This is a genomic window from Pseudomonas sp. IPO3774 (genome assembly GCF_013386835.1).
Classification (GTDB): domain Bacteria; phylum Pseudomonadota; class Gammaproteobacteria; order Pseudomonadales; family Pseudomonadaceae; genus Aquipseudomonas.
Map to the genome: position 1 here is coordinate 115,343 of NZ_JACAQY010000040.1, position 48,881 is coordinate 164,223.

Genomic DNA, 48,881 nt, shown 5'->3' on the forward strand with positions numbered 1-48,881 from the left:
AGGAGAAGCATGTGCAGGCTCGCGATGCCCTGGAGCACTACCGCAATGCGATCAAAGAGCAGCGTGAGCAAGACCAGCATCGGCATGAAACTCAGCTCCAGAAATTGCAGCATGACCTGTTGCAGGCACAGAGAACACTGATGGTTCGCCAGGACGAACTGACGCGGCTCAACCGCGACAACGAACGCTTGCTGGGAGAGGCGCGCCAGCACAGCAAGCTTGCTCATCAGAACCAGGATGCGCTTAAGCGCTTGGAAGGAGATCTGGGCGCTGCCAATATGGCAGCAGCGCGGGCGGAGGGCGCGAAAGATATGCTCCAAGAGCAGTTGGCTCTCGCCAGAAATGCGACCGAGATCGTGAATGCGGAAGTCACCCAGCTAAAAGCGACGTCGATAGAGCTAAGCCAGCAGCTCGCGGACACCATGAGGGCATTGGAGCTCTGTGAAAGCAAAAAACCTGATGGTGGCGTTGCCGGCGTTGAGCAAGGGTGAGAAATCTAGGCCTGTATGGTCTAGTCGCGCACGCCCTGTTTCAACGGGAGGTGTTGGCTTACTGCGGCGCTTCCTCTAAAGCCTGCAGTGCATCCGACAAGCGCTGGTTTTCAGGAATGTTTTAGCTGATAGAGCAGCGTTTGCTCATTGGCCCTAAGCTCCACATCATCGAGCCTCTCCACCGCGACTGCGGCATGATGCTCGGCATCATCAGAGCTCTGAGAAAGGAGGGTCAGTAGTGCAAATTGACTCTGGTAGTAAAAACCCAGGGCCGCAGCCGTTGCCTCATGAACGATGTTCGAGTCTGTGTTATGCATCACCCGTGCAAGCGCCTCCTGTTGCTGTATGCGATCCATATGTGCCGAGCGAAAATGATAACATAGTGCCACTATCCGATAGCACATCACACTTGGCTTAGCGCTGAAGGCGACCACCGCGCTTGAGGGGGGACGGCCCATACGGGGCGCCTGAGTGAGGCGCCACGCGATTGGCGACCCTGAATGTGAAGTTTTGGAACTGACCCGCCAGCGCGCAGAACATTTTTGCAAAGATTGACGGCCCTCAGTAGGGCAATGCCGAAGCCGCTACTGCTGTAGGGCGTCAACCATGGGGATCTAGAGCTTCGAATTTCCTGTCATTGCGTTGACGTAAATCAAGCCACGTGTTTGAGCTGCCTTGATCTTGCAATCCAGCATCTGGGTGAACGTCAGCAACCCCTCCAATACGAGTATGAGATCGGCTCCGTCGATGAACACCGTTTTGATTGCTTTTCCAGCGATCAACGAGCTAACGACCTGCTCGCTAAAACCGTGGATCGAGATGAACAGGCCACGGCCATACATTTTGCCTTCAACCTTGCCCGCAAACTGGTACACCGACTCGTTGGCAGCTGCCTTTTCTTGCCACTTCGCCTCGATGAGGTAATGCTCACCGTCGTATTTGACGGCGCCGTCAATCTGCTCACCCCTTTCTCGGAATGCTTCCGTCACCTCCAATGAAGATACGCGCGCAAGGTCATGAAGAATTCGCTCCAATGCGTACCCGCGCTTGCTTCCAGTCTGCTCGCCCTGAAGTAGCGAAATGAACTGCTTCTTGAGGTCTGGCAGGGTGGACTTGGCTGTGCGACTTTCTGCCTCCCGCCGCTCCCGCTCTCTCCTGACCTCATGGGTTTTGTGGTCACGAATCTCCTGCAACTGCTTGAGGTGGGCAATCGCATTCTGGGCTTGCGTCCGATTCAGCTTCTGCAGGCGGTCAAAGTAGTATTCGTCAAAATGCGTCCAGTTGACGAGCGTTTGCAGCATGGCCCTGAATTGACCCAGGCCATCATCTGGCTTGCGGCTCAAGTGAGCAAACATCGCGTCAATGATCGCTGCGCGCGCCAGTGCCTTGTAGTCACCGAGCGCGCTGATATCTGCCTTGGTGCAGCTGTGGTTGCCAAAAAAACTGACAATGTCGTCCTTTGGCCAGAACAGGCTGAGAATGCACTGCCGCATGGCCAGCTTGATGTCGGATGGAAAACTCATAGAACAGTCCACGCGCGTCAAAGGGAAGCCCAGTGTAAGGGCAGGAGGCTGCTCGCCACTACCATCGTTTCAATCGACGGCTCACGCACCGCCCCTTCTCACGCTGGAGAGCCAGAGTTCGGACTCGCGCGCAAGGGACAATACAGTCCAGGCGAGAGTCACTTGATACCTGTTCATCCGACATTCCGGTTGTCACCCGCCTGCTAAACGCAGGCTTTAACACCCCACCCCACACAACTATAACAATCAAAGACCGATTACGATCCATAGCAATGCGTGCAACTGCCTTATTCATAAAACTGGTCAGCGCTGCTGAGCCATCACCACCTACGAAATCTAGCTTGAAAGGCAGACCACCTATTCAGTACAGTTCCAGCCTCTGAGAGAGCTGAAACTAGGGTTTTTCCAGCGACACCTGTTTGTCGCAACACTCCAATTGGAGTGAGCCAGCCTCTCAGGCACACTCAACCGAATTAATCAAGCATATAACAGCATTAACGATCAAACACCCAAGGCAGCCCGCCTAACAACAACCACACAAAAGCCAAGAAACTCGACAACAATGACCAAAACAATTCCTTTCCCAAAAGATTGCCCGGAATTCAAAGACAACCCGCTGATATTGAGACTAATCTCAACCGTCGAAGACCTAATAGAATTAAAGTATCAAACCATCATCCTGAAAACTGCATTATCCCCAATAATTACACTATACTACCCGCCCGCCTCAGAAAGCCCGAAGATGCCTATCCCGCCGGAGCTGGAGGAAGCCATGAAAGAGATATTGGCATCAACCCCACCGACCTCCGAAACGCAGATAGACAGAGATCGCGACGCAATCTGGAACATAAAATATCGCTCTGGATCTCTCTATGCTCTTTCCTTTCTTGAACCAAAGCTAGTAACTAGCCTGGAGACTCTGTTCTCCGGGGTAGTGGTTGGATACATGCAAATGTTCAATGACACAGAAATTCGCCTAAGACTTAATGCAGACAAGGTATTCAAGGGGAACGAGAGTTTAAAAAATTTCTTTAATGACATGATCAAGCCATTGCGCAACGACCAATACGCCCACAAGACTTCAAGTGACGGACAACATCACCTTAGCTTTCACATAGACCACCTTGGCAATGTCGTTATAAATAAAAACCCGACCCATCACAGCTATGAATTCCACCTCGAAAGCTGCAACAAGCTATATACATGCTTAGCGCACACCGAAAAATATCTGACAGAAGAAATCACAAAAAAAAGCGATTCCTTGATTGAGAAACTCTCCCAAGAGCAAATATCAGCACTTCGCAATGAGTGGCGCGCCCCACAGTACAGCGGTACACCTACGCAGACTCTCCCCCCACTCACGCCAAGATCCCCAAAACCCGAAATACCTAAGCGACCACGTAACCCAGAATCTAGTTAGAGTCTTTCTCCCCCAAGCCTCCCGCTTAACTACCTAGACAAGCAGGCTAGACTTACGACCACCGGTCTCAAATCTATTTCTGATTGAGACCGCCATAAAGCTAACGATCCAAAAACGGGGTTGGTATCGATGCAGAAGAAACGGCAGCCTCAGAAAGTCCAAGAGTTTCAGAACGGTATCTCCTGGTCGAACCCAAGCTGGTCGCTCTCAGGTTTGGGAGCAATCGGCGCGGCAGTTGGTACCACTATGGCCTTGCTGGCTGGTAATGGATCAGGCCCAATAACGCCTAGGGGCAGATCAGCAACTCGTACATCATCAGCGACAACGACATCATCACTCGCTGTCTTAGCCTCCGCCTGCAACTCTGCAGGCTCATCTGGATCCAGATCCACATAAGCATCGCCCATCATCATTTTGTAGTGCGCGTCATGCTTGGCAGCTTTGAATATTTTGAAGAAAATCTTTAGGTAGCTCGTAGCCATCGTGTCGCTGATAGCCACATACAGCTCATCCGGAGCGTAATGCGACCCGTCATTCACCCAGCTCATTAGAGATTGGCACTGCGTTTTTTCGATACCTTCAAACTCGTCAACCAAATGGTACGTATCGACACCACCCAAGATTTTGAAGTAATTCTCCAAAATCCGGCGCATGGTGTTCTGCAGCGTAAGCACTGGCAAAGGCGTTCTCTTCAGCTCCGCCCAGAGCAACTGGTAAGAGGTTCTGATGGGATTACTCGGGTGAAATTCAATCACTGAGTGCTCGTTGGGCTTGCGCACGATCCAGAACGTCTCGTCACCGAGGGACTGATCGGGCTTACGACGCTGATCGTAAGTAACCTCTTTATGGAAATGTATATTATGGGTAAGCACCAAAACCTGCTTAATATGGCTACCAGGTTTTCTGACTTCAATGAATAGCTCTTTTATCAGGCTACTCACGATAAACAGCACATCACTATCAAGGCTAGAAACGGGGTCATCAATGACCACGATTCGATCACTGGTGATACCCGAGGTCGTAACGCTCCCTCTCAGCAGATGGTAGAAGTAGAGGAATGTCACGAAGGTCTTCTCACCCTCGCTCAGGGTTTGCTTTGCATCTTTCCCATCTGCTCGAATCAGCCTATACGAATTACCTACACAGGCAGGATCGAGTGAAAAGCCTCGGAAGCCAAAATTCCTAAGAATCTTGTTGATGGCAGTCACTGTTGGCTTCACGCTTGTGAGATCGGTCTCAATCTTATCGATTTCGACATCTACAGCATCAATGCTAGCCGAAGCCCTATCCCGACTCGATGCAATCCCGGCGATAGCCTTCTGCAATGTGTCTTTCCCAGAAAAATAATCAGACAACGTATTCTTGAGCTCAACGCCTAAAATATACTTCCATACTTCGTCAGTGAGCTTGCTCTGCTCAGCAGTGAAACTAGCAACGAGGCGATTGTGCTCCGAGATCTTCGCGTTCGCAACATTAATAACCCCGGATATACCAGCTTGAATATCCGCCAGCCTCTCAAGAACAATCTTAGCGCTTGGACTAGCCAGCTTACTGTCCATTCGCCCCATATTAACAAGAACGACAGCCTCCAATGCTTGAATTTCAGGAACAAGCTTATCCTTATCTAATTCAGCACAATCTAAAGCCAGCAGTGCACGCGCTTGGATCAACAGGTCATCTGCAGCCTGGTAATAATTGTTGCGTAGAGCGGATACTGCCTTTGAATCGGCTTCAAAGGTCTCATCAAAGTATTCGGCAAGTTCCTTTTCGAAGTCATGAGGCAGATCCTGCTGACAGAACGGACACTGTTCGTCCGTATGCTCCAGAAATTTTACACCCTGCCTCACCCAGTCGCTATTACCCAACCGCTGAATTATGCCTGATATGCTTACATCATCTTTACCTATCACCTTCTTAGAGAGAACTGGGCTTGTCTCGAATGCGGTGAGTCTCGATAAATCTAAAATCGGAACAGGCGCTATTCTCGAAGGCTGATCGCCGTACAGAACTGCCGCTCTAGCCTGGAGATCCGCCAAGTCCACCAGGGCGGATTTGTTACTTGTATGCTCCTGCAGAACCCTCGCCTTGAACGCTTCCTTGTTATTCCTCAGGCCAGTGAATGCCCCTTTAAAATGCTCATCATGCTTCACCTTCTGCTCCCAGCATCGGCCTAGCAGCTTTGTTTCCAAAGAGGCCAGTTCAGCATTTTTTCCGGACTTTCCATTTTCACCATCAAGAGAAATGATTGACTTGGCCTTCAACTGCTCGTGACGCTTTCTTTCATCCTTGAGGTCTTTTAGTCGATCAAGCTGATCCTTCTCGGCCTTGCCTAGTGTAAATACTCCCTGGAATTCTTTGGAATCTGTGAAGTTGGCGGCAATGAAGTCATTGTTGTAGATCATTGCTGGCACTGGCGTATTTCTGAGCCATGTGATGCTGGAATCTGCTGAGATGCCAGGCTTATCAATGAGCCGACTGATTGTGGTCTTGCCAGCCCCGTTCGCCCCATAAATGAAGTTGACCGGCTTAAGGTTGATTACTTCGGGCTTCACGGCACTATAGGTGGCGATGTTGGACAGACTAATCGACTCGATCATGAAGGGGCATCCCAGCACGCAGGGGCGCTGAGGGGCCCCTGCTCAGTGAAAATCTAGAAGGTATAGGCGATGCAATACCTGCCTAACCGCTGGCTGATCGCGTGACGGCGATTGGCCGCATAAGCGTAGACGGCATGGCAATTTATGCAAAAGCAGCCATCCCAGGACGTCGCTTGAGGGATGGAGGTGCGTTGGGCGGGGCAGGGAAGAATGTAAACCATGGACTCTGAATTCAGGCCACGGTTTACAAAATTTCTTGATGTGCGGTTTCGCAGCGAATGGAGCGGCTCTGCAGCTCAGTATTACCAGGCCTGGAGGGCATTGAGGGTTGCGTTTACACCCCTCCACCAAAAGTGGAGAAACACCACCCAGTGAAGTCTCAAACCAGGCGGACAGCGGTGACCGGCTCCGAGTAGGGTTCTAAGCGGAAAATGGCTGGAGCTGCAGTCCAGCAGTTCTCGCGCCATCCCCCATGATGTGGCATAAAGCTATCTCATAAAAGAGGACAGGGTTGAGGGCGTCGCCTTCAGATGCTGGCCCAGAATCAGCAATCGGCTATGGCGTCGCCATACGCCCAGGCTGTGGGAGTGAGTGCGTGGGAAGGACATTCGCATTTGTAGACGAGTCGGGTAATCACGATCTCGATACCTCGAAGTCGGGTAGCTCCGACTTCTTTGTGATCTGCTCCGTCATCGTCACTGAAACGGATTTGCCGAAAGCTTACGAGCTTGCTGGCCTAGCCAGGGCGAGGCATTTCCAGTCAGGGGAGATCAAGTCCAGCAAACTCAGAGCCAAAGACGCGGATCGGCGCCGGCGGATTCTCGTTGATCTCGCAGAGCTACCGCTCAAACTCTTTTTCACAGTGGTAGACAAGCGTCGGGTTTACCAGGACGGGGGGCTGCAGTTCAAGCAGTCTTTCATCAAGCACGTGAACAACCTTCTGTATTCGCGGCTCTTTGATCACTGTCCCGACCTGCACATGACCGTGGATGAGCATGGCGGCCCCGAGTTTCAGGCCAGCCTGAGGGACTACGTATCGGAACGCTATTCGGGAGATCTCTTCCGTGACACCGCGTTTCAGACCAAGAGCAGTAAAGACGACGTTCTCATCCAGGTAGCGGACTTCTTCGCGGGCAGTGTCGCGCACATCTACGAGGGTAAGGCTAGCGGTGAGGTTGTCGAGGCTTACAGGAACATCCTGCGTAGCCGAACGCTGGGCATTTTGGAATGGCCACCACGCTACCAGTCGTTGATTCCGCCTCCTATGGACGAATCAGCGCTGGCCGATCACCGCGTCCATCAACAGGCCCTTAAGCAAGCCGACAAATTCCTATCTAAGGTCGGACAGCACCTGGATGAGGATGAGCGTCTTCAGGTATGCATCCTGGACTACCTACGCTTCAGAAGCGATTTCGTCGCCGATGAGTATGTCTCCACGGGTGACATAGCCAAGCACCTCGCGGACAGGGGATTCCATGGTCTTTCTGATCAGAAGATCAGATCCAGTGGAATTGCGAAGTTGCGCGACGCTGAGGTCATCATCGCCAGCGCTGCCAAGGGCTATAAGATCCCCCGCACGCGGGCTGACATAAACGATTTCCTAGAACTGGCCTCAAGCCAAATTTTGCCGCTGCTTGACCGAATCAAGAAAGCCCGGGATGTCTACCGCCTCAGCAGCATCGGAGACTATGACATTTTGGGCGCGGATCAGTATTCGGAAATCAGAAAGCTGCTCCAGTCGTTGGAGCCGCTGTGAACGACGACCTGACCTGGACGACGCGTGCGCGTCATTCCACCTCCATCATTTTGGGCGGTACCGGCAGTATTGCAGTCTGCCGAGGTCGCTTCAGGGAAGGTGGCTTGATACTCTAATGAAATAAACGCTCAGGTATGAGGTTGACCAGGCCAGAGATCACGGAGCTCCTTCTGAGCGCAACCCCACCGTGATTGACGTCTAGCCAGCCTCACACGGCGATGGCGAATTCGTTGGTGCGGAGGGGTTGTGCAAAATTTCGATCTTGTGTGGCAAAAAGCTGAAACGGTGTTCGGCGACAAAGCCAGAGCAGCTGTGTGGCTGTCGACGCCCAGGAACCTCTTCGATGGCATGATACCGCTGGAGTTTGTGAAAGATCAGGAAAGCTTAGATCGGGTTATTGAAGTGCTGACGCAGATCGATCATGGGTATGCCAGCTGATAAATAACGGGCTAGAGCTCGGGCCAAGAAATCCTCGGCCGAGTGGGCGAGGGTGACGCCGAATCCTTCTGCGGCATAACTGTGCCCTGTGACGCGATTCAATTTCGCTTCTCAGAATAGGTAAAGGGTGTGATGTCTCTGTCATCAATCACCTCAAGCTTGAAGTAACATCCGTTGGCCTTCAACGCATGGATGATGCGACATTCGGCATAAGCGGTGCTGTAAAAGGTGTTCGGGCCTTGGATGTTGAATACAGATTCTCCCGCGCAGCCCCGCTCATAGCTCAGGTTCTGCAAGGCTCCCGCCGCTTCACCATTTGCTTCGGCTATCGCGATCACCAATTGCCTTAGAGTCGATTGATCCGTTTCTGTCATCTCAGCAGAAAACTTCACCTGGTGTTGGCTACTGAAACCTCCGCCACCACTCGCTGAGCCGATGCGGTTAAATGTAATGTGAGCGAGCCGGACGACTTCCATGATATGAGCCTTCTACATGGGTCGTACGTTTTGGTGGCGGGTAAGCGAGAACAGTGCACCGTGGCCTGGCGAATACGTCATTCAACGATTGCGTTGGAGCGGTGCGATCAACAGGCTCCAAAGAGTTTCGGCACCACCTTCTTGAGAAAGCTTCTGGTCTTGCCGAGTATGAAACGACATACCGAATGTCTTCAGGTACAGAGATTGATCGTCCGTATCAACCGTTAGCGCCTCGTTGTACGAGCCCCCGCCAAACGAATCCCCATGGCTGTAGTAGATCCCCGCGCCTAGCTGGCCACCGGTGAACACAGTTGCCTTCGCAACGTCGTGACCGTCTTTGTAGATACTCGCAGCAAAGCGATTGGCATCTACACGACGAAAGACCCCTTCATACCCTGCGTTCCGTGCCTGGAGCTCCGTCAGTGAATTCTCAAAATAACGGGAGATGTACTCGAAGCTGTCGAGCAGAAAGCGGTCTTTGTCCAGCTGGGTATAGCTTTTAGCCATCCGCAGGTTGCTTGATCTAGGGCCAGGCGGTGTCGAAGGGAAGGGCGCTGCACCCATTGAAAAATCGTCGCGGTCAGATCGCACGGATGTCGCCGTTGGGCTGAGGCTGCATCGCTCGGCGGCCTTACGCACCTCCTTTGCCACTTGCAGGAATGCTTCGTCCTGATTCGGCCACAGCGTCACTGGCTTGCCGTCTTGAGGCGTGCCAAGCAGCTTGCCGAACGGGGCATGGTGCCAATCGCATGGGCGAAGAATTACAGGAATGACGATCGCCTCCTTAGCAGCATGGCGCTCCATCGCGCGGGCCATCTCGATGTTGTAGCAGTAGTCTGAGGCGATGAAATCGGGACTAACCAGCAACAAAATGATTTCATCACTGTTGATGTGATCATCAATGGCTGCATCGATCTCTTGACCGGCGCCGATTCTGCGGTCGTGCCAAGTCTCGATGACCCGCTGGCGCTTGAGCATCGACAGCTGCTTTTCCAGTTGGTCGCGTAGCGCCTCGTCGGCATGGCAGTAAGAGAAAAAGACGTTCGGCAAAATGGTTACTCCCATCCGTTAGCTGCTCTTCCGATCATATGGTGAGCTCACCGGAGAGTACAGGCCCAGGCTTTGCTGGGACGTTTGGTCAAGGCGAAAGCCCGCGAAACCAACAATCACCAGAAGGAAGTGTGGGTTGTTCGGATCAGTTTGGAGGCCACCTTGTTTCTGTCAGAAGGGATGAGGTAGCGCTGATGTTGCCCTGCCATTCCGACAGGGGGTCTTGATCAACGCCGGGTGAGGCAGGGTAGAAGCCCGATGTCGCTTAAACAGTAGGCCGCCTGGGCGTTCTCTTGCCGTGCCTCAATCACCACCTCAGGACGACATTTTCAATCGGGCGTCGAACGCGAAGGGTACGGAAAAGGCTCGAAACTTCGCGCTGCGCAGCAGTGGAGTGCAAATGTACTCCAGAACCAGCTCAGGTGTTCAGGGTCGCTGGTGCCAAACAGCTGACGCGGACGAGGCCAGCTAGGAGGGGGAAGGTATGGGAAGCTCCCGTTACGACATCGATGGCCGATTCATAGATCCCGAACCATTGGGCAATGCCAAGCTCAACTCATCCCGCTACAACTGCATCATTCTTGCGGCAGAAAGGATTTTAGGGGAGGGCGACCTGACAGAAGATCGCACCCACGAAGTTTTGGCCGCTTTGCAGTGTGCCCGCTCGCTCGGGGCAGATGAAAACCCTGCATGGAAGCCCACAGCGCTCAATGTCCAGGGGCTTTCCCACGAGCAACTGGGCCAGTACCCCGAAGCAGTCCAGGTCTATGAGGAGGCGCTGGCCTTGAATCCAAAAATTGGGGTTAAGCGCAGGTTGGCTTCGGTGAGTAAGAGGGTCAAGGCTGAGTAATCGGTAGAGTCATTACTTTGTGGTAGGCAATGGAAGCAGAGGCAATCAGCGCATAAAATGACAGCCGGTGTAGGATTGTAGGGGCAGGGTGTTTGTAATTATTGAGCAGACTTGGCAAATAGCTTCAGAGGTATTCGATGGCCAACGATATAAAATGGGGGCGACGAGGGAAGCCCAAAATCGACTCATCGACAAATAACTACCCTGTGAGATTCGCCACTCAGCCGGGCTATCGGAAAGGCGAGCGATTTGTAGACCTGCGAATGCAGACGTTCAAAAATATAGATGGCTATCTAAAAAGCCAGCCAGTTGAAGAATGGCACACATTGGCAAGAATTTATAAGGATCGGATCGATACTTGGCCTGTTAATTCTGATGCCACCTCTGAGTTTTACCTCACACCTACCCACAAGACAATCAATTGCATCAGATACCGCCCCCCTAAACCGTTTCCCAGCGTGCCGCCTCGCGAGCCAGAAGACGCCATTTCATTCATAGAATGGGTGTTCGACCCTAGGTTCTTTCATCTTTGCAACCACGGGCTCGGCCTAAAAAATAAATTCATTGCTCCATTATCGATGTTGAATTTGCCCAAAAGCATCAAAACTTTAGAGCTTGTCTTCGAAGGTTCTACATTCCAGAACAAACGAATATTTAGGCTTTCCGAGAGCGTCTTGGCGAAACTGGCAGATGACTACAGCAATTCTTTTGATCACCGGTTGCGAAACATAAATAAACCAAAGCGGAATTTGACCCTAGCCAGCCAGCTTCAGGTTGTCTCGAAAACCAGAGCCACAGACTACCCAGCGAGCTCCGACCTCAGAGAGGAGCTCGTCTTAAACAGTCTAAGACCTTCATACCTGGATGAGGTGCTGCTCCCAGTATTAACATCGTCTCCCGAGCAGGCTTGGCGCCTATGGTCACACGTCAAAAGGGCAATACTAAATAATATGATTTCCGAATATGAAGTCATGTTGGCCAGCCAAGAAGATGCAAGCTCATGGAAGACGTTTATTAGTAGGCACACAGAATTAATTCATGAAGTTCTGAAAGACCCGTTTTGCGGAATCTGCAAGAGCTCCCGGAAACGAGACACCAACAGTAGTGACGAAGGCATTATTATAGCTTCTGAATCAGCGCTAGTTCTGATAATCAAAAGCCCTGATACGCCTTTAGTCACAAAAATAAGCAGGGGAGCGGCGACGACATCATGGGTCGCTTCAGCACAGATCCAATCCGCTGTGAATGAAACGCTGGAGTTTTCACGTACGTTTAACGGAGGCAAGACCAGATATGTGGTGATCGCGGGAACTCTGCCAAAAAACAAAGCTCCGCTGACGGCCCTTGAGGGATACAAGAGAACTGTGAGTCAAATTCAGATAGTAGATTTCACTGCGCTATTAGAGGGCCTGAGGCGCCTTACCTCAAAAACGGGGAAGCCAGCCTGACGCTACGAAACGATCAATTGAAGTAATCATTAGTACTAAGAGTTCGTAGGTGAAGTAAAGGTTAGGTTTGGTATGAGACCGGGAAATAAAGATTGTTCAGCGCGTAGATTGATGCGACCCCAAGCTGGTGAGGCTATAATTTTAGCTGCCGAGATCTGCATCGGGCCGTTTGAAGATGATCATGAGCTTTATCAAAAGCAATGAAGGGGTCTAATGAGCGTTTTGGAACTTAAGATGAGTCTTAGCCTTCTGAAAATGCGGGAGCAGCGGACAGCTGAAGTGATCGCTAGGCATCGCGTATTTAGGGCGTAAACGCTAGGGAGAGACCTTTTTGTACAAAGATTCACTTCAGCGTACTGCGGGTTTGTCGAATCAGTGCCTTATGAGCCTCATGAACATTTCTGGCATGGCACATCTTTTAACATAATATACATTATGCGTAATCATGTGATCCGTTATCAGGGTCAGTGCCAGCCAGATTTCAACCAGTGCACCACGCTCCTCATCGACCAAACCCAGCCTGTCTCGATTTGGTCGATGAGCCTGGATCACACCTGAGCGAAACCGCCATCCACGAACATCTCGCTGCCCGTCATGAAGCTGCTCTCATCCGATGCCAGAAACAATGCCGCATTCGCCACTTCATCTGGCTGCCCCATACGACCCAGCGGTACACGCGTAACCATCGAATCGACAATCGCATCCTTCTGGCCGGTACCTGATAGCGCTCTGTCCAAACCTGGTGTCGTTGTCGGCCCAGGTGAAAGCACGTTCACGCGAATACCTGTGCCTTGCAGATCCAGCGCCCAGCTTCTTGCGAAGTTTCGCAGTGCGCCTTTCGACGCGCTGTAGACGCTGAACGCTGCGGTGCCCATCGAGGCCGTCGTCGAACCTGTCAGCACAATCGAGCCACCGGCGCTCATCAATGGCAACGCGTTCTGTACGGTGAACAACGTGCCTTTCACGTTCACGCCAAAGGTGCGATCAAACGATTCCTCCGTGATCGCACCAATGGGCTCCAGATCCCCAAGGCCCGCATTGGCGAACAACACATCTACACGACCTTTGTCAGCCTTGATCTGCGCGAATACCCGCTCAAGATCACGCAGGTTTGAAATGTCGCCCTGGATCGCGATCGCGTCATGCCCGATCAGGACCAAGGCTTTGTCCAGTTCATCCTGGCGGCGTCCCACGATAACGACCTGTGCACCTTCGGCCGCAAAGCGTATGGCGCTGGCCAAGCCGATCCCGCTGTTGCCACCGGTGACGACGGCGATTTTCCCGTTGAGCCTGTTCATGAGTGTTTCCCTCAAATGTTGAGGCCCAAGCGTAGATCTGCGCTATTGTTTTGAATAGTATGCACCTTTTGGTAAGTACCCAGCCTGAGGGCAAAAACATGTCAAACAGCACCTTTAACTGCGGGCTCGACGCCGCCCTGGCGGTGATTGGCGGGAAATGGAAACCGTTGGTCCTGTATCACCTGGCCCATGAAGTTCACCGTTATGGCGAACTGCGGCGCGCCGTTGGCGGCGTGACGGACAAGGTGCTGATCCAGCAATTGAAGGAGCTGGAACGCGATGAAATCATCGCGCGCATCGACTACAAGGAGATACCGCCAAAGGTCGAATACTCCCTGACTCCCTTCGGACGCTCGCTGGCCCAGGCATTGGGGCCGCTTTGCCAATGGGGCACCGACCATATGCTGGCGGTTGAACGCATCAGTGAGCGCCGAGCGACCGCCCTCGCCCAGCCTTAAATTCGCGAAATATCCAACTCGACTAAATGGATATTTAGTTGAGTTAAATCAATACTTTACGTCTATCTCCCGTATCAATTGCCTATTCACGACACCCTGCCGCTGGTGACTATGTAGCGAGTCTGTAAACACCGGCTTGTATGCGCCGAGGGCGATCACTAAGCTGGCCCCTCTTTTTTACCGCCGCCCGGAACCACCATGTCTCGAAGTATCGCCCACCTCGCCCTGCTGCTGGGGTTGATCACCGCCGTCGGCCCGTTTGCCATCGACAGCTACCTGCCGGCGTTGCCGACACTCGGCGCCAGCCTGCATGCCTCGCCTGCCGCGGTGCAGATGAGCCTGACGGTGTTCTTCATGATCATCGGTGTGTGCCAGCTGTTCTACGGCCCGATCAGCGATGTGTTCGGGCGTAAGCCGCCGATCTATGCCGGCCTGGCGATTTTCATCGTGGCCAGCATTGGTTGCGCCCTCGCCCCCTCCATCGAGGTGCTGATCGGCTTCCGGGCGTTGCAGGCCTTTGGCGCCTGCGCCGGGATGGTGATTCCGCGGGCGATTGTGCGTGACTTGTACACCGGCCATGAAGCCGCGCGCCTGATGGCGTTGCTGATGCTGGTGGTGAGCATTTCACCGATTCTCGCGCCGCTGGCCGGCAGCGTGATCATTGCCGTGTGGAGCTGGCGCGAAGTGTTTTGGGTGCTGGGTGTGGCCGCAGTGCTGTGCCTGATCATGACCGCCGTGCAATTGCCGGAAACCCACCCCGCCGAACGCCGCCTGGGCAAGACCCTGGGCAATGCGTTCGGCAGCTACGGCGCGTTGCTGCGTGATCCGGTGTTTACCGGGTTGTCGGTAGTGGGCGGTTTTGGCCTTGCGACGTTCTTCGTGTTCATCGGCAGCGCGCCATTCGTTTACATCGAGTACTACGGGCTCACGCCAACGCAATTCAGCCTGTGCTTTGCCCTCAACGCGGCGTCGTTTTTTGCCCTGAGCCAGTTGACCGCGCGCTTGAGTGCACGCTTCGGCCTCGCACCGTTGATTCGCTGGTCGGTGGCGGGCGTGGCAACGGTCATGGCCTTGCTGGCACTTACCACACTGTGGGGCAACAGCCTGCCGTTAATGATGGCACTGCTGTTTATTGGCTTTGGCTTTCTCGGCTTGCTGTTGCCGGCGGCCGGCGTGTTGTCCCTGGAAGATCACGGTGCCGTGGCCGGTTCGGCCTCGGCGCTGTTGGGCGCGATCCAGATGATCACCGCCGCCGTAGCCATGTCCCTGGCCGGCCTGTTCGCAGACCACACACCGGCGCCGATGTTGATCGGCATCGCCCTCAGCGCCGTGGCAGCGATGCTGACGGTGTGGTGGACGCTGCGCCGCCTGCCGGCACACCTGCAACCTCAGTCGCGCACCTGACCAGCGGAGATTGGCGCCCCGGTCTGGAGCCCCATTGCCGCCAAATAAGCCCACGGGTAAATCCCCCGCTGGTGCCCATCGCTGAAAATCAACTGCACGCCATACCCCTGGGGATGGACCTCCAGCACCCGGACACGGTCCGACACCAGCGGCGGCATGCCTCTCAATCGGAAGGCCCGGCACTGCGAGCACGGGCATTCACGGCGCAGGCGAGCGTGGTCGATCCATTGCACGCCGTCGCGCCATTCCAGCCTCAAGCGCCCATCATCATCGCGGCCAATGCCGTTCGGTGCACTGTTCATTGCAGTTGTGCCAGGGCAATGCGCACCGCCTTGCGTACTTCCGGGTCGCCATCGTCGGCCGCGTCACGCAGCGGGCCAAGGGCCTGTCGGTCGCCCAACTCGCCCAGCGCCAGGGCGGCTTCCTTGCGCAGGTTGCTGATGCTGTGGCCCAACGTCAGGAGCAGCGCCGGCAACGCCGGTGCATACCGCAGGCGCCCAAGGCTGCGGGTGGCGCGCAGGCGGACTTGCCAGTAGTCATCGGCCAGCGCCGTGATCAAGGCGTCGCCCGCGCGGGTGCTACCGACTTTGCCCAAGGTGGTCGCGGCCTCTTCCCGTACTTGCCAGGTGGCGTCCTGCAACGCTTCATACAGCGCCGGCAGTACCCGCTCATCACTGGCCAAACCGAGGGCGCCGGTGGCGGCACGCCGGACTTCGGTGTCCGGATCGCTGCTGGCCAACCTCGCCAGGGCGTCCAATGCCGGCAGGTGCTTGAGCCAGCCGAGTACACCGACCGCTTCGCGGCGCACCCCCGCATCGGTATCGTTCAGCGCCAGCATTGCCGACGGCGCCGCCGCTTCAAGGCGCAACTCGCGCAGGGCACGGAAGATTGCCGTGCGCACGCTCGCGTCGGCGTGGGTGGCCCAAGGCAATAACAGCCGGCCCGCCTGCGTCGTCTTGAGTACGCTCAAGCTCTGGGCGGCGGCATCACGTACCGACGCTTCAGTGTCGGTCAGCGCCTGGCACAGCGCCTTGACCACTGCGTCTTCTTCCCACGCCTCCAGCAGGCTGGCAGCCTGGGCGCGCACGTCGGTGGCCGGGTCGTGGCGCAGGCTGTCCACCAGCCACACCAGGCCGTCGGGGTCTTCCAGGTCAGCCAGGTCAATCAGGGCGATCCGGCGCATGCCGGCATCCGGCGCTTGCAGCCGCGGGCGCAGGGCTTGGATGTCGGGGTTTTCGGTTTCATAGGTCATATGGCAAATCGCGGTCTTGGGTGATCGTTGGGTAGCCCGAGCGGGTTCAGCCGTGGTAACTGGCGACCATCTTCGTGGTGCAGCAGCTCCAGGCAATGGCGCTTGAGGTGGGTAAATTCCGGCGAGGTCATCAGTTCGGTGCTGCGCGGCCTTGGGAAAGTCAGCTGGAAATCCTCGATGATGCGCCCGGGGCGCGGGCTCATGACCAGGATGCGGTCGGCCAGGAACAGCGCTTCGTCGATGTCATGGGTGACAAACACAACAGTTGTGCGGATGCGCGTCCAGATGTCCAGCAGCAAGGCCTGCATCTTCATGCGGGTCAGGGCATCCAGCGCGCCGAACGGCTCATCCATCAACAGCAGGCCGGGACGATTGATCAACACCCGGGCAATTTCCACCCGCTGCTGCATGCCACCCGACAGCTGGTTGGGCCAGCGCTCGGCAAAACCTTCCAGGCCCACCAGGTGAAGGATCTCATCGGCGGCGGCCAGGCGCTCGGCCTTGCCTACGCCGCGCATCTTCAGGCCGAAGGCAACGTTTTCGCGCACCGAACGCCAGGGGAACAGCGTGTGTTGCTGAAACACCATGCCCCGTTGCTGGGACGGCCCGGCAACCGGCTGGCCATCCATTTCCAGCGTGCCCTGGCTTGGCGTGAGATGCCCGGCCAGCGCGCCGAGCAAGGTCGATTTGCCACACCCGGACGGGCCGAGGATGCACACGAACTGCCCCGGCTCGATCCTGCAATCCAGGGCTTTCACCGCCTCGAATGCCTGCTGCTGTTCGCCCAATACAATGGACAAGCCGCGTATGTCGACACGGCCTTCAAGATGACTCATCAGGCTTTACCTCGTGGTCGATGCCAGGGAGTGAACAGTGCGCCGAGACGCTTGACCAAAAGGCTGCTGCCCATGCCCAGCACGCCGATCAACAGCATGCCAACGACAATGTCGGCATAGTTCTGGATGGTGTAGGACTCCCAGGTGTAATAGCCGATGCCGTACTGGCCGGAGATCATTTCCGCTGTCACCAGGCAGAACCACGAAGTGCCCATGCCAATCGCCAGGCCGGTGATGATGCTCGGCGCGGCGCCCGGCAAAATCACCTCCAGCAGGATCGCCCGGCGCCCTGCCCCCAGGCTGCGCGCCGAGGCGATCAGCCGAGGATCGACGCCTTCCACGCCATGCACCGTATTGAGCAGCACCGGAAACAGCGCGCCGGTGAAGGTGATGAAGATCATCGACAGCTCCGACGACGGGAACATCAGGATCGCCAGCGGGATCCAGGCCACCGCCGGGATCGGCCGGATCACCTCCAGCGGCGGCAACAGCAGGTCTTCCGCCCACTTCCAGCGGCCAATCGCGATGCCCAGGCCGATCCCCACCAGCGCGGCCGCCAGGTAGCCCTCGAACACCCGGGTCAGGCTTGCGCTCAAGTGCCGCACAAGCTTGCCCGAGTCCGCCAGCCCCAGGGCAGCCTGCACCACGGAGCCCGGCGTGGGCACATTGGCAAATGTCACCAGCCACAGGTTCCAGTGCTGGCTGGCCGCCAACTGCCAGAACAGCAGGCACAACAGCAAGGAAGCGGCCTTGGGCAGCCAGCGCCATGGGGTGCTTGTCATGAACACGCTCCCTCAGCGACCGGCAACGGCCTGCGCGCCGGCGTCGGTGAAGTTGAACACCTTGCCGCCCTGGGCCTGGGCAAATTGCTGCGCCTGGCCCTTGAGCAGGAATGCACTGAGTTGGCCGTGCTGGTTGGTGGCAAACCAGGCCTGGCTCGCCAGCAGCTTGATGCCGCTGTCTTCGGCCTGGGCATACACGGCGCGCACCGCCTTGCCCTGTTTGTTCAGGCTGTCCAGCGCGGTGAACGCCGCCTCGGCCGACGCGTAATCACGCACCTTGGGCTCACCCTTGACCCAGATTTGCGCGACGTGCTTCCAGTCGGTGATCGGCGCGCCGCTCAGGGCGTCGTTGGCCTTCAACGGGGCCTGGGCGTAGTTGCCCAATTGCGCCGCATAGTCCAGGCCCGAGGCCTTGAACGCGGCACGGATGTACTGGTCATCGATAAAGGTATTGAGGTCCAGGCCACGGTCGGCCTTTTTCAGCAGCTTGAGGGTGTCGATCGCGGTGCCCACGGCCTGGCGGTATTCGGGTTTCCAGCTCAAGTCACGGGTCTGCACGCCCAGCGGGCCATGGAACAGGTAGTTGACCTCGGCTTCGACGCCGGTGACTTTTTCGATCAGCTCGCTGTACTTCTCCGGCTCTGCGGCCAGCAACTGATTGGCCTCGATACTCGCGCGCAGGTAGGCGACGACCACTTCCGGGTACTGTTTGGCATAACTTTCGTCCACCAGCGCGCCGTGGAACGTCGGGGTGTTGGATTGCGAGCCGTCGTAGATCTTGCGGGCGAAACCACGGTTGGGGAACAGTTCGCCGAACGGCACAAAATCGGCATGGGCGTCGATCTTGTTGGCCTGCAACGCCGAGCCTGCCACTTCGGGCGCCTGGGCAATGATGTTGACGTCCTTGAGCGGGTCCCAGCCCTGGGCCGCAACAGCGCGCAGCAACATGCCATGGGCCGTGGAGGCGAACGGCACGGAAATCGTCTTGCCTTTGAGGTCCGCCAGGGACTGGGCGCTGGAAGCGACCGGCACCACAATGCCGTTGCCGCTGCCCTTGATGTTGCCCGACAACACGCTGATGAACAGGCTGTGCTTGCCCGCCGCCTCGAACGCTACGCCGTTGAAGGCACCGGGGAAGTCGGCCATTGCGCCAAAGTCCAGTTTGCCGGCGACCATTTCATTGGTCAGCGGCGCGCCACTGGTGAAGTTTTTCCACTGCACGTCGTAGGTCGCGTCCTTGTACTTGCCGTCGTGCGGCAGGTATTTGTCCAGCAGCCCCAGCTCGCGGATCAGCAAGCCGCCCGCGGCACAGTTGATGGTGGTGTCCTGGGTGCCGATGGCCACCCGGATCGTTTGTGCCTGGGCCGACAGGCTCAAGCAAGCCAGCACCAGGCCGGCCAGGGTTGCGCGCAATAACATTGGGTAGTTCCCCTCGAATCATGGTTGAAGGAATCGTCTCCGCCACGGTCTGGCGCGGTGGGAAACGAGGGGGTGTGGCTAGGGCTGCGTCCGGGGTTGGCGGATGGCGTTTGCGGCAGGTCTCAGCGCAACAGGTACGGAATCTCGACCTTGACGGCGCCGGTGGGGCAATCTTTTTCACAGGGCATGCAGTACCAGCATTCATCGAACGCCATATACGCCTTCTGCGTTGCCGGGTTGATCGCCAACAGGTCCATCGGGCACACGTCGACGCAGACCGTGCAGCCTTTTTCGGCGATGCACTTGTCCTCGTCCACCGTTACCGGGGCGTTGGAGCGGAAGAATATTTCCTGGGGCTGATAGGCCATTTCACGGTGTCCTGTGGTGAGCGAGCTTGGGGGGGCACATTCAGGCGGCGTCAGCCCCTACGCGCAGGCGGTCGTAAGCCTGCATCTCTTCGGCATCCAGCGGGATCACATAGGGCTCGACGGGTTTCTTGAAGCTGACCATCTGCCCGTCCTCGCCCTTTTTCAGGTGGCAATGGCAGAACCAGTCGGCGTCGTTGCGTTGCGGGTGATCGACCCGGTAGTGGTACAGGCCCCAGCGGCTTTCGGCGCGGTACAGCGAGGCGCGGGCAGCCATTTCGGCGCAGTCGCGGATCACGCTGGTTTCCATGGCGCGCATCAATTCATGGGGGTTGTGCGCCTTCATCTGGTCCAGGTCGCGCTCGATATCGGCGAAGCGTTGCAAGCCGATTTCCATCTTGCGGGTGACCTTGGGCGGCTGCAGGTAATCGTTGACGAAGCGCCGCAGCTTGTACTCGACCTGGGCCGGCGGCAGACCGGTTTCGCGGTCCAGTGGCGCATAGACCCGAGCCTGCTCGGCGGCCACTTGCCGGGCATCCACCGCGCTGAATTCGCGCCCGGCCACAAAGCTTGCCGCGTTGGTGCCGGCAAACCAGCCATAGGTGAACGCGCCGAGCATGTAGTTATGTGGCACCGCCGCCATGTCGCCCGCTGAATACAGGCCCTTGACCGAGGTTTCCGCGCGCTCGTTGACCCACACGCCCGACGCCGAATGCCCGCTGCAAAAGCCGATCTCGGAGATATGCATCTCGACCATCTGGCTGCGGTAGTCGGTGCCTCGGTTGGCGTGGAACTGGCCACGGCTAGGGCGCTCGTTGCTGTGCAGGATCTGCTCGATGTTCTGGATGGTTTCCTCCGCCAGGTGATCGAGCTTGAGGAACACCGGGCCGTTGCCGCTTTCCAGTTCCTGGTGGAACTCCCACATCATCTGCCCGCTCCAGTAGTCGCACTCGATGAAGCGTTCACCCTTGTTGTTGGCGGTGTAGCCGCCCAAGGGGCCGGTGACATAGGCGCACGCCGGGCCGTTGTAATCCTTGATCAGCGGGTTGATCTGGAAGCACTCCAGGTTCGCCAGTTCGGCTCCGGCGTGGTAGGCCATGGCGTAGCCGTCGCCGGCATTGGTCGGGTTTTCATAGGTGCCCATCAGGTAACCCGAGGACGGCAAGCCCAGGCGGCCGGCCGCGCCGCAGCAGAGGATCACCGCCTTGGCCTTGATCACCTGGAAGTCCGCAGTGCGGCAGTCAAAACCCATCACGCCATTCACCGCGCCTTCGCTGTCGGTCAGCAAGCGGGTGCACACCAGGCGGTTGGTGATGCTGACCCGGGCGCGCTTGAGCTGGCGATACAGCACCTTCTTGATGTCGTGCCCTTCAGGCATCGGCAACACGTAGGCGCCCATGTGATGGACTTTTTTCACCGCGTAATCGCCGGTTTCGTCCTTCTCGAACTTCACGCCCCAGCGGTCCAACTGCTCGATGGTTTCAAAACTGTGGGTCGCGTAGGCGTACACCGCCGCCTGATTGACGATGCCGTCGTTGGCAATCGTGATTTCCTTGGTGTACTGCTCCGGCGTGGAGTGGCCGGGAATGATCGCGTTGTTGAGGCCGTCCATGCCCATGCTGATGGCGCCGCTGCGCTTGACGTTGGCCTTGTCGATCAGCAATACGCGCAGATCGCGGTTGGCCTCCTTGGCCTTGATCGCCGCCATGGGGCCGGCTGTACCGCCGCCGATCACCACGATGTCGTATTCCAGTTCCAGGGTTTGGCGGCTCACGGGCGACTACCTCGCTGACGGTCGATGCGCAGGCGATACTGAAACGCGTCGCCACGGTAATACAGGTGTTCGAAGTCCACGGGCTGACCGTCTGCGGTGTGGGTCAGGCGTTCGATGCGCATGATCGGCGAGCCGGCCTCGACGTTCAGCGCCTGGGTCAGCTCGCTGTCGGCGAGTACCGCGTCAATCGCCACGTCGGCGTGACCCAGTTGCAAGCCGCAGTCGTTCTCCAGGATCAGGAAGATGTCGCGGGTCACCAGGTCGGCGTTTTCCAGGCGTTCGCCCAGGGCCTGGCTGAGGTAGGTGATTTCCAGCGACACCGGCTCGCGGTTGATCAGCCGTACCCGCTTGATCTGCGCGACAGTGCTGCCCTCCTCCACGCCCAGGCGCTCGGCCACCAGCTTGTCGGCGGGCACGAAGCGGTAGCTGCGCAGGCGGTTGATCACTTCATAGCCGCGCTCGGTCATGGACTCGCCCAACCCCTGCAGGGTGCTGACGTTCTGATAAGCCTTGGGTTTGGAAACAAAGGTGCCTTTGCCGTGGATCTTGTAGATCAGGCCTTCCTTTTGCAGATCACCCAGGGCCTGGCGTACGGTGATGCGGCTGACTTTGAAGCGCGTGCCCAGTTCGCTCTCGGAAGGCATCTGGGTGTTCGGCGCGTACTCACCATCAAGGATGCGGCTGCGCAGCAGGTCCCGCAGTTGGGCATGCAGCGGAACGCTGGACAGAGGGGATAAGGCGACGGTTGATTCGTTCATCAGGACCACTTGTCATAACGAGTTATGACGTGATCATAAGGAGTCTTATGAAAAGCCTGGAAATACCGTTTTGGAATAAGGTTATGGACAGGCGAAACCCGCTGCACCTGCGAGGCAGGCGCAGCGGATCCGTCGGTTTTATAGCGCAGTGTCTGAAGCGGATGAACAATCAGAAGTTATAGCTGACTCGGGTATAGAGGATGCGGCCAAACGGGTCGGCGTATTTCGGGTCGTACCCGCTCTGGAACGCATAGGTCTGGTTGCTGAACGGCGGCGCGCGGTCAAACAGGTTTTTCGCGCCCAGCGTGACGGCCAGGGACTTGCTCCAGTTGTAGGTACCCGCCAGGTCCCAGACGTTGTAAGAGCCTACAGAGTCGTGAGTGTCGGGGTCCGAGTCGTGATAGCCACTGGTGTAGCGGTTGGTCAGGCTGACGCCCAGCGGTCCCCGCGCCCAGGTACCGGTCAGGCTGTGGCGCCAACGCGCAACGGCGCCCGCGGTGGAGAACTCGCCGCCACGGAAATCACCGAGTTTGTCGATGTAGTCGCCCTTGAGCTCCTGCTGGTATTTGTATTCGTTGACGTAGGTGCCTTGCAGGCCGATGCCGAAGTCACCGATGGCGGTGCTCGGGAAGCGGTAGTCGAAACTCACATCCACGCCGTTGGTCTTGGTCTTACCCAGGTTGGCAAGGCCGGTAACGATGTGATCGATGGAGCCATCCGCCTTGCGAATCAGGCGGTCGCCGTAGGCATCCGGGTCGTCGAATACCGACGATTCAGGAAATTCGGCAATCTGGTTGGCGATGGTGATCCACCAGAAATCCAGGCCGGCACTGAGGCGCTCGATCGGTTGGAACACGAAACCAAAGGTCACGTTACGTGCGGTTTCCGGGCTCAAGCTGCCGTTGCCCCCGCTTTGCCGGCGGAACTGCTGGGCGCAGTCGCGGTTGCCGATCCCGCCATTGGCCGGGGTGCCGCCCGGGCACAGGCGCGGGTCGTTGTAGTTGGCCACGGTGTAGCTGGTGTAGGTCGGGTTGTACAACTCGTACAGCGACGGCGCACGGAAGCCTTCACTGTAGGCACCGCGCACCACCAGTTCCTTGAACGGCTGGAAGCGGAACGAGTATTTCGGGTTGGTGGTGCTGCCAAAGTCGCTGTATTTGTCATGACGCACGGCGGCAGAAAGTTCCAGGCTTTCGAGCACCGGCACGTTGACCTCGGCGTACTCGGCCGACACGCTGCGATTGCCGCGCACTGCGCCATTGGGGTCTACGCCCAGGCTCTGCACGGTCTCGGCAAACTGGGCGAAATCCTGGTGGAAATCCTCCTTGCGATATTCACCACCCAGCGCCAGGCCCGTCGGCCCCGCACCGAACCAGTCGCCGATTTCACGGCTTACGCGCCCGTCGATACTCTTCACTCGGCCCACGGCGGTGGCGTAATCGCCATCCACGCGGCTGGAGGCGAGCAACGCCCTGCCCGCTTCACTCTGCGGCCCGAACGGGTTGATCACACCGTTGGCAATCCCCTGGCTGATGGTCTGGTCGTTTACATAGCCATCAAGAATGGTTTGCACCACGTTGTTCTGGTTGTAGGACGCGCCGACGTTGTAGTCCCAGTTCGCCACATTACCTTCGAAACTCAGCAGCAGCCGCTGGCTGGTGTTGTCATCTTCGTGCTTGCGCGCGCCGGCATCGGTTTCACGCCAGTTCACGTCTACCGGCTGTGTCGGGTCCAGGGCGAAACCCGTGGGCCCCGGGGTGATGCCGTTGCCCGGATAGAAAGGCGTACCCGGATTGACCTGGGCCCCCATCAGGGTGCCTGGGCCAATCTGCGTGCGGTTTTCGTTGCGCGCCCAGAAGTATTCGAGGCTGACGGTATGGTCATCGGCCAGCTTGCCGGTGGCTTTGGCAAAGGCCGAGGTTTTTTCGGTTTCCGGCACCAGGTCCAGGTAACTCCACAGGCTTTGGCGGCAGATGCCATTGCGTGACAGCAGCCCGGGGGAATTGCAACCGGAGCCGGCCAGCGGGTTGGTCGCGTTGCTGCCCTGGCTCCAGTTGGCCGGCGCGGCGGTGCCGGAGGTGAAATCCAGGCCGCGACCTGGCTGGTAGTTGTAGGTGAAGTCACGGTCCTTGGCCGCCAGGCGCGTCTGCTTGTCGTAGCTGACCACGCCGAACACGTTGAAGCGGTCCTCTTCAAGGTCGCCGAAACCGTAGCTGCCACTGAAGTTATGGCTGTCGCCGCCGCCGGAGCGTGTGGGCGAATCGTAGTTGGTGGAAAGTTGCCCACCGGTGAGGCTGGTCTTGGTAATGAAGTTGATCACCCCGCCAATCGCGTCGGTGCCATACAGCGCCGAGGCGCCATCGCGCAGGACTTCTACGCGGTCGATGGCGGCGAACGGTATGGTGTTCAAGTCCACCCCGGAACCGTTGGTGGTGTTGACGGCGTTGTTGCTCAGGCGCCGGCCATTGAGCAGCACCAGGGTTTTGTTCGCGCCAATCCCGCGCAAGTCGGCATACGCCGCACCGCCGCTGCTGGAACCCACCGAACGCCCGGAGCCAACGGCAGACTGGTTGGCCGAAATGCGGTTGATCAACTCCTCGGTGGTGCTCACACCCTGCTCGCGCAATTGCTCGACCCGCAGGATGGTTACCGGCACTGCCGTTTCCGCGTCCACCCGGCGAATCGCCGAGCCGGTCACCGTGACTTTTTCCAGGCGGTAATCAGTACTTTTGCCCTCGGCCGGTGCGACGCTGGTGGACGTCACGGGTGCTGGATGCACCGTCAGCCCCTGTTCGCTGTCGCTTACTTGCAGGCCACTGCCCTGCAATGCCTTGTCCACCGCTTGCAGGCTGCCCAAATCGCCGCGGATGGCGGCACTGCGCTTGCCCTGCACCCACTGTTGATTGAACGAAATCATCACCCCGGTCTGCCGGGAGATATCCAGCAGCACCGTATCAAGCGGGCCGCCAGCGATATCGAAGGTGAACACCTGGCCGGCCACTTCCTGGGCCATCACCGATGTCGTGCACACTCCCATCGCCAGCGCCGCCGCCAGCGTCAGCCTTGGTAGTTGTTGTTTGAATAAAAACATCGAGGAGCTCCCTGTTGTATGTGTCTACAGGGATGAGCAACGGCAGACGGATATTTATAGGGCTGCGTTTAGGCGAAGATGCTATGAGTTTATAACCGGTTATAAGAGGCTTGCTGCATCGATTTGGCTGATGTCTTCTATTGGCCCGCAAGCGTTCATCCCCGCGCCAGGTGCTTTGTAGAATGAACCCCACAGTCAAGCCACCACCTTCGTGGTGTCGGAGGTTCTCATGCGTTATCTGCTTATCGCCGTGCTGGGCCTGTTCAGCACACTTGCCTTCGCCCAGGGCGAAACCCCGGTACCCACTGTGAGTGCCAACACCCCCGCCAGCGAGGCGTACGACTATTCCCAGGACCTGGACATCGCCAAGGTGGTGCGCGTCAGTACCGAATCCTCCACCGAGTGCGGGCCGGTCAAGGGTCACATGGTCTACATCGACAGCCACGGGGTGCGTCATGAACTGGACTACATGCGCCTGGGCGATGCCTGCCAGCACGGTTGAGCGCAAACCATTCGTCGGGCTCGGCCGGCATCGATTACAACTATCCGGCAGCTGAAAATCACTAATCCATAGAACCCGTTGTGATCTATGGAGATTGAGATGACTCACTACCCACGCCCACCTTTCGCCAGCCAGGCCCAATCCGTTCCCGGTTCGCAGAAGAAGATGGACCCCTATCCCGACTGCGGCGAGAAGAGCTACACCGGCTCCGGCCGCTTGGCCAACAAGATCGCCCTGATCACCGGCGCCGACAGCGGTATCGGCCGCGCCGTGGCGATTGCCTTTGCCCGCGAAGGTGCCGATGTGGCCATCGCCTACCTGGACGAACACGAGGACGCGAAGGAAACCGCACGCTGGGTGGAAGAAGCCGGCCGCCAATGCCTGTTGCTGCCCGGCGACCTCGCGCAAAAAGCCAACTGCCAGGCGATTGTCGACCAGACGGTCGAGCAGTTCGGGCGGATCGACGTGCTGGTCAATAACGCCGCATTCCAGATGACCCACGAGACCCTCGAAGAGATACCCGACGAGGAATGGGTCAAGACCTTCGATATCAACATCACCGCGATGTTTCGCATCTGCAAGGCGGCGCTGCCGCATATGAAGGCCGGCGGGTCGATCATCAATACCAGCTCGGTGAATTCCGATATGCCCAAGCCAACGTTGCTGGCATACGCCGCCACCAAGGGCGCGATTGCCAACTTTACCGGTGGCCTGGCACAACTGCTGGGCAGCAAGGGCATCCGCGTGAACAGCGTGGCGCCGGGGCCGATCTGGACGCCGTTGATTGTCTCGACGATGCCGGACGAAGACGTGAACAGCTTTGGCAGCGAAACACCGCTGGGGCGCCCCGGCCAGCCGGTGGAAGTGGCACCGATCTATGTGTTGCTGGCGTCGGATGAGGCGAGTTACATCTCGGGCTCGCGGTATGCGGTGACGGGCGGCAAGCCGATTCTCTAGGGTCGAATGCAAATCCAGTGTGGGAGCGGGCTTGCTCGCGAAGGCGGAGTGTCAGGCAATGCATCTGTGACTGAACCACCGCCTTCGCGAGCAAGCCCGCTCCCACATTTGGGACTCGGTCAGCCCGGAGATCGTGTCGGGTCAGCCTTGCGCGGATAGGTTCTTTCCTCCTGAATCCGCCCATCCATGCTGTGAATCCTCAGCGACGCCGTCTTGTCGCTGAGAAACTCCTTCGCCAACTCAACGATTGCCTCCTTGGTCTCTGCCGTTTTCGACGGCCGTGCCGAGCCCTGCTTGGTCAACGCCCAACCGGTGCCGGTCTTGTTGATGTTGTAGGTATCCATGGTCTGCTCCTTCGACTGAATAAACACGGCACGCGGCAAACCCGCGCCCTACTATTGCGAGCGCGGCTGCCGGGCAGAGTTCAAGGCAGTTGGCGGGCCAGGTTACGGGCGGCCCTACAGGTCAAACCGATCCACGGCCCTGCGCCGCTCATTGTCGTCGCGCACATCGTAGGTGGCGGTGGTCTGGATATTGGTGTGGTGCGCCAGCTTCTGGGCGATCGACAGGTCGTACTCTTCAATGACCCGCGTGATAAACGAACGGCGGAAATCATGGGGCATGATTTTCACGCCGACCTGTTCCCCACGCTGGCGGGCGATGTAGTAAATCGCGTGTTTGGTGATGCGCTCGCGGGTGATATGGCTGCCCCGGCGAATCCGGTTGAACAGGAAACCGTCGTCCTGTTCCCCCGGTTTCAGCTGGCTGCGGCGAAACTCCAGCCATGCCTCCAGCTTGGCAAAGGCCCAGGCCGGTGCGTACTTGATCAATTGCTTGTTGCCCTTGCCGGTAACCTGCAGGCTGCGCTCGTCAAAGTTGACCTGGCCCAGCTCGATGTTCACCGATTCCGACTTGCGCATGCCCGAGCCATACAGGATCCCGATCACCGCCGCATCCCGCAGGCCCTGCGGGCGCGGATCGGCGGCGCAGACTTCCATCAACTCACGAATCAGCGTACGCCGCAGGTTGCGCCCCTGGCTCAGGCGGGTGCCGGCCATGGCCTTGACCGAGCGCATCTTCAGCAGGTGGTCCTGGCTGATCAGGCTCATGCGCCAGGCTTCGTTCATCACCCCGCGCACGGCGTTGACGTACAGCGATGAGGTGTTCGGCGCATACCCGTCTTCCCGCAGCACCGCCACCAGGGCCATGACGTGTTCGGGCTGCAGCAGGTGCCAGTCGATGTCTTCGAGGTTGATGTCTTCAAAGCCCAGGCGGTCGGCGGCGTCCTGCAGCACGTAGCGCATGGTCAGCTGGCTGGAGGGCGCCAGGCGGGTGAGATAGAGGGTCAGCGGGTTGCGGGTAGACTCAGTCAAGGTAGATCAGCCTTTGGATTAAATATGTCGACTAACCATCTGTTTAATCGACATATTTAGTGAATTGGCGAGCGCCGAGTCTAGCGCAGGTCAATCCCCGGGGCTATTCCTGATCGTCTTCCGCCGGGGCTGGCGTCTGCTGCTGGCTCCAGTCGGTGTCCTGCTTCTGCATCAAGGCAAACCAGTGCTGGCGCATGAACTCCAGGTACGGTTTGGGCGCCTTGGCAAAATCTTCTTCGTCGCCGTAACAGCCAGGAAGCGGCAGCTCGGTACCCTGCTCCTTGTACTGGCTGACCAGCGCCTGTTGGGCGGCGATGCTGCAATCCTTGGGCAACGGCATGCCTTGCAGGGCGCCGGCGTCTTCATCCCACCAGCTGGCGCCATAGCGGTCGATGCCGCGCAGGCGGTACTTCTGCGACTTGCCGATGTGCATGATCAGCTTGAAATCATTGGGACTGACGTCACTGGTGCAGGTGCGGCTATACCCCACGGTGACCTGGCTGATGCCATCGCCCAGCAGGTCGGTGACCCGGGTGGCGTCGCTGTTGAAGTGCGCGCCGGCATCGAACTCGCAATGCTGCACGTCGTCGTAGAGCATCCACAGGCGCTTGGGCCGGTCACCGTCGAGCAGGTACTGGGCGGCGTAGACAAAGGCAGACTGCGCACCGTCGTCGTCGCGTTCGCTGACTTGCTCTGCGAGTACCAACAGGTTCTTGCCCTGTTTGTCGCTCCAGACGAAGGCGCCGACCTGTTTACCCCGCACTTCTACGCCATCGGGCACCTGGTCGATGGACGTCAGTGCCACGCCGTCATCGGCCCGCACGCTCGTGGCCCAGGCCACCGTCATCAACAACACCATCAACATTGGCCGTAAACGCTGCACGCTATTCATCCGACTGCCCTGGCAAGAGATGGCTTACTTTACCGGCACTTGCGTGGCATTGCAGAGAAGATTCTTCAGGAACCTGCCCGCGTGAAGAAAAAGGCTACCGCCCCTTCTCCCCTCATCGGCACGGCGTTGTCCGTGCTTCTGCTGTTTACCTGAACCCTAGCTGTCTACCTGCCAAAAAAACGACTTTTTCATCTGCGTTTCATATTCGTTGAACATTTTTGCGCTTAATCTTGGCGGCACGACTTGAGAACGAACCGTACTTTGCAGGTTAACTCGTTGATTCCGCTTTACCTTTGAGCATTTTGGTCTTTACTCACGTAAGCCATGGAAGACCCACTGTGACCTGTCAGGACTGTCGAATGAATGCCACAAATCAACGCTATCTTTGATCGGATGCCCGGCATCCGAGGCTGACGATAACTGCTGTCTTTACGCTCCAAGTTGCTCTAACCCCCGAGGTAATGAATCTTTGAAACCCTATCCAATTCATTGCGTGTCGATCGTTATCCCGGTCTACAACGAACAAGAAAGCCTGCCTGAACTGCTGCGCCGCACCATGGCCGCCTGCAAACAACTGGCTTACGAATACGAAATCATCCTGGTGGACGACGGCAGCCGCGACAATTCCGCGCAATTGCTGGAAGACGCCGCCGCGCTCGAAGGCAGCAACGTGGTGGCGGTGATCCTCAACCGCAACTACGGCCAGCACGCCGCAATCATGGCCGGCTTCGAGCATTGCCGGGGCGACGTGGTGATCACCCTGGACGCCGACCTGCAAAACCCGCCGGAAGAAATCCCGCGTTTGGTCGAACAGGCCGCCCTGGGCTATGACGTGGTTGCCACCGTGCGCAACAACCGCCAGGACTCGGCCTTCCGCCGCTGGCCGTCGCGCCTGATCAACCTCGCCGTGCAACGCTCCACCGGCGTGGCCATGAGCGACTACGGCTGCATGCTGCGTGCTTATCGCCGCACCATCGTCGACGCCATGCTGGCCTGCCGCGAGCGCAGCACCTTTATCCCGATCCTGGCCAACAGCTTTGCGCGCCACACCACGGAAATCCTGGTGCATCACGCCGAGCGTGAACACGGCGAGTCCAAATACAGCCCGATGCGCCTGATCAGCCTGATGTTCGACCTGCTGACCTGCATGACCACCACGCCATTGCGCCTGTTGAGCATCGTCGGTTTCAGCCTGGCGGCCCTGGGCATGCTCTTCGCCTTTGCACTGATCGTGCTGCGTATCGCTTTCGGCTCCGGTTGGGCCGGCGACGGCATGTTCGTGCTGTTCGCCGTATTGTTCGTGTTCACCGGTGGCCAGTTCATCGGCATGGGCCTCCTGGGTGAATACCTGGGCCGCATGTACAGCGATGTGCGGGCCCGCCCACGGTTCTTTATCGAAAAAGTGCTGCGCAACCAACCGGCAGCACCGGCCGAGACCTTTACGGTCGACGGCCTGACGTCCTCCCACACCTCTACTTCTCCTTCCGATCAGGTTTCGTCATGAATTCAAAAGCTGTTGTCTTCGCTTACCACGATATTGGCTGTGCTGGCATTGAAGCCCTGCTCAATGCGGGTTACGAAATTGCTGCCGTGTTCACCCATGCCGATGATCCCAAGGAAAACAATTTCTACGGTTCCGTCGCCCAGCTGTGCGCCCGCAATGGCATCCCGGTACACGCCCCGGAAGACGCCAACCACCCGCTGTGGATCGAGCGCATCGCCAAGCTGAACCCGGACTACATCTTCTCGTTCTACTACCGCAACCTGCTGAGCGAAGCCCTGCTGGCCACCGCCAAGAAAGGCGCGTTCAACCTGCACGGCTCCCTGCTGCCTAAGTACCGTGGCCGCGCACCGGCCAACTGGGTGCTGGTGAACGGCGAAACCGAAACCGGCGTGACCCTGCACCGCATGGTCAAGCGTGCCGATGCCGGCGCGATCCTGGCCCAGCAGAAAGTCGTGATCGAGCGCACCGACACCGGCCTGACCCTGCACGCCAAACTGCGTGACGCCGCCACCAACCTGCTGCGCGACGCCCTGCCGCAACTGGCGCAAGGCAAGCTGACCGAAACTGCCCAGGACGAAAGCAAGGCCACCTACTTCGGTCGTCGCACCGCAGCGGACGGCAAGCTGGACTGGAAAAAACCGGCTGAAGAGCTGTTCAACCTGGTTCGCGCCGTTACCCAACCATACCCGGGTGCCTTCTGCGCCGTGGGCGAGCACAAGCTGATCGTCTGGAACGCCGAAGTCGTCAAGGGCAACGAAGGCCTGGCGCCAGGCCGCGTGATCAGCGTCAACCCGCTGCGCATCGCCTGCGGTGAAGACTCCCTGGTGGTCAAGTTCGGCCAGCGCAACGAGAACGGCCTGTACCTGGCCGGCCCGTCCCTGGCGGATGAACTGGGCCTGGTGGACGGTTCCGTACTGCGCGGCGCCGAGTCCGGCCGCAAGCCCCGTCGTACCCGCGTGCTGATCCTGGGTGTGAACGGTTTCATCGGTAACCACCTGTCCGAGCGCCTGCTGCGTGACGACCGTTACGAAATCTACGGCCTGGACATCGGCTCCGACGCCATCGAGCGCCTGCGCAGCCACCCGAATTTCCACTATGTGGAAGGCGACATCAGCATCCACTCCGAGTGGATCGAGTACCACATCAAGAAGTGCGACGTGGTCCTGCCGCTGGTGGCCATCGCCACCCCGATCGAATACACCCGCAACCCGCTGCGCGTATTTGAACTGGACTTCGAAGAGAACCTGAAACTGGTTCGCTACTGCGTGAAGTACAACAAGCGCGTGATCTTCCCGTCGACCTCCGAAGTGTATGGCATGTGCCAGGACCAGTACTTCGACGAAGACACCTCCAACCTGGTGGTGGGCCCGGTCAACAAGCAGCGCTGGATCTACTCGGTCTCCAAGCAACTGCTGGACCGCGTGATCTGGGCCTACGGCGACAAGGGCCTGAAGTTCACCCTGTTCCGTCCATTCAACTGGATGGGCCCGCGCCTCGACCGCCTGGACTCGGCCCGTATCGGCAGCTCCCGCGCCATCACCCAGCTGATCCTGAACCTGGTGGAAGGCACGCCGATACGTCTGTTCGACGGTGGCGAGCAGAAGCGTTGCTTCACTGACATCGCCGACGGCATCGAAGCCCTGGCGCGCATCATTGATAACGACAACGACAACTGCAACGGCCAGATCATCAACATCGGCAACCCGGAAAACGAAGCCAGCATCCGTCAGCTGGGCGAAGAACTGCTGCGTCAGTTCGAAGCTCACCCGCTGCGCAGCAACTTCCCTCCGTTCGCCGGTTTCCGCGACGTGGAAAGCAAGGCGTTCTACGGCACCGGTTACCAGGACGTGGCGCACCGCAAGCCAAGCATCGACAACGCCAAGCGCCTGCTGAACTGGGAGCCTACCGTGGAGATGAGCGAAACCATCGGCAACACCCTGGATTTCTTCCTGCGTGAAGCCATGCTCGAAATCGCGGACAAGCGTTGATGCAAGCGGGTCTACGCATCGACGTCGACACTTACCGAGGCACCCGTGAAGGGGTGCCAAGGTTGTTGGAGTCGCTTGATGAAGCCGGGGTCAAGGCGACCTTCTTCTTCAGCGTCGGGCCGGACAACATGGGGCGCCACTTGTGGCGCCTGATCCGCCCGCAGTTCCTGTGGAAGATGCTGCGCTCCAACGCTGCCGGTTTGTACGGCTGGGACATTTTGCTGGCCGGCACCGCCTGGCCGGGCAAACCCATTGGCCGCGACCTGGGGCACCTGATGCGCCAGGCCAAGGCCGCCGGGCATGAAGTCGGGCTGCACGCCTGGGATCATCACGGCTGGCAAGCCAACACCGGGCGCTGGAGCGATGCACAGCTGATCGAGCAGATTCGCCGTGGCGTCGACACCTTGAGCGACATCCTCGGTGAACCCATCGACTGCTCAGCCGCCGCCGGCTGGCGTGCCGATGAGCGCGTGGTGCAAGCCAAGCAACAGTTCAATTTCCGTTACAACAGCGATTGCCGCGGTACCAGCCTGTTCCGGCCGACCCTGGCGGATGGCAGTGCCGGCACGCCACAAATTCCGGTGGACATGTCGACCTTCGACGAAGTCGTGGGCCCGGTGGTGGCCGCCAAGGATTTCAATAGCTACATCCTCGACCGCTTCAAGCCGTCGAAGCTCAACGTCTATACGATCCACGCAGAAGTAGAAGGGATTCTGATGGCCAATGATTTTCGCCAGTTGCTCGCCCAGGCAGGGCAGCGCGGCATCGCGTTCAAACCGTTGGGCGACCTGTTGCCCGCCGACCTCACCACCCTGCCCCAGCAACAGCTGGTGCGTGGTGCGTTGAGCGGCCGTGAAGGCTGGCTCGGAGTGCAGAAGGCATGATCCGGCGCTGGGCCCTGCCCCTGCTCCTGCTGGCCTTCGGGGTGTTCTACCTGATCCCGTTGGCCACCCACGGGCTGTGGATTCCCGACGAAACCCGCTATGCGCAGATCAGCCAGGAAATGCTGCTGACCGGCAAATGGGCCTCGCCACACTTCATGGGGATTCGCTACTTCGAGAAACCGGCGGCCGGTTACTGGATGATCGCGCTGGGCCAGGCGATTTTCGGGCAGAACCTGTTCGGCGTGCGTTTTGCCTCGGCCTTGAGCACCGGCTTGAGCATCCTGCTGGTGTATTTCGTGGCCCGGCGTTTGTGGAACGACCCGCGCAAGAGCCTGGTCAGCGCCGTGCTGTACATGAGTTTTGTCAGCGTCGCGTTCCTGGCGGGCTATGCCAACCTCGACCCGCAGTTCACCTTCTGGGTCAACCTGACCGGGGCGGCGCTGTGGTTCTGCTTCGACAGCACCACCACCCGCGGCCGGCTGTGGTCGTGGGCCTTGCTCGGGTTCGCCTGCGGCATGGGGTTCATGACCAAGGGTTTCCTTGCCTGGTTGCTGCCGGTGCTGATCGCCCTGCCCTACGTGCTCTGGCAAAAACGCATTCGTGAACTGCTCACCTATGGCCTGGTGGCCGTGGTGGTGGCGATTGTCGTGAGCCTGCCCTGGGCGCTGATGGTGCATGCCCAGGAACCGGACTACTGGAATTTCTTCTTCTGGCACGAGCACATCCAGCGCTTTGCCGGCGACGACGCCCAGCACTCCGAGCCCTTCTGGTATTACCTGCCGCTGATGGTTGCGTTCACCCTGCCGTGGATGGCGTTGCTGCCGTCCACCGTGAAGCAGGCATGGCTGGAAAAACGCAACAGCAAGGTCGCCTTCCTGCTGCTGTGGCTGCTGATGCCGCTGGCGTTCTTCAGCCTGGCCAAGGGCAAGCTGCCGTCGTACATCATGCCCTGCCTGCTGCCACTGGCGCTGCTGATGGGGCATACCCTCGCCGACAAACTGGCCCAGGCCCGTGGCCGCGTACTGCGCATCAACGGCTGGGTGAATCTGGTCATTGGCGTATTGGCGTTGCTGGTCCTGACCTGGTTCCAGCTGAAAAAACCGGTGTACGAGCACGGCCAGGAAACACTCAGCCTGGTGCTGGTGTTCGTCTTCCTGTTCGGCTGGATCATCGCCAACCTGCTGCAAGCCGCCCGCCCGTTGCACATGTGGGCCGCACCGGTGATGGGCAGCTGGTTGCTGGTGGCGCTGGTGCCGGCCGCGTTGCCGCACTCGGTGGTTTATAACAAGACCCCCGACCAGTTCATCATCGACCACCTCCAGGAGCTGCAGCCGACCACTGCGTTGCTGAGCAACGACCTCGGCGCCGCATCGGCCTTGTCATGGCGCCTGCAGCGTCCTGAAGTGATGCTCTACAACACCGTTGGCGAAGTGAAATACGGCATCGCCTTCCCGGACACCGCTTACCGCAAGATCGATGCCGCCAGCGTCCAGCAATGGATGAGCGAGGCGCGCAAGCAAGGCTCGGTGGGCGTGGTGATGCGGGTCAAGGGTGACGACGAACGCCAGGAAGTGGACCTGCTGCCCAAAGACGGCAAGCGTTACGAGCAGGGCAATATCGTGATTCTGATCTTCCCGCAGAGCGCGCCATGACCACTCTGTTGCTGTTGTTAGGTGCCTGCCTGCTGACCTGCATGGGCCAGGTGTCCCAGAAGTTTGCCGTGGAAGGCTGGCGTGACCAGCCCGACGGTTGGGCCCTGAAGCTGCGCTCGCCGTGGCTGTGGTCGGCGCTGGTGTGCCTGGGCCTGGGTTTGCTGGTGTGGCTGCTGGTGCTGCAACGTTTGGAAGTCGGCATCGCCTACCCGATGCTGAGCCTCAACTTTGTATTGGTCACCCTGGTGGCGCGCTTTGTGTTCCATGAACACATCGATGGTCGCCACTGGTTCGGCGTGCTGCTGGTGATTGCCGGTGTGGTGCTGCTGGGGCGCCAGGTATGAGTCGCGCTCGCGGTTTTGCCCTGGCCCTGGGCAGCGTGGCACTGGTCAGCGGTGCCCAGTTGGGCATGCGCTGGAGCATGACGCGCCTGCCATTGCCCACCGAATGGCTGACAGCACTCAACACGGGTGCCATCGACCTCGGCGCACTGGGCGTGGTGATCCTGGCGATCATCGCCTATGCCCTGTCGATGCTCTGCTGGCTTGGCGCACTGAAAGACCTGCCTCTGGGCCGTGCCTACTCGCTGCTCAGCATCAGCTACGCATTGGTCTACCTGCTGGCCGCCAGCCTGCCGGTGTTCAACGAACATTTTTCGCTTTCAAAAACTGCGGGAGTGGCCTTGGTCATTCTCGGAGTCCTGACTATCAACTCTCGTCGTGCTAGCACCACAAGTCCCAGGAATGCCCCATGAAAATCAGTGTATTTGGTAGCGGTTACGTCGGTCTGGTGCAGGCCACCGTGTTGGCCGAAGTCGGCCACGATGTCATCTGCATGGACGTTGACGAGAAAAAGGTCAAGTTGCTGCAACAGGGCCACGTGAGCATTTTCGAGCCGGGCCTGGCGGCCATGGTCAAGGAAAACCTCGAAGGCGGACGCCTGACGTTTACCTATGACGAAAAACTCGCGGTCGAACACGGCGAAGTGCTGTTCATCGCCGTGGGTACCCCTTCGGACGAAGACGGCTCGGCCGACCTGAAATACGTGCTGTCCGTGGGCGATGCAGTGGCTCGCCACCGTATCGACCCGGTGATCCTCGTGGAAAAATCCACCGTACCTGTAGGCACTGGCGACACTTTGCGTGCGCACATGGAAAAAGCCCTGCGCATTGCCGGCCGCCACCTGGAGTTCGATATCGTCTCCAACCCGGAATTCCTCAAGGAAGGCTCGGCCGTTGCCGACTGCCGCCGCCCGGACCGGATCGTCATCGGCTGCGAACGTGAGGAAGTGCGCGAGGTGATGCGTGAGTTGTATGCACCGTTCAACCGCAACCACGACCGCATCATCTTCATGGACCTGCGCAGCGCCGAACTGACCAAGTACGCCGCCAACTGCATGCTGGCCACCAAGATCAGCTTTATCAACCAGATCGCCGAACTGGCCGAACACCTGGGCGCCGACATCGAAGCCGTGCGCCTGGGCATTGGTGCCGACTCGCGTATCGGCTACCACTTCATCTACCCAGGTTGCGGTTATGGCGGCTCTTGTTTCCCCAAGGACATGCGCGCCCTGATCCACAGCGCCAAGGCCGCCAACTGCTCCAGCGACCTGCTGGAAGCCGTGGAAGCCATCAACCAGCGCCAGAAGAGCAAGCTGTTCGAACGTGCCAATGCATTCTTCAAGGGCGACCTGCGCGGCAAGACCTTCGCCTTGTGGGGCCTGGCGTTCAAGCCCAACACCGACGACATGCGCGATGCGCCAAGCCGGGTGCTGATGGAAGCCTTGTGGGCCGCCGGCGCCAATGTACGTGCGTTTGACCCGGAAGCCATGCAGGAAACCCAGCGCATCTACGGTGATGACCCGCGCCTGATGCTGATGGGCACCCCGGAATCCACCCTGAGTGGCTCTGACGCCTTGATCATCTGCACAGAATGGCAACAGTTCAAGGCACCGGACTTCGACCTGATCCAGCAACGCCTGAAAACCCCGGTGATCTTCGACGGCCGCAACCTGTACGACGGCGAACGCCTGGCACGCAAAGGCATCCAGTACTTCCCGATGGGCCGCGGCGATTCCTGCAACTTGCCGATCCCCCAGCAAAACTGGGCGCCTCAGGCCGAGGAAGCCTGAGACGTGGACAAAGCTCATCGGCCCCTGCTCAGCCCGACGATCCGCCGACACTCATGGATCCTGGGGCTGCTGGCCCTGATCCTGTTTGTCGCGGGCAACTGGAACCAGGCAATCATCGGCTTTGACTCGCGCTTCGTGCTGTTCGCCCAGGAGATGCTGCGCCACGGGCCGGGGTTCTTCCCGACCACGTACGGGCAACCTTATGCCGATTACCTGGCCACCTCGACGCTGCTGACCTGGCTGCTGTCGGTGCCCCTGGGGCAGGTCACCAGCCTGACGGCCTGGCTGCCCACGGCCATCGCTTCGGCACTGATCGTGGTGCTGCTCTACCGGCTGACCGCGCCCTACTCCCGGCGCTGGGCACTGCTGAGCATCGCGGTGATGCTGCTCAGCAGTACCTTCATCAGCGAAACCCGCGCGGTGTCCCTCGACCAGATGCTGGCGGCAGTGGCCCTGACAGTCTTCTACCTGGGTTACGCCCACGACCACTTCGGCGCCGGCAAGCGCCTGCACTGGCTGTTTGCGCTGCTGATCGTGGGGTTCGCGATCCGTGGGCCGATCGGCCTGGTGATCCCCACCGGCATGCTGTGCAGCTATTACCTGATCAATCGGCAATGGCGCCAGCTGTTCAGTTTCGGCCTGCTGGCGTTGGCGTTACTGGCGGCGTGCGTGGGCCTGCTGCTGCTGCTGGCCAAGCTCAGTGGCGGTGAAACGTTCATGCAGGACGTGATCCGCATGCAGTTCCTGGGTCGCATGGACGGCACCGAAGGCTCCGGCAGCGCGCTGTATTACTTCAGCAGTTCGCTGGGCAACTATGCGCCGGCGTATCCGTTGGCAATACTCGCGCTGATTGCGATAGTCGCCAGTGGCCGCGAGGACAAGGGCCCGGCGCTGAAACTGGTGCTGTACTGCCTCGCCGCCGGCTTGATCGTGATGATCGGCTTGTCGGTGCCCCAGGCGAAAAAAGCGCGCTATGTGCTGCCGATGCTGCCCCTGGCAGCAATCATCGCCGCGTATCCATTCCAGGTGTCGCGAGGCAGACTGTTCGCCGGGCTGCGCTGGCTGATGCTGGGGTTGTGGACGGTCATTCCGGGGCTGCTGATCGCAGGCTTGTTCGTGGCGCGTCACCGCTTCCCCGAGCAGATTGGCAGCCTCAATCCGGTGTTCGGGATCCTGATCGCGATCCAGGTGCTGGCACTGGGCTTGCTGTTCAACCGGCGGCTTCGCTACGTGGGCCCGGCCTTCGCCGCGGTATTGGCGGTGTGGCTGGCGTATATCGTGATGGTCGAGCCGCTGGAGCGCCGGTTGTATGACACGCGCACCTTTACCCTCCAGGCCCATGCGCTGACCCAGCAACAACCGGCGCCGCTGGTATTACACGCACTCGGCAAGGACGCAAAAGCCATCAAGTTCATGGTCAACCTCGATTGCGACCGGGTGCCGTTGTTTACCCAGTTGCCTGCCGACCTGGCGCCGATCCAGGCTCCTGCATGGCTGATCATGAGCCAGTCGGACTATGAAGCGTTGAGCGACCCGCGTTTTCGTTCACTGCAGCCGGTACTGACCGGCCAGTTCGACAAGAACCCCTACGTACTGCTGCATTTGATCAAACCCGCACAACCTTGATACAGGGCGCGGGATAAGCGGAACCAACCGCTTATCCCGCGCCAGTACATTCAGTAGTTATAAATCCAAGTGTATGTAAGAAACTTCTTTGCCCCTTCAACTTCGAAACTTTTAGCGTAGCAACTATCGAGAAACATCCTACGCATCTATACGCTGCTACCGATAAGACGCCCTCTTCCCGCCCCTAGCCCTCGACTGTAGACTCGCCTGCCAAGCGAGTTAATTATTTAATACCTTTTAACTATTTTCAGAAGTTCCAAAGGTGCGGTGTAAGGCATTCCTGTTACTTTCGAAAGAAACTCGACGAACGTAGCAGCAAGCCATCAATCAAGACATGCCCCGCTTAAACGAACAGTCGAAATAACAATAAAGACCTTTTAAACAGCATTCAGCGCTGCCGTTTATTTCATTTAGAGGAATGTTTTGTGTCCGACCGTCGATTGCCCGCCCCCTCAACCTCTGACGCTGTCGCGCCTTTGTCCCGCGACAGAGTCAATGCGGGTTACATCCCGCTGCCAAAACTGGATCGGCTGATGGAACTGCGTGATGCACTGGTGGTGCTCAAGGGGCCATTGGCCAACAATCCATCGCTGCGGGAAAATGTACAAAACCTGCTGATCAACGAGGAAACCGATGACCGTGTGCTGGGCAAGATCAGCAACCCCATGCCACCGCCAACCCGCCTGATACCGTTTGGCTGACACGTTTTACTGCAAAAATACTGCACTTGACCTGCATTAATATGCATTGGCAGCAGTCTTCATCGATTGGCACACTGCGCAGGTTCCTCCCCCAAATGCAGGAACTTCTTTAAAGGGCTTTTCCGGGAAACCAGGCAAGCCTTTTTTTTCGCCCGCTTTTCACGGATCGTCTGTCAATGCTCGCTCGCTGGTTACCCGCTGCCATCAATACCCGCCCTGCCGAATGGAGTCGTGCCGCCATCGGCATGGCCCTGGGCACACTGTTCAGCGTCTGGGTGTGCGCCCAGGTGTTCGGCACCGAGGTGGCCCTGCACCTGATAGGCCCGCTGGGAGCCTCGGCGGTGCTGCTGTTTGCCGTATCCTCCGGCGCGCTGGCCCAGCCCTGGTCGATCATCGGCAGCTACCTGTGTGCCGGGATTGTTGCGCTGCTGGTGGCCCGGGTATTGGGCCGAACGCTGGGCAGCGCATGCCTGGCTGCCGGGATGACCGTGATCCTGATCTGCTGGCTGCGCTGCCTGCATCCACCGGCGGGCGGCCTGGCCATGAGCCTGGTGCTGGCTGACCCAGCCTCGATTGCCATGGGCTGGCACGAACTTGCCGCAGTCATGCTGGGAGCCACAGCCTTGTTGGCCTGCGCGCTGGCCTACAACAACGCCACGCGCACGCGTTACCCCAAGGGCACCCGCGAACCGGCTGCGCCGATCTTTATGCCAATGGCCACCGAAAACCCCGGGATCAGCGCCGAGGACCTCAAGCAGGCCCTCGCCGAGCGCGAGCAGTTCCTGGACGTTACCCCGCAGGAACTGGAAGAGCTGATCCAGGCCAGCGAGCGGTATGCCCGGCGGCGCACCATCGGCGCGGTTTTCCAGCACCAGGGCCAGCCTCCTCCATAAGGCAAAAATGCAAAAACGACCTGCATGATTCCGACTTGTACTGGGCAAATTTGCACTGGTACGATCGCGAGATGGTTCGCCCGCGAACATCTTGATAAAGAACAATAAAAGCAGGGAGTTAGAGATGACTGCTCAGGTTTCATCCGAGGCAAGCAGCGCCGGGATTGTGCAAGACGAGGTCCTGGCGCACGTACGCAACCATATTGGCCACCTGACCCTCAATCGCCCCGCAGGCCTTAACGCCCTCACCCTGGACATGGTCCGCAGCCTCAGCCGGCATTTGCAGGCGTGGGCGGAGGATCCCCAGGTGCATGCCGTGGTGTTGCGCGGTGCCGGTGAAAAAGCCTTCTGCGCCGGCGGCGACATTCGCTCGCTGTACGACAGCTTCAAGAGCGGCGACACCCTCCACGAAGACTTCTTCGTCGAGGAATACGCCCTCGACCTCGCCATTCACAACTATCGCAAACCGGTCCTGGCACTGATGGACGGCTTCGTCCTTGGCGGTGGCATGGGCCTGGTGCAAGGCGCCGACCTGCGGGTGGTCACCGACCGCAGCCGCCTGGCAATGCCCGAGGTGGCCATCGGGTATTTCCCTGACGTGGGCGGCAGCTATTTCCTGCCGCGCATTCCCGGGGAACTGGGGATCTACCTCGGGGTGACCGGCGTGCAGATTCGTGCCGCCGACGCCCTGTATTGCGGCCTGGCGGACTGGTACCTCGACAGCGCCCGGCTCGCCGACCTCGACCAGCGCCTGGACCGCCTGGAATGGCACGATTCTCCCCTCAAGGACCTGCAAGGCCTGCTGGCCAGCCTCGCGGTGCAACAATTGCCCGACGCCCCCCTGGCGGCGCTACGCCCAGCCATCGATCACTTCTTTGCCTTGCCGGACGTGCCGAGCATCGTCGAGCAATTGCAGCAAGTCACCGTCGCCGACAGCCATGACTGGGCATTGACCACCGCCAGCCTGATGCAGACGCGCTCCCCCCTGGCCATGGCCGTGACCCTGCAGATGCTGCGTCGCGGGCGCCACCTGCCGCTGGAGCAGTGCTTTGCCCTGGAACTGCACCTGGATCGCCAATGGTTTGCCCGTGGCGACCTGATCGAAGGCGTCCGCGCCCTGCTGATCGACAAGGACAAAACCCCTCGCTGGAACCCTCCAACCCTGCAGGCGTTGGAGGCTGATCATGTCGAAAGCTTCTTCCGCGACTTCGACAAGAACGGGAACTAAGTCATGCAAGATATTGAATTTACAGAAGAACAAGTGATGATCCGCGACATGGCGCGGGACTTTGCCCGTGGCGAAATCGCCCCCCACGCCCAGGCTTGGGAAAAGGCCGGCTGGATCGACGATGCTTTGGTCGCCAAGATGGGCGAGTTGGGTTTGCTGGGCATGGTGGTGCCTGAAGAATGGGGCGGCACCTACGTCGACTACGTGGCCTACGCCCTGGCAGTGGAAGAGATTTCCGCTGGCGACGGCGCTACCGGCGCACTGATGAGTATCCATAATTCAGTGGGTTGCGGGCCAATCCTCAACTACGGCTCACAAGCACAAAAGGAAACCTGGTTGGCGGAACTGGCCAGCGGCCAGGCCATCGGTTGCTTCTGCCTTACCGAACCCCAGGCCGGTTCCGAAGCGCACAACCTGCGCACCCGCGCCGAACTGAGGGACGGCCAGTGGGTGATCAACGGCGCCAAGCAGTTTGTCAGCAACGGCAAGCGCGCTAAGCTGGCGATCGTGTTTGCAGTGACCGACCCGGAGCTGGGCAAGAAAGGCATCTCGGCGTTCCTGGTGCCGACCAACACCCCGGGCTTCGTGGTGGACCGTACCGAACACAAGATGGGCATTCGTGCCTCGGACACCTGTGCCGTCACCCTCAACCAGTGCACCGTACCGGAAGCCAACCTGCTGGGTGAACGCGGCAAGGGCCTGGCCATCGCCCTGTCCAACCTCGAAGGCGGACGCATCGGGATTGCCGCCCAGGCGCTGGGTATTGCGCGTGCCGCCTTTGAGGCCGCGCTGGCCTATGCCCGTGACCGGGTGCAGTTCGACAAGGCGATCATCGAGCACCAGAGCGTGGCCAACTTGCTGGCCGACATGCAAACCCGCCTGAATGCGGCGCGCCTGCTGATCCTGCACGCCGCCCGATTGCGCAGTGCGGGCAAGCCATGCCTGTCGGAGGCCTCTCAGGCCAAGCTGTTTGCCTCGGAAATGGCCGAGAAGGTGTGCTCTTCAGCCATGCAGATTCATGGGGGTTATGGCTATCTGGAGGACTACCCGGTGGAGCGTTACTACCGGGATGCGCGGATTACCCAGATTTACGAGGGCACCAGCGAGATTCAGCGGATGGTGATTGCCAGAGAATTGAAAAACTACCCGCTGTAACAGGTATTTCGCAGAACCCATGTGGGAGCGGGCTTGCTCGCGAAGGCGGTGGATCAGTCGATACATCGGGTGACTGTAACACCGCCTTCGCGAGCAAGCCCGCTCCCACATTTTGATCCTCAGCGTTACAGGACAGTGTTTACTTGTCCTTGAACTCCGGCGCACGCTTGGCCACAAACGCCGCCATGCCTTCCTTCTGATCCAGCGTGGCAAACGCCGCGTGGAACACCCGGCGCTCAAAGCGCACGCCTTCGGACAGGCTCACTTCAAACGCACGGTTCACGCTTTCCTTGACCATCATGCTGATGGGCACCGACTTGCCGGCGATCAGGGTCGCGACCTTCAATGCTTCGTCCAACAGCTCATCCGCCGGCACGATGCGCGCGACGATCCCGCAGCGCTCGGCTTCCACCGCATCGATAAAGCGCCCGGTCAGGCACATTTCCATGGCCTTGGCCTTGCCCACGGCGCGGGTCAGGCGCTGGGTGCCGCCCATGCCCGGCAGCACGCCGAGGTTGATTTCCGGCTGGCCAAACTTGGCGTTGTCGCCCGCCAGGATGAAGTCGCACATCAAGGCCAGTTCACAACCGCCACCCAGGGCAAACCCGTTGACCGCCGCGATGATCGGCTTGCGGCGGTTGGCCACGCGATCGCTGTCGCTGAACAGGTCGTCGAGGTAGATCTGCGGGTAGGTCAGCTCGGCCATTTCCTTGATGTCGGCACCGGCGGCAAAGGCTTTTTTCGAGCCGGTTAGCACGATGCAGCCGATTTCCGGGTTGGCTTCCAGGCTGTCCAGCGCCTGGTTCAGCTCGCTGACCAGTTGCGCGTTCAGGGCGTTCAGCGCTTGCGGGCGATTGAGGGTGATCAGCCCGACCCGGCCCTGCACGTCCAGCAAAATGCTTTCGTAACTCATAGAGACTCCTCAGAGATTGCGTGAAATGACCATGCGTTGAATATCGCTGGTGCCTTCGTAAATCTGGCAGACCCGCACATCGCGGTAGATCCGCTCCAGGGGAAAGTCGCTCAGGTAACCGTAACCGCCGAGGGTTTGCAAGGCTGCCGAGCAGACCTTTTCGGCCATTTCCGAAGCAAACAGCTTGGCCATGGACGCTTCCACCAGCGCCGGCTTGCCGCTGTCACGCAGGGCGGCGGCGTAATGCACCATCTGCCGCGCCACGGCGATTTGCGTCGCCATGTCCGCCAGGCGGAAGGCCACGGCCTGGTGCTCGATGATCGGCTTGCCAAAGCTTTCCCGCTCGCGGGCGTAGTCCCGGGCCGCTTCAAATGCCGCCCGCGCCATGCCCACCGCTTGCGAAGCAATGCCGACACGCCCGCCTTCGAGGTTGGCCAGGGCGATCCGGTAGCCTTCGCCCTCCTCGCCCAAACGATTGGCCACCGGCACCTTCACATCCTCAAACAGGATCTGGCAGGTGTCGGAAGCATGCTGGCCGAGCTTGTCCTCGACCCGCGCGACGCTGTAGCCCGGCGAGTCGGTGGGCACGATAAAGGCGCTGATGCCGCGTTTGCCGGCAGCCGGATCGGTGACTGCAAACACAATCACGATCCCGGCGTTTTGCCCGGAGGTGATGAACTGCTTGCAGCCATTCAAGACGTAGTGATCGCCCTCCAGCCGGGCACGGGTTTTCAGGCCGCTGGCGTCGGAACCGGCCTGGGGCTCGGTCAAGGCAAACGCACCGAGCATCGCACCACTGGCCAGGGGCTTGAGGAACTGCTCGCGCTGTTGATCATTGCCGAACTTGAGGATCGGCACGCAGCCCACGGAGTTGTGCACGCTCATGATGGTCGAGCAGGCGCCGTCACCGGCAGCGATCTCTTCCAGGGCCATGGCGTAGGCCAGGTAGCCGGTATCACAGCCGCCCCATTGCTCCGGGACCAGCATGCCGAAAAAGCCCAGCTCGGCCATTTCACCAATGGCTTCCTTGGGAAAGCGATGCTCGCGGTCCCACTCGGCAGCGAACGGTTTAAGGCGTTCCTGGGCAAATTGCCGGGCGGCTTCGCTGATTTGCAGTTGTTCGTCATTCGGCAGCATAGGTGTTCCTTAGTACAGGCATTCAACGGCCATGGCCGTGGCTTCACCGCCGCCGATGCAGATCGCTGCAACGCCGCGCTTGAGGCCTTTCTGGCGCAGGGCCGAAAGCAGGGTCACCAGGATCCGCGCGCCGGACGCGCCAATCGGATGGCCCAGGGCACAGGCACCGCCGTGGATGTTGACCTTGCTGTGGGGAATCTCCAGCTTGCTCATGGTCACCAGGCTGACCACGGCAAAGGCTTCGTTGATTTCAAACAGGTCGACTTCGTCGAGGTTCCAGCCGGTCTTGCTCATCAGCTTGCGGATCGCCCCCACCGGCGCTACCGGGAACAGGCCAGGCTCATCGGCAAACGCCGCGTGGCCATGGATCACCGCCAGAGGCTTGAGCCCGCGCTTGTGCGCTTCGGACTGGCGCATCAGCAGCAGCGCCGCCGCACCGTCGGAAATCGAACTGGAGTTGGCTGCCGTCACCGTACCGCCTTCACGGAAGGCCGGCTTCAGGGTGGCGATCTTGTCCAGCTTGGCTTTCGGCGGCTGTTCGTCGTGGATGATGGTTTTCTGTTCCTTGCCCACGGTGACCTGCACCGGGACGATTTCGGCGATGAAGTTGCCGTCGGTGATCGCCTGTTGCGCACGGGTCAGGGACGCAATCGCGAACGCGTCCTGGGCCTCGCGGGAAAAGCCGTTGTGCTCGGCGCAGTCCTCGGCAAAGGTGCCCATCAGGCGGCCCTTGTCGTAGGCGTCTTCAAGGCCGTCGAGGAACATGTGGTCGAGCACCCGGCCGTGGCCCATGCGATAGCCGCTGCGGGCGCGGTCCAGCAGGTACGGCGCGTTGGACATGCTCTCCATGCCACCGGCGATGGCCACCTCCACGCTGCCGGCCAGCAACGCGTCATGGGCCAGGATCGTGGCTTCCATGCCCGAGCCGCACATCTTGTTGAGGGTGGTGCAGCGCGTGGACTTGTCCAGGCCAGCACCCAGCGCCGCCTGGCGTGCCGGCGCCTGGCCGAGGCCGGCGGGCAGCACGCAGCCGAACAGCACTTCATCCACGGCATCGGAAGCGATACCGGCGCGTTCGACCGCTGCACGAATCGCCGCAGCGCCCAGTTGCGGAGCGGTGAGGCCTTTGAGATCGCCCTGGAACCCGCCCATCGGGGTGCGTACCGCGCTGACAATAACGATTGGATCAGTCATGAAAATCTCCTTATTTGGCTGCCATGCGCAAGGCCCCGTCGAGACGGATCACCTCGCCGTTGAGCATGCTGTTTTCAATGATATGCCGCACCAGCGCGGCGTACTCGCCCGGCTTGCCCAGGCGCGGCGGGAATGGCACGCCGGCGGCGAGGGATTCGCGCACTTGCGGCGTCATGCCCGCCATCATCGGAGTTTCGAAAATACCGGGGGCGATGGTCATCACCCGAATCCCGTAGCGCGCCAGTTCGCGGGCCGCCGGCAGGGTCAGGCTGGCAATCGCGCCCTTGGACGCGGCATAGGCCGCCTGGCCGATCTGGCCGTCAAACGCTGCCACTGAAGCGGTATTGATGATCACACCGCGCTCGCCATCGGCATTCGCCTCGGTTTCAGCGATAGCCGCTGCAGCCAGGCGCAGCAGGTTGAAACTGCCGATCAGGTTGACGTTGATCACCTGGGCGAAGTTGGCCAGCACGTGCGGGCCATTTTTGCCGAGGATTTTCTCGCCCCGCACCACACCGGCACAGTTGACCAACCCATGCAAACCGCCAAAGGCGGCGACGGTGGCCTGTACCGCCGCTTCGGCAGCGGCTTCCTGGCTGATATCGGCGACTACGCTGCGGGCCTGCGCGCCGAGCTTTTGCGCCTGGGCGGCCACTGCGTCGGCGTTCAGGTCCACCAGCATCACCTTGGCACCGGCCGCCACGAGCATCTCGGCGGTTGCCGCGCCGAGGCCTGAAGCGCCACCGCTGACCAGAAAAACCTTGTTCTCAATCTGCATCATTGTTTCCTTGAAGAATGGGTCACGCCGTGGCCGCCTGGGCCTTGGCAATTTCCTGATTACGCAAAATGAAGCGTTGCAGCTTGCCGCTCGGGGTCTTGGGCAGCTCGCTGACAAATTCGATTTCCCGCGGGTACGAGTGAGCGGCCAGGCGCTTGCGCACGTGCTGGCGCAGCTCTTCGGCCAGGGCCGGCTCGGCGCGGTACTGCTCGCTGAGCACCACAAACGCCTTGACGATCTCGGTGCGTTCCGGACATGGCTTGCCCACTACGGCGGCCTCCACCACGGCCGGATGCTCGATCAAGGCGCTCTCTACGTCGAACGGCCCCACGCGATAGCCGGAAGTGGTAATCACATCGTCGCTGCGCCCGACAAAGCTGATGCTGCCATCGGGGTTCAGCTCCACCGTATCGCCGCTGAGGTAGTACTTGCCGACGAAGGCCTTGGTCTTGACGCCGTCATAACCGGCAAACCAGCACATCAGCGATTGCTCGCGGTCGATAGCCAGGATGCCTGGCTGGCCGGCGGGCAGCTCCTGATGGTTGTCGTCCAGCACCACGATGCGATGGCCCGGCGAGGCAAAGCCTGCGGAGCCGACGTGCACCGGATGCTCCAGGCCATGGTGATTGCACAGCACCATGCCCAGCTCGGTCTGGCCGTAGTGGTCGTGGATGGTCACGCCGAGGTTATCGGCGAACCAGCGGATCACTTCCGGGTTCAATGGCTCGCCGGCGCTGCTGACAATACGCAGCTTGCCCTTGATCGACTTGGCGAACTGCTCACCCCCGGCGATCAGCAGGCGGTAGGCGGTGGGCGAACCGGTGAGGTTGGTAATCCCGTATTTGTTGATGACACGGCACGTGCTTTCGAGGGTGAACGGGCCATCGTAGAAGGTGATCGGGTGGCCCATGGACAAGGGGCCGGTCACGCCGAAATAGATGCCGTAGGCCCAGCCCGGGTCGGCGACGTTCCAGAATGCGTCTTCGGGGCGCAGGTCGACGGCGTCGCGGGTGTAGCTCTGGAACGCAACGATTGCCTTGAGCGGCACGGCCAGGGCTTTCGACGGGCCGGTGGTGCCTGAGGTGAACATCAGCAGGAACGGGTCGTCGGCGCCCAGCAATACGGGTTCGCAGAGGTTGGAATAGTTGGGCAGCTCGGCCCAGAAGCTGAAATCGCCGCGCACGATGCCTTCGCCGTTGGGGCCGGCGACGGTGACGATGGTCGGGCAGTCGGCCACTTCCGTCAGTTTGGGACGGTTTACTGCATCGGCCACCACCAGCGCGGCGCCGGAGCTGTTCAGGCGGTGTTCGATGGCCTTGGGGCCGAAGGCGGTGAACAGCGGCTGATAGACCGCGCCGATGCGCCAGGTGGCGAGGACGACCACCAGCAGCTCGGCGGTGCGTGGCAGGAGGCCTGCCACCTTGTCGCCGCGATTGACGCCCTGGGCCAGGAGGAAGTTGGCGAAGCGTGCGGCCTGGTCTTGCAGCTGGGTGAAGGTGGACGTGGCGCTGCGGCCGTCCTTGCCCTCCCAGAACAGTGCGATGCGGCCAGGTAATGCGTGGCGGTCGCAGCATTCGACGCAGGCGTTGAGGGCCTGCAGGTTGCCCGACAAGGCAGCGTCGACGGTGTGTTGGTAGTTGAACTGGGTGGTGGCAGCCGAGTAATCACGCATCGCTTCAAATCCCTGTGTGTTTTTTATTTTCAGGATGGGTACGTAGACCGGTGAAATAGTCGCTCTAGAGCGGTGGGTGGGCAATGGTCAAAGCTTTCAACTTGGTTGACTGGTTTGGCCAATGGGGGGCGCTGTCTGGTGTGTGTATATCCGTTTTTTGGGTGATAGCTTGTATTGGTTCCGCTCTTACAGCGGCTCACTTTTGAAAAGCGCAAA

Annotated in this window: 45 protein-coding genes (1 of these 45 cut by a window edge); 22 read left to right on the plus strand and 23 right to left on the minus strand. The window is 59.4% G+C overall.

Features of this window, described 5'->3' with window-relative positions:
- Positions 1-491, plus strand: partial view of a DNA-binding protein gene (locus HYE77_RS22315; RefSeq protein WP_177069365.1) — the 3' portion only. It extends 514 nt beyond the left edge of the window; only the last 491 of its 1,005 coding nucleotides appear in the window; its start codon lies off the left edge, out of view; its stop codon occupies positions 489-491.
- A 110-nt stretch (positions 492-601) separates the two neighbouring features.
- On the opposite strand, the gene HYE77_RS32660 is transcribed toward HYE77_RS22315, so the two are convergent.
- Positions 602-949, minus strand: coding sequence for a hypothetical protein (locus HYE77_RS32660; RefSeq protein ID WP_256347467.1), 348 nt, complete (start codon positions 947-949; stop codon positions 602-604).
- Between the two features lie 156 nt (positions 950-1,105).
- Positions 1,106-2,014 (minus strand): restriction endonuclease, encoded by a 909-nt coding sequence (locus HYE77_RS22325; protein WP_177069366.1) that lies wholly within the window; start codon positions 2,012-2,014, stop codon positions 1,106-1,108.
- Positions 2,015-2,576: 562 nt separating this feature from the next.
- Between HYE77_RS22325 and HYE77_RS22330 the strand changes: the two genes are divergently transcribed.
- Positions 2,577-3,434 (plus strand): hypothetical protein, encoded by an 858-nt coding sequence (locus HYE77_RS22330; RefSeq protein WP_177069367.1) that lies wholly within the window; start codon positions 2,577-2,579, stop codon positions 3,432-3,434.
- 167 nt (positions 3,435-3,601) lie between these two features.
- Here the strand turns inward: HYE77_RS22330 and HYE77_RS22335 are convergent, their stop codons facing one another.
- Positions 3,602-6,031, minus strand: a complete 2,430-nt coding sequence (locus HYE77_RS22335; protein WP_177069368.1) for an AAA family ATPase — start codon at positions 6,029-6,031, stop codon at positions 3,602-3,604.
- A gap of 595 nt (positions 6,032-6,626) precedes the next feature.
- On the opposite strand from HYE77_RS22335, the gene HYE77_RS22340 reads away from it, so the two are divergent.
- Complete coding sequence (locus HYE77_RS22340; RefSeq protein WP_177069369.1) at positions 6,627-7,787, plus strand: DUF3800 domain-containing protein; 1,161 nt, start codon at positions 6,627-6,629, stop codon at positions 7,785-7,787.
- Positions 7,788-8,033: 246 nt separating this feature from the next.
- Entirely contained in the window at positions 8,034-8,225 is a 192-nt protein-coding gene (locus HYE77_RS22345; protein ID WP_177069370.1) for an antitoxin Xre/MbcA/ParS toxin-binding domain-containing protein, read from the plus strand.
- Positions 8,226-8,323: 98 nt separating this feature from the next.
- On the opposite strand, the gene HYE77_RS22350 is transcribed toward HYE77_RS22345, so the two are convergent.
- A complete protein-coding gene (locus HYE77_RS22350; RefSeq protein WP_177069371.1) occupies positions 8,324-8,701 on the minus strand; it encodes a hypothetical protein in 378 nt (125 codons plus the stop codon).
- Positions 8,702-8,782: 81 nt separating this feature from the next.
- Positions 8,783-9,751 carry a toll/interleukin-1 receptor domain-containing protein gene (locus tag HYE77_RS22355; RefSeq protein WP_177069390.1) on the minus strand — a complete coding sequence of 323 codons (969 nt, stop codon included), beginning with the start codon at positions 9,749-9,751 and terminating at the stop codon, positions 8,783-8,785.
- Between the two features lie 484 nt (positions 9,752-10,235).
- Here HYE77_RS22355 and HYE77_RS22360 point away from each other — a divergent pair, with 484 nt between their 5' ends.
- Positions 10,236-10,601: a tetratricopeptide repeat protein gene (locus HYE77_RS22360; RefSeq protein WP_177069372.1), complete on the plus strand. Its 366-nt coding sequence runs from the start codon at positions 10,236-10,238 to the stop codon at positions 10,599-10,601.
- A gap of 137 nt (positions 10,602-10,738) precedes the next feature.
- Positions 10,739-12,049 carry a hypothetical protein gene (locus HYE77_RS22365; RefSeq protein ID WP_177069373.1) on the plus strand — a complete coding sequence of 437 codons (1,311 nt, stop codon included), beginning with the start codon at positions 10,739-10,741 and terminating at the stop codon, positions 12,047-12,049.
- A gap of 548 nt (positions 12,050-12,597) precedes the next feature.
- Here HYE77_RS22365 and HYE77_RS22370 read toward each other — a convergent pair.
- Positions 12,598-13,347, minus strand: a complete 750-nt coding sequence (locus HYE77_RS22370) for an SDR family NAD(P)-dependent oxidoreductase (protein WP_087692989.1) — start codon at positions 13,345-13,347, stop codon at positions 12,598-12,600.
- A gap of 98 nt (positions 13,348-13,445) precedes the next feature.
- Between HYE77_RS22370 and HYE77_RS22375 the strand changes: the two genes are divergently transcribed.
- On the plus strand, positions 13,446-13,805 hold the full coding sequence (locus HYE77_RS22375; protein ID WP_008433396.1) for a helix-turn-helix domain-containing protein: 360 nt from the start codon (positions 13,446-13,448) through the stop codon (positions 13,803-13,805).
- A 198-nt stretch (positions 13,806-14,003) separates the two neighbouring features.
- Positions 14,004-15,209, plus strand: coding sequence for a multidrug effflux MFS transporter (locus tag HYE77_RS22380; protein ID WP_134326627.1), 1,206 nt, complete (start codon positions 14,004-14,006; stop codon positions 15,207-15,209).
- On the opposite strand, the gene HYE77_RS22385 is transcribed toward HYE77_RS22380, so the two are convergent.
- From HYE77_RS22385 to HYE77_RS22425, 9 genes are all read right to left on the minus strand, one after another.
- Positions 15,194-15,511, minus strand: coding sequence for a DUF971 domain-containing protein (locus tag HYE77_RS22385; RefSeq protein WP_008433404.1), 318 nt, complete (start codon positions 15,509-15,511; stop codon positions 15,194-15,196). The genes HYE77_RS22380 and HYE77_RS22385 overlap by 16 nt on opposite strands.
- A complete protein-coding gene (locus HYE77_RS22390; protein WP_177069374.1) occupies positions 15,508-16,461 on the minus strand; it encodes a HEAT repeat domain-containing protein in 954 nt (317 codons plus the stop codon). The genes HYE77_RS22385 and HYE77_RS22390 overlap by 4 nt, the downstream gene beginning before the upstream one ends.
- Positions 16,458-17,297: an ABC transporter ATP-binding protein gene (locus HYE77_RS22395; RefSeq protein WP_008433408.1), complete on the minus strand. Its 840-nt coding sequence runs from the start codon at positions 17,295-17,297 to the stop codon at positions 16,458-16,460. The genes HYE77_RS22390 and HYE77_RS22395 overlap by 4 nt, the downstream gene beginning before the upstream one ends.
- A complete protein-coding gene (locus HYE77_RS22400; protein WP_003217654.1) occupies positions 17,297-18,079 on the minus strand; it encodes an ABC transporter permease in 783 nt (260 codons plus the stop codon). Before HYE77_RS22400 ends, HYE77_RS22395 begins: the two co-directional genes overlap by 1 nt.
- Positions 18,080-18,091: 12 nt before the next feature.
- Positions 18,092-19,498, minus strand: a complete 1,407-nt coding sequence (locus tag HYE77_RS22405; protein WP_087692993.1) for an ABC transporter substrate-binding protein — start codon at positions 19,496-19,498, stop codon at positions 18,092-18,094.
- A 122-nt stretch (positions 19,499-19,620) separates the two neighbouring features.
- Positions 19,621-19,866: a ferredoxin family protein gene (locus HYE77_RS22410; RefSeq protein ID WP_003217650.1), complete on the minus strand. Its 246-nt coding sequence runs from the start codon at positions 19,864-19,866 to the stop codon at positions 19,621-19,623.
- Positions 19,867-19,906: 40 nt separating this feature from the next.
- Positions 19,907-21,637, minus strand: coding sequence for a fumarate reductase/succinate dehydrogenase flavoprotein subunit (locus HYE77_RS22415; protein ID WP_003217648.1), 1,731 nt, complete (start codon positions 21,635-21,637; stop codon positions 19,907-19,909).
- On the minus strand, positions 21,634-22,395 hold the full coding sequence (locus HYE77_RS22420) for a GntR family transcriptional regulator (protein WP_008433419.1): 762 nt from the start codon (positions 22,393-22,395) through the stop codon (positions 21,634-21,636). Before HYE77_RS22420 ends, HYE77_RS22415 begins: the two co-directional genes overlap by 4 nt.
- A gap of 169 nt (positions 22,396-22,564) precedes the next feature.
- Positions 22,565-25,486, minus strand: a complete 2,922-nt coding sequence (locus tag HYE77_RS22425; protein ID WP_177069375.1) for a TonB-dependent receptor — start codon at positions 25,484-25,486, stop codon at positions 22,565-22,567.
- Between the two features lie 229 nt (positions 25,487-25,715).
- Here HYE77_RS22425 and HYE77_RS22430 point away from each other — a divergent pair, with 229 nt between their 5' ends.
- Positions 25,716-25,988, plus strand: a complete 273-nt coding sequence (locus HYE77_RS22430; RefSeq protein ID WP_102369062.1) for a DUF2790 domain-containing protein — start codon at positions 25,716-25,718, stop codon at positions 25,986-25,988.
- 99 nt (positions 25,989-26,087) lie between these two features.
- Positions 26,088-26,945 carry an SDR family oxidoreductase gene (locus HYE77_RS22435; RefSeq protein ID WP_177069376.1) on the plus strand — a complete coding sequence of 286 codons (858 nt, stop codon included), beginning with the start codon at positions 26,088-26,090 and terminating at the stop codon, positions 26,943-26,945.
- A gap of 119 nt (positions 26,946-27,064) precedes the next feature.
- Here HYE77_RS22435 and HYE77_RS22440 read toward each other — a convergent pair whose 3' ends face one another.
- The 3 genes from HYE77_RS22440 to HYE77_RS22450 form a co-directional block, all read right to left on the minus strand.
- Complete coding sequence (locus HYE77_RS22440) at positions 27,065-27,289, minus strand: DUF2188 domain-containing protein (protein WP_003217639.1); 225 nt, start codon at positions 27,287-27,289, stop codon at positions 27,065-27,067.
- 114 nt (positions 27,290-27,403) lie between these two features.
- Positions 27,404-28,318, minus strand: a complete 915-nt coding sequence (xerC, locus tag HYE77_RS22445; RefSeq protein WP_008433427.1) for a tyrosine recombinase XerC — start codon at positions 28,316-28,318, stop codon at positions 27,404-27,406.
- Positions 28,319-28,421: 103 nt separating this feature from the next.
- The gene (locus HYE77_RS22450) at positions 28,422-29,210 is read right to left on the minus strand and encodes a M949_RS01915 family surface polysaccharide biosynthesis protein (RefSeq protein ID WP_023658829.1); all 789 of its coding nucleotides are present in this window, start codon (positions 29,208-29,210) and stop codon (positions 28,422-28,424) included.
- Positions 29,211-29,679: 469 nt separating this feature from the next.
- Here HYE77_RS22450 and arnC point away from each other — a divergent pair, with 469 nt between their 5' ends.
- From arnC to HYE77_RS22510, 12 genes are all read left to right on the plus strand, one after another.
- On the plus strand, positions 29,680-30,714 hold the full coding sequence (gene arnC / locus HYE77_RS22455; RefSeq protein WP_003217633.1) for an undecaprenyl-phosphate 4-deoxy-4-formamido-L-arabinose transferase: 1,035 nt from the start codon (positions 29,680-29,682) through the stop codon (positions 30,712-30,714).
- A complete protein-coding gene (arnA, locus tag HYE77_RS22460; RefSeq protein ID WP_177022829.1) occupies positions 30,711-32,702 on the plus strand; it encodes a bifunctional UDP-4-amino-4-deoxy-L-arabinose formyltransferase/UDP-glucuronic acid oxidase ArnA in 1,992 nt (663 codons plus the stop codon). Before arnC ends, arnA begins: the two co-directional genes overlap by 4 nt.
- Entirely contained in the window at positions 32,702-33,586 is an 885-nt protein-coding gene (arnD, locus tag HYE77_RS22465) for a 4-deoxy-4-formamido-L-arabinose-phosphoundecaprenol deformylase (protein WP_177069377.1), read from the plus strand. The genes arnA and arnD overlap by 1 nt, the downstream gene beginning before the upstream one ends.
- Positions 33,583-35,238 carry a lipid IV(A) 4-amino-4-deoxy-L-arabinosyltransferase gene (arnT, locus tag HYE77_RS22470; RefSeq protein ID WP_177069378.1) on the plus strand — a complete coding sequence of 552 codons (1,656 nt, stop codon included), beginning with the start codon at positions 33,583-33,585 and terminating at the stop codon, positions 35,236-35,238. Before arnD ends, arnT begins: the two co-directional genes overlap by 4 nt.
- Positions 35,235-35,582 carry a 4-amino-4-deoxy-L-arabinose-phosphoundecaprenol flippase subunit ArnE gene (gene arnE / locus HYE77_RS22475; RefSeq protein WP_003217625.1) on the plus strand — a complete coding sequence of 116 codons (348 nt, stop codon included), beginning with the start codon at positions 35,235-35,237 and terminating at the stop codon, positions 35,580-35,582. Before arnT ends, arnE begins: the two co-directional genes overlap by 4 nt.
- Positions 35,579-35,992 (plus strand): 4-amino-4-deoxy-L-arabinose-phosphoundecaprenol flippase subunit ArnF, encoded by a 414-nt coding sequence (gene arnF / locus HYE77_RS22480; protein ID WP_177021107.1) that lies wholly within the window; start codon positions 35,579-35,581, stop codon positions 35,990-35,992. Before arnE ends, arnF begins: the two co-directional genes overlap by 4 nt.
- A complete protein-coding gene (locus HYE77_RS22485) occupies positions 35,989-37,368 on the plus strand; it encodes a UDP-glucose/GDP-mannose dehydrogenase family protein (protein WP_008433443.1) in 1,380 nt (459 codons plus the stop codon). The genes arnF and HYE77_RS22485 overlap by 4 nt, the downstream gene beginning before the upstream one ends.
- A 3-nt stretch (positions 37,369-37,371) precedes the next feature.
- Positions 37,372-38,994, plus strand: coding sequence for a phospholipid carrier-dependent glycosyltransferase (locus HYE77_RS22490; protein ID WP_177069379.1), 1,623 nt, complete (start codon positions 37,372-37,374; stop codon positions 38,992-38,994).
- Between the two features lie 521 nt (positions 38,995-39,515).
- Complete coding sequence (locus tag HYE77_RS22495; protein WP_256344058.1) at positions 39,516-39,695, plus strand: type VI secretion system contractile sheath small subunit; 180 nt, start codon at positions 39,516-39,518, stop codon at positions 39,693-39,695.
- 176 nt (positions 39,696-39,871) lie between these two features.
- Positions 39,872-40,588, plus strand: a complete 717-nt coding sequence (locus tag HYE77_RS22500; RefSeq protein ID WP_102604350.1) for an HPP family protein — start codon at positions 39,872-39,874, stop codon at positions 40,586-40,588.
- Positions 40,589-40,712: 124 nt separating this feature from the next.
- Complete coding sequence (locus HYE77_RS22505) at positions 40,713-41,816, plus strand: enoyl-CoA hydratase/isomerase family protein (RefSeq protein ID WP_102604351.1); 1,104 nt, start codon at positions 40,713-40,715, stop codon at positions 41,814-41,816.
- Between the two features lie 3 nt (positions 41,817-41,819).
- On the plus strand, positions 41,820-42,971 hold the full coding sequence (locus tag HYE77_RS22510; RefSeq protein WP_177054480.1) for an acyl-CoA dehydrogenase family protein: 1,152 nt from the start codon (positions 41,820-41,822) through the stop codon (positions 42,969-42,971).
- Between the two features lie 139 nt (positions 42,972-43,110).
- On the opposite strand, the gene HYE77_RS22515 is transcribed toward HYE77_RS22510, so the two are convergent.
- From HYE77_RS22515 to HYE77_RS22535, 5 genes are read right to left on the minus strand one after another with little or no spacing between them, the layout of a single operon-like run.
- Positions 43,111-43,884 (minus strand): enoyl-CoA hydratase, encoded by a 774-nt coding sequence (locus tag HYE77_RS22515; RefSeq protein ID WP_003217608.1) that lies wholly within the window; start codon positions 43,882-43,884, stop codon positions 43,111-43,113.
- A gap of 9 nt (positions 43,885-43,893) precedes the next feature.
- A complete protein-coding gene (locus tag HYE77_RS22520) occupies positions 43,894-45,021 on the minus strand; it encodes an acyl-CoA dehydrogenase (protein WP_008433455.1) in 1,128 nt (375 codons plus the stop codon).
- Between the two features lie 9 nt (positions 45,022-45,030).
- Positions 45,031-46,215 (minus strand): acetyl-CoA C-acyltransferase, encoded by a 1,185-nt coding sequence (locus HYE77_RS22525; RefSeq protein WP_008433457.1) that lies wholly within the window; start codon positions 46,213-46,215, stop codon positions 45,031-45,033.
- A gap of 10 nt (positions 46,216-46,225) precedes the next feature.
- Complete coding sequence (locus HYE77_RS22530) at positions 46,226-46,993, minus strand: SDR family NAD(P)-dependent oxidoreductase (protein WP_008433459.1); 768 nt, start codon at positions 46,991-46,993, stop codon at positions 46,226-46,228.
- 22 nt (positions 46,994-47,015) lie between these two features.
- Positions 47,016-48,665 (minus strand): AMP-binding protein, encoded by a 1,650-nt coding sequence (locus HYE77_RS22535; protein WP_177069380.1) that lies wholly within the window; start codon positions 48,663-48,665, stop codon positions 47,016-47,018.
- Between the last annotated feature and the right edge of the window lie 216 nt (positions 48,666-48,881).

Bases quoted from the DNA above. Each gene is read 5' to 3' on its own strand.
- HYE77_RS32660 (WP_256347467.1), bottom strand. From the start codon at position 949: ATGGGCCGTCCCCCCTCAAGCGCGGTGGTCGCCTTCAGCGCTAAGCCA.
- HYE77_RS22325 (WP_177069366.1), bottom strand. From the start codon at position 2,014: ATGAGTTTTCCATCCGACATCAAGCTGGCCATGCGGCAGTGCATTCTC.
- HYE77_RS22330 (WP_177069367.1), top strand. From the start codon at position 2,577: ATGACCAAAACAATTCCTTTCCCAAAAGATTGCCCGGAATTCAAAGAC.
- HYE77_RS22335 (WP_177069368.1), bottom strand. From the start codon at position 6,031: ATGATCGAGTCGATTAGTCTGTCCAACATCGCCACCTATAGTGCCGTG.
- HYE77_RS22350 (WP_177069371.1), bottom strand. From the start codon at position 8,701: ATGGAAGTCGTCCGGCTCGCTCACATTACATTTAACCGCATCGGCTCA.
- HYE77_RS22360 (WP_177069372.1), top strand. From the start codon at position 10,236: ATGGGAAGCTCCCGTTACGACATCGATGGCCGATTCATAGATCCCGAA.
- HYE77_RS22365 (WP_177069373.1), top strand. From the start codon at position 10,739: ATGGCCAACGATATAAAATGGGGGCGACGAGGGAAGCCCAAAATCGAC.
- HYE77_RS22370 (WP_087692989.1), bottom strand. From the start codon at position 13,347: ATGAACAGGCTCAACGGGAAAATCGCCGTCGTCACCGGTGGCAACAGC.
- HYE77_RS22375 (WP_008433396.1), top strand. From the start codon at position 13,446: ATGTCAAACAGCACCTTTAACTGCGGGCTCGACGCCGCCCTGGCGGTG.
- HYE77_RS22380 (WP_134326627.1), top strand. From the start codon at position 14,004: ATGTCTCGAAGTATCGCCCACCTCGCCCTGCTGCTGGGGTTGATCACC.
- HYE77_RS22385 (WP_008433404.1), bottom strand. From the start codon at position 15,511: ATGAACAGTGCACCGAACGGCATTGGCCGCGATGATGATGGGCGCTTG.
- HYE77_RS22390 (WP_177069374.1), bottom strand. From the start codon at position 16,461: ATGACCTATGAAACCGAAAACCCCGACATCCAAGCCCTGCGCCCGCGG.
- HYE77_RS22395 (WP_008433408.1), bottom strand. From the start codon at position 17,297: ATGAGTCATCTTGAAGGCCGTGTCGACATACGCGGCTTGTCCATTGTA.
- HYE77_RS22400 (WP_003217654.1), bottom strand. From the start codon at position 18,079: ATGACAAGCACCCCATGGCGCTGGCTGCCCAAGGCCGCTTCCTTGCTG.
- HYE77_RS22405 (WP_087692993.1), bottom strand. From the start codon at position 19,498: ATGTTATTGCGCGCAACCCTGGCCGGCCTGGTGCTGGCTTGCTTGAGC.
- HYE77_RS22410 (WP_003217650.1), bottom strand. From the start codon at position 19,866: ATGGCCTATCAGCCCCAGGAAATATTCTTCCGCTCCAACGCCCCGGTA.
- HYE77_RS22420 (WP_008433419.1), bottom strand. From the start codon at position 22,395: ATGAACGAATCAACCGTCGCCTTATCCCCTCTGTCCAGCGTTCCGCTG.
- HYE77_RS22425 (WP_177069375.1), bottom strand. From the start codon at position 25,486: ATGTTTTTATTCAAACAACAACTACCAAGGCTGACGCTGGCGGCGGCG.
- HYE77_RS22430 (WP_102369062.1), top strand. From the start codon at position 25,716: ATGCGTTATCTGCTTATCGCCGTGCTGGGCCTGTTCAGCACACTTGCC.
- HYE77_RS22435 (WP_177069376.1), top strand. From the start codon at position 26,088: ATGACTCACTACCCACGCCCACCTTTCGCCAGCCAGGCCCAATCCGTT.
- HYE77_RS22440 (WP_003217639.1), bottom strand. From the start codon at position 27,289: ATGGATACCTACAACATCAACAAGACCGGCACCGGTTGGGCGTTGACC.
- HYE77_RS22450 (WP_023658829.1), bottom strand. From the start codon at position 29,210: ATGAATAGCGTGCAGCGTTTACGGCCAATGTTGATGGTGTTGTTGATG.
- arnA (WP_177022829.1), top strand. From the start codon at position 30,711: ATGAATTCAAAAGCTGTTGTCTTCGCTTACCACGATATTGGCTGTGCT.
- arnD (WP_177069377.1), top strand. From the start codon at position 32,702: ATGCAAGCGGGTCTACGCATCGACGTCGACACTTACCGAGGCACCCGT.
- arnT (WP_177069378.1), top strand. From the start codon at position 33,583: ATGATCCGGCGCTGGGCCCTGCCCCTGCTCCTGCTGGCCTTCGGGGTG.
- arnE (WP_003217625.1), top strand. From the start codon at position 35,235: ATGACCACTCTGTTGCTGTTGTTAGGTGCCTGCCTGCTGACCTGCATG.
- arnF (WP_177021107.1), top strand. From the start codon at position 35,579: ATGAGTCGCGCTCGCGGTTTTGCCCTGGCCCTGGGCAGCGTGGCACTG.
- HYE77_RS22485 (WP_008433443.1), top strand. From the start codon at position 35,989: ATGAAAATCAGTGTATTTGGTAGCGGTTACGTCGGTCTGGTGCAGGCC.
- HYE77_RS22500 (WP_102604350.1), top strand. From the start codon at position 39,872: ATGCTCGCTCGCTGGTTACCCGCTGCCATCAATACCCGCCCTGCCGAA.
- HYE77_RS22505 (WP_102604351.1), top strand. From the start codon at position 40,713: ATGACTGCTCAGGTTTCATCCGAGGCAAGCAGCGCCGGGATTGTGCAA.
- HYE77_RS22510 (WP_177054480.1), top strand. From the start codon at position 41,820: ATGCAAGATATTGAATTTACAGAAGAACAAGTGATGATCCGCGACATG.
- HYE77_RS22515 (WP_003217608.1), bottom strand. From the start codon at position 43,884: ATGAGTTACGAAAGCATTTTGCTGGACGTGCAGGGCCGGGTCGGGCTG.
- HYE77_RS22520 (WP_008433455.1), bottom strand. From the start codon at position 45,021: ATGCTGCCGAATGACGAACAACTGCAAATCAGCGAAGCCGCCCGGCAA.
- HYE77_RS22525 (WP_008433457.1), bottom strand. From the start codon at position 46,215: ATGACTGATCCAATCGTTATTGTCAGCGCGGTACGCACCCCGATGGGC.
- HYE77_RS22530 (WP_008433459.1), bottom strand. From the start codon at position 46,993: ATGCAGATTGAGAACAAGGTTTTTCTGGTCAGCGGTGGCGCTTCAGGC.
- HYE77_RS22535 (WP_177069380.1), bottom strand. From the start codon at position 48,665: ATGCGTGATTACTCGGCTGCCACCACCCAGTTCAACTACCAACACACC.